The sequence below is a fragment of the Dietzia sp. WMMA184 genome (assembly GCF_002441635.1).
Lineage (GTDB): Bacteria > Actinomycetota > Actinomycetes > Mycobacteriales > Mycobacteriaceae > Dietzia > Dietzia kunjamensis.
On sequence record NZ_NXEI01000001.1, the window covers coordinates 3,825,180 to 3,880,714 of the forward strand.

The 55,535-nt window shown below is 65.0% G+C and carries 53 protein-coding genes, 1 tRNA gene and 3 pseudogenes (1 of these 57 only partly in view); 28 read left to right on the forward strand and 29 right to left on the reverse strand.

The genetic code is table 11. The annotated features are described in order from the left end of the window. On the reverse strand, positions 1-499 hold the beginning of the coding sequence (locus CK206_RS17755) for an IS256 family transposase (RefSeq protein WP_216824164.1). Its footprint begins 857 nt before the window's first position; 499 of the gene's 1,356 nt are visible here — the first part of the coding sequence; its start codon is at positions 497-499; its stop codon lies beyond the left edge, outside the window. A gap of 29 nt (positions 500-528) precedes the next feature. After that, positions 529-969, reverse strand: coding sequence for a TlpA disulfide reductase family protein (locus CK206_RS17760; RefSeq protein WP_096907176.1), 441 nt, complete (start codon positions 967-969; stop codon positions 529-531). 191 nt (positions 970-1,160) lie between these two features. Here CK206_RS17760 and CK206_RS17765 point away from each other — a divergent pair, with 191 nt between their 5' ends. The 3 genes from CK206_RS17765 (at position 1,161) to CK206_RS17775 (ending at position 4,275) form a co-directional block, all read left to right on the forward strand. Beyond that, positions 1,161-2,096 carry a cation diffusion facilitator family transporter gene (locus tag CK206_RS17765; protein WP_095719382.1) on the forward strand — a complete coding sequence of 312 codons (936 nt, stop codon included), beginning with the start codon at positions 1,161-1,163 and terminating at the stop codon, positions 2,094-2,096. Positions 2,097-2,366: 270 nt separating this feature from the next. Then, positions 2,367-3,110: a M23 family metallopeptidase gene (locus CK206_RS17770; RefSeq protein ID WP_081615259.1), complete on the forward strand. Its 744-nt coding sequence runs from the start codon at positions 2,367-2,369 to the stop codon at positions 3,108-3,110. Between the two features lie 166 nt (positions 3,111-3,276). Further along, on the forward strand, positions 3,277-4,275 hold the full coding sequence (locus CK206_RS17775) for an SURF1 family protein (protein ID WP_187352351.1): 999 nt from the start codon (positions 3,277-3,279) through the stop codon (positions 4,273-4,275). Positions 4,276-4,433: 158 nt separating this feature from the next. Here the strand turns inward: CK206_RS17775 and lnt are convergent, their stop codons facing one another. From lnt to CK206_RS17790, 3 genes are all read right to left on the reverse strand, one after another. Further along, positions 4,434-5,912 carry an apolipoprotein N-acyltransferase gene (lnt, locus tag CK206_RS17780; RefSeq protein WP_241724151.1) on the reverse strand — a complete coding sequence of 493 codons (1,479 nt, stop codon included), beginning with the start codon at positions 5,910-5,912 and terminating at the stop codon, positions 4,434-4,436. Positions 5,913-6,225: 313 nt separating this feature from the next. After that, on the reverse strand, positions 6,226-6,591 hold the full coding sequence (locus CK206_RS17785) for a cytochrome b5 domain-containing protein (protein ID WP_017836387.1): 366 nt from the start codon (positions 6,589-6,591) through the stop codon (positions 6,226-6,228). Further along, the gene (locus CK206_RS17790; RefSeq protein WP_244200922.1) at positions 6,588-7,016 is read right to left on the reverse strand and encodes a hypothetical protein; all 429 of its coding nucleotides are present in this window, start codon (positions 7,014-7,016) and stop codon (positions 6,588-6,590) included. Before CK206_RS17790 ends, CK206_RS17785 begins: the two co-directional genes overlap by 4 nt. Before the next feature lie 652 nt (positions 7,017-7,668). On the opposite strand from CK206_RS17790, the gene CK206_RS20195 reads away from it, so the two are divergent. Then, positions 7,669-8,295, forward strand: coding sequence for a M23 family metallopeptidase (locus CK206_RS20195; protein WP_216824151.1), 627 nt, complete (start codon positions 7,669-7,671; stop codon positions 8,293-8,295). Position 8,296: 1 nt separating this feature from the next. Here CK206_RS20195 and CK206_RS17800 read toward each other — a convergent pair whose 3' ends face one another. Together CK206_RS17800 and CK206_RS17805 are read right to left on the reverse strand one after the other, a co-directional pair. Continuing rightward, entirely contained in the window at positions 8,297-9,454 is a 1,158-nt protein-coding gene (locus CK206_RS17800; RefSeq protein WP_096907179.1) for a cell wall metabolism sensor histidine kinase WalK, read from the reverse strand. Next, complete coding sequence (locus CK206_RS17805) at positions 9,451-10,149, reverse strand: response regulator transcription factor (RefSeq protein WP_096907180.1); 699 nt, start codon at positions 10,147-10,149, stop codon at positions 9,451-9,453. The genes CK206_RS17800 and CK206_RS17805 overlap by 4 nt, the downstream gene beginning before the upstream one ends. A gap of 318 nt (positions 10,150-10,467) precedes the next feature. Here CK206_RS17805 and CK206_RS17810 point away from each other — a divergent pair, with 318 nt between their 5' ends. From CK206_RS17810 to CK206_RS17825, 4 genes are all read left to right on the forward strand, one after another. After that, positions 10,468-12,114, forward strand: coding sequence for a cytochrome c biogenesis protein ResB (locus CK206_RS17810; protein WP_096907181.1), 1,647 nt, complete (start codon positions 10,468-10,470; stop codon positions 12,112-12,114). Continuing rightward, complete coding sequence (ccsB, locus tag CK206_RS17815; protein ID WP_017836393.1) at positions 12,111-13,115, forward strand: c-type cytochrome biogenesis protein CcsB; 1,005 nt, start codon at positions 12,111-12,113, stop codon at positions 13,113-13,115. The genes CK206_RS17810 and ccsB overlap by 4 nt, the downstream gene beginning before the upstream one ends. 239 nt (positions 13,116-13,354) lie before the next feature. Next, positions 13,355-13,864 carry a DUF2771 family protein gene (locus CK206_RS17820; protein WP_007626376.1) on the forward strand — a complete coding sequence of 170 codons (510 nt, stop codon included), beginning with the start codon at positions 13,355-13,357 and terminating at the stop codon, positions 13,862-13,864. 8 nt (positions 13,865-13,872) lie between these two features. Next, positions 13,873-14,151, forward strand: coding sequence for a four-helix bundle copper-binding protein (locus CK206_RS17825; protein WP_371607041.1), 279 nt, complete (start codon positions 13,873-13,875; stop codon positions 14,149-14,151). A gap of 174 nt (positions 14,152-14,325) precedes the next feature. Here CK206_RS17825 and CK206_RS17830 read toward each other — a convergent pair whose 3' ends face one another. From CK206_RS17830 to CK206_RS17860, 7 genes are read right to left on the reverse strand one after another with little or no spacing between them, the layout of a single operon-like run. Next, positions 14,326-15,747: an NADH-quinone oxidoreductase subunit N gene (locus tag CK206_RS17830; protein WP_031264732.1), complete on the reverse strand. Its 1,422-nt coding sequence runs from the start codon at positions 15,745-15,747 to the stop codon at positions 14,326-14,328. A gap of 15 nt (positions 15,748-15,762) precedes the next feature. Then, complete coding sequence (locus tag CK206_RS17835) at positions 15,763-17,253, reverse strand: NuoM family protein (RefSeq protein WP_007626381.1); 1,491 nt, start codon at positions 17,251-17,253, stop codon at positions 15,763-15,765. 2 nt (positions 17,254-17,255) lie between these two features. After that, entirely contained in the window at positions 17,256-19,202 is a 1,947-nt protein-coding gene (locus tag CK206_RS17840; protein ID WP_007626383.1) for an NADH-quinone oxidoreductase subunit L, read from the reverse strand. Beyond that, the gene (locus CK206_RS17845) at positions 19,199-19,501 is read right to left on the reverse strand and encodes an NADH-quinone oxidoreductase subunit K (RefSeq protein ID WP_017836397.1); all 303 of its coding nucleotides are present in this window, start codon (positions 19,499-19,501) and stop codon (positions 19,199-19,201) included. Before CK206_RS17845 ends, CK206_RS17840 begins: the two co-directional genes overlap by 4 nt. Continuing rightward, positions 19,498-20,061: an NADH-quinone oxidoreductase subunit J gene (locus CK206_RS17850; protein ID WP_096907182.1), complete on the reverse strand. Its 564-nt coding sequence runs from the start codon at positions 20,059-20,061 to the stop codon at positions 19,498-19,500. The genes CK206_RS17845 and CK206_RS17850 overlap by 4 nt, the downstream gene beginning before the upstream one ends. A 3-nt stretch (positions 20,062-20,064) precedes the next feature. Continuing rightward, positions 20,065-21,000 carry a complex I subunit 1 family protein gene (locus tag CK206_RS17855; RefSeq protein ID WP_096907183.1) on the reverse strand — a complete coding sequence of 312 codons (936 nt, stop codon included), beginning with the start codon at positions 20,998-21,000 and terminating at the stop codon, positions 20,065-20,067. Beyond that, a complete protein-coding gene (locus tag CK206_RS17860) occupies positions 20,993-21,706 on the reverse strand; it encodes a hypothetical protein (RefSeq protein WP_007626389.1) in 714 nt (237 codons plus the stop codon). Before CK206_RS17860 ends, CK206_RS17855 begins: the two co-directional genes overlap by 8 nt. Positions 21,707-21,721: 15 nt before the next feature. Here CK206_RS17860 and CK206_RS17865 point away from each other — a divergent pair, with 15 nt between their 5' ends. Beyond that, the gene (locus CK206_RS17865) at positions 21,722-22,171 is read left to right on the forward strand and encodes a hypothetical protein (protein ID WP_254050713.1); all 450 of its coding nucleotides are present in this window, start codon (positions 21,722-21,724) and stop codon (positions 22,169-22,171) included. Between the two features lie 95 nt (positions 22,172-22,266). On the opposite strand, the gene CK206_RS17870 is transcribed toward CK206_RS17865, so the two are convergent. Continuing rightward, complete coding sequence (locus CK206_RS17870) at positions 22,267-22,611, reverse strand: NADH-quinone oxidoreductase subunit A (RefSeq protein ID WP_007626392.1); 345 nt, start codon at positions 22,609-22,611, stop codon at positions 22,267-22,269. A 207-nt stretch (positions 22,612-22,818) separates the two neighbouring features. On the opposite strand from CK206_RS17870, the gene CK206_RS17875 reads away from it, so the two are divergent. Both CK206_RS17875 and CK206_RS20525 read left to right on the forward strand, forming a co-directional pair. Beyond that, positions 22,819-23,337: an IS3 family transposase gene (locus CK206_RS17875; RefSeq protein ID WP_256385639.1), complete on the forward strand. Its 519-nt coding sequence runs from the start codon at positions 22,819-22,821 to the stop codon at positions 23,335-23,337. Between the two features lie 49 nt (positions 23,338-23,386). Further along, complete coding sequence (locus CK206_RS20525) at positions 23,387-23,818, forward strand: heavy-metal-associated domain-containing protein (RefSeq protein ID WP_254050647.1); 432 nt, start codon at positions 23,387-23,389, stop codon at positions 23,816-23,818. Positions 23,819-24,049: 231 nt separating this feature from the next. On the opposite strand, the gene CK206_RS17885 is transcribed toward CK206_RS20525, so the two are convergent. Continuing rightward, positions 24,050-24,980 (reverse strand): IS5 family transposase gene (locus CK206_RS17885; RefSeq protein WP_371607044.1). Its coding sequence is split into 2 segments (ribosomal slippage): positions 24,050-24,595 and positions 24,597-24,980, totalling 930 coding nucleotides; the frame shifts between segments, so codons are not numbered across the junction. A 248-nt stretch (positions 24,981-25,228) separates the two neighbouring features. On the opposite strand from CK206_RS17885, the gene CK206_RS17890 reads away from it, so the two are divergent. Further along, a complete protein-coding gene (locus tag CK206_RS17890; protein WP_096907187.1) occupies positions 25,229-26,488 on the forward strand; it encodes an IS256 family transposase in 1,260 nt (419 codons plus the stop codon). 33 nt (positions 26,489-26,521) lie between these two features. Here the strand turns inward: CK206_RS17890 and CK206_RS17895 are convergent, their stop codons facing one another. After that, the gene (locus CK206_RS17895) at positions 26,522-27,004 is read right to left on the reverse strand and encodes a DMT family transporter (protein ID WP_254050648.1); all 483 of its coding nucleotides are present in this window, start codon (positions 27,002-27,004) and stop codon (positions 26,522-26,524) included. Between the two features lie 739 nt (positions 27,005-27,743). On the opposite strand from CK206_RS17895, the gene CK206_RS17900 reads away from it, so the two are divergent. Both CK206_RS17900 and CK206_RS17905 read left to right on the forward strand, forming a co-directional pair. Next, positions 27,744-28,427 (forward strand): ATP-binding cassette domain-containing protein, encoded by a 684-nt coding sequence (locus tag CK206_RS17900; RefSeq protein ID WP_096907171.1) that lies wholly within the window; start codon positions 27,744-27,746, stop codon positions 28,425-28,427. Beyond that, on the forward strand, positions 28,424-29,944 hold the full coding sequence (locus CK206_RS17905) for an ABC transporter permease (RefSeq protein ID WP_096907172.1): 1,521 nt from the start codon (positions 28,424-28,426) through the stop codon (positions 29,942-29,944). The genes CK206_RS17900 and CK206_RS17905 overlap by 4 nt, the downstream gene beginning before the upstream one ends. 49 nt (positions 29,945-29,993) lie before the next feature. Here the strand turns inward: CK206_RS17905 and CK206_RS17910 are convergent, their stop codons facing one another. Then, positions 29,994-30,920, reverse strand: coding sequence for a DMT family transporter (locus tag CK206_RS17910; RefSeq protein ID WP_067717485.1), 927 nt, complete (start codon positions 30,918-30,920; stop codon positions 29,994-29,996). Further along, complete coding sequence (locus CK206_RS17915) at positions 30,917-31,528, reverse strand: cation diffusion facilitator family transporter (RefSeq protein ID WP_096907189.1); 612 nt, start codon at positions 31,526-31,528, stop codon at positions 30,917-30,919. The genes CK206_RS17910 and CK206_RS17915 overlap by 4 nt, the downstream gene beginning before the upstream one ends. On the opposite strand from CK206_RS17915, the pseudogene CK206_RS17920 reads away from it, so the two are divergent. Then, positions 31,467-31,727 (forward strand): annotated as a pseudogene (locus CK206_RS17920) (transposase); the annotation flags it as partial. The gene CK206_RS17915 and the pseudogene CK206_RS17920 sit on opposite strands and share 62 nt — an antisense overlap. A 17-nt stretch (positions 31,728-31,744) precedes the next feature. On the opposite strand, the gene CK206_RS17925 reads toward CK206_RS17920, so the two are convergent. Then, on the reverse strand, positions 31,745-32,896 hold the full coding sequence (locus tag CK206_RS17925; protein WP_096907190.1) for an IS30 family transposase: 1,152 nt from the start codon (positions 32,894-32,896) through the stop codon (positions 31,745-31,747). A 52-nt stretch (positions 32,897-32,948) separates the two neighbouring features. On the opposite strand from CK206_RS17925, the pseudogene CK206_RS17930 reads away from it, so the two are divergent. Next, positions 32,949-33,872: pseudogene (locus CK206_RS17930) on the forward strand (IS3 family transposase); the annotation flags it as partial. 40 nt (positions 33,873-33,912) lie between these two features. Here CK206_RS17930 and CK206_RS17935 read toward each other — a convergent pair. The 9 genes and pseudogenes from CK206_RS17935 to CK206_RS17970 form a co-directional block, all read right to left on the reverse strand. Then, complete coding sequence (locus tag CK206_RS17935) at positions 33,913-34,377, reverse strand: cation diffusion facilitator family transporter (RefSeq protein WP_254050650.1); 465 nt, start codon at positions 34,375-34,377, stop codon at positions 33,913-33,915. A gap of 153 nt (positions 34,378-34,530) precedes the next feature. After that, positions 34,531-37,611: a heavy metal translocating P-type ATPase gene (locus CK206_RS17940; protein WP_216824152.1), complete on the reverse strand. Its 3,081-nt coding sequence runs from the start codon at positions 37,609-37,611 to the stop codon at positions 34,531-34,533. Positions 37,612-37,649: 38 nt separating this feature from the next. After that, positions 37,650-37,967: a heavy-metal-associated domain-containing protein gene (locus tag CK206_RS17945; RefSeq protein ID WP_159981210.1), complete on the reverse strand. Its 318-nt coding sequence runs from the start codon at positions 37,965-37,967 to the stop codon at positions 37,650-37,652. Between the two features lie 117 nt (positions 37,968-38,084). Continuing rightward, the gene (locus tag CK206_RS20640) at positions 38,085-38,213 is read right to left on the reverse strand and encodes a hypothetical protein (RefSeq protein ID WP_256385638.1); all 129 of its coding nucleotides are present in this window, start codon (positions 38,211-38,213) and stop codon (positions 38,085-38,087) included. Between the two features lie 179 nt (positions 38,214-38,392). Further along, positions 38,393-38,635 (reverse strand): DUF2892 domain-containing protein, encoded by a 243-nt coding sequence (locus tag CK206_RS17950; RefSeq protein ID WP_076599981.1) that lies wholly within the window; start codon positions 38,633-38,635, stop codon positions 38,393-38,395. Positions 38,636-38,871: 236 nt separating this feature from the next. Continuing rightward, positions 38,872-40,173, reverse strand: coding sequence for an APC family permease (locus CK206_RS17955; RefSeq protein ID WP_096905123.1), 1,302 nt, complete (start codon positions 40,171-40,173; stop codon positions 38,872-38,874). 65 nt (positions 40,174-40,238) lie between these two features. Beyond that, positions 40,239-41,720 carry a multicopper oxidase family protein gene (locus tag CK206_RS17960; protein WP_096905124.1) on the reverse strand — a complete coding sequence of 494 codons (1,482 nt, stop codon included), beginning with the start codon at positions 41,718-41,720 and terminating at the stop codon, positions 40,239-40,241. Next, a complete protein-coding gene (locus CK206_RS17965) occupies positions 41,717-41,983 on the reverse strand; it encodes an SHOCT domain-containing protein (RefSeq protein WP_003862069.1) in 267 nt (88 codons plus the stop codon). Before CK206_RS17965 ends, CK206_RS17960 begins: the two co-directional genes overlap by 4 nt. 670 nt (positions 41,984-42,653) lie before the next feature. After that, positions 42,654-42,800, reverse strand: a pseudogene (locus tag CK206_RS17970) (transposase); the annotation flags it as partial. Positions 42,801-43,238: 438 nt separating this feature from the next. Here CK206_RS17970 and CK206_RS17975 point away from each other — a divergent pair. The 12 genes from CK206_RS17975 (at position 43,239) to CK206_RS18025 (ending at position 55,510) form a co-directional block, all read left to right on the forward strand. Further along, positions 43,239-43,502 carry a heavy-metal-associated domain-containing protein gene (locus CK206_RS17975; RefSeq protein WP_007626394.1) on the forward strand — a complete coding sequence of 88 codons (264 nt, stop codon included), beginning with the start codon at positions 43,239-43,241 and terminating at the stop codon, positions 43,500-43,502. Between the two features lie 382 nt (positions 43,503-43,884). Beyond that, positions 43,885-44,067, forward strand: coding sequence for a hypothetical protein (locus tag CK206_RS17980; protein WP_067712807.1), 183 nt, complete (start codon positions 43,885-43,887; stop codon positions 44,065-44,067). A gap of 395 nt (positions 44,068-44,462) precedes the next feature. After that, positions 44,463-45,740, forward strand: coding sequence for a phosphopyruvate hydratase (gene eno / locus CK206_RS17985; protein WP_096905126.1), 1,278 nt, complete (start codon positions 44,463-44,465; stop codon positions 45,738-45,740). 63 nt (positions 45,741-45,803) lie between these two features. Further along, positions 45,804-46,709 carry a septum formation initiator family protein gene (locus CK206_RS17990; protein ID WP_096905127.1) on the forward strand — a complete coding sequence of 302 codons (906 nt, stop codon included), beginning with the start codon at positions 45,804-45,806 and terminating at the stop codon, positions 46,707-46,709. After that, a complete protein-coding gene (locus CK206_RS17995) occupies positions 46,706-47,257 on the forward strand; it encodes a DUF501 domain-containing protein (protein WP_096905128.1) in 552 nt (183 codons plus the stop codon). Before CK206_RS17990 ends, CK206_RS17995 begins: the two co-directional genes overlap by 4 nt. Further along, complete coding sequence (locus tag CK206_RS18000; protein WP_096905129.1) at positions 47,254-48,270, forward strand: Ppx/GppA phosphatase family protein; 1,017 nt, start codon at positions 47,254-47,256, stop codon at positions 48,268-48,270. Before CK206_RS17995 ends, CK206_RS18000 begins: the two co-directional genes overlap by 4 nt. Positions 48,271-48,321: 51 nt before the next feature. Next, positions 48,322-48,395, forward strand: a tRNA-Leu gene (locus tag CK206_RS18005). Positions 48,396-48,791: 396 nt separating this feature from the next. Continuing rightward, positions 48,792-50,723, forward strand: a complete 1,932-nt coding sequence (locus tag CK206_RS18010; protein WP_096905130.1) for a class I SAM-dependent DNA methyltransferase — start codon at positions 48,792-48,794, stop codon at positions 50,721-50,723. Between the two features lie 161 nt (positions 50,724-50,884). Continuing rightward, positions 50,885-51,952 (forward strand): type I restriction endonuclease subunit S, encoded by a 1,068-nt coding sequence (locus CK206_RS18015; RefSeq protein ID WP_216824108.1) that lies wholly within the window; start codon positions 50,885-50,887, stop codon positions 51,950-51,952. After that, positions 51,949-54,321 carry a type I restriction endonuclease subunit R gene (locus CK206_RS18020; RefSeq protein WP_254050652.1) on the forward strand — a complete coding sequence of 791 codons (2,373 nt, stop codon included), beginning with the start codon at positions 51,949-51,951 and terminating at the stop codon, positions 54,319-54,321. Before CK206_RS18015 ends, CK206_RS18020 begins: the two co-directional genes overlap by 4 nt. Further along, positions 54,314-55,108, forward strand: coding sequence for a hypothetical protein (locus CK206_RS20530; RefSeq protein ID WP_254050653.1), 795 nt, complete (start codon positions 54,314-54,316; stop codon positions 55,106-55,108). The genes CK206_RS18020 and CK206_RS20530 overlap by 8 nt, the downstream gene beginning before the upstream one ends. A gap of 222 nt (positions 55,109-55,330) precedes the next feature. Then, positions 55,331-55,510 carry a helix-turn-helix transcriptional regulator gene (locus CK206_RS18025; RefSeq protein ID WP_096905133.1) on the forward strand — a complete coding sequence of 60 codons (180 nt, stop codon included), beginning with the start codon at positions 55,331-55,333 and terminating at the stop codon, positions 55,508-55,510. Positions 55,511-55,535: the final 25 nt, after the last annotated feature.

The window sequence follows — 55,535 nt, forward strand, 5'->3', positions numbered from 1 at the left end:
CCATGACCGCGTCGGTGACGTTGGCGATGGACTCGTGCGACAGCTCCACCCCCAGGGTCCGCGCGAGGTGGTGCTCGATCTCCCGGACGGTCATCCCGCCGGCGTACAGCGAGATGATCTGGTCCTCCAGCCCGCCGAGCCGGCGGGCGCCCTTCGGGACGAGCTGGGAGGCGAACGAGCCCTGCCGATCGCGGGGCTGATCCAGCTCCACCGGGCCGACCTCGGTGGCCACGGTCTTGCGCGAAGTGCCGTTGCGGTGGTTTCCGTCCCCGCCACGGGCGTGGGCATCGCGGCCCAGATGCTCGGTCAGCTCGGCGCCCATGCCCCGCTCAAGGACGGCCTTGAGCATCTCGTTCAAAAAGCCGTCCTTGCCAGTCAACTCCAACCCTCGCGAACGGGTCTCGGCGAGTACGTGATCAATCAGCGCATCCGAGAACACCTCCCGGCGAAGCCCAGCAGCATCTGATACATCCGTAGCGTCGTGGTCGTCAACAGCCATAGCGTTCATGATTCCTCCTCCGGCTCAACTCACACAGACCATCTGACACGCCCGATTCGGGGGTCGCGCAAGTTGACGCCGAGATTGGTGAACCCTTGCGCCTGGTACTTGTCCTGTAGTCGCTGCAGGTCGTCGGTTTCCGTCCGGCAGGGAGCACACCACTGACCCCACAGGTTGATCAGCACCACCTCGCCAGGAAAGTCTGCGACCGCCACAGTGGCCTCCGGATCTACTACTTCCGGGCCAGACATCGGCGCGATCTTCTGGCGGTCCGCCGGCGGATCATAGAAGATCTCAATCTGGCCGCCCGGGCTGACAAAATCGAACGTCTCACCTGAAGCGACGGCATCAGTGCCGCTAGCGCAGCCAGTAAGTACAAGCGAACTCACCACCACTGCGGCCAGTTGGCATCTTGCCCGTCTGCCCCAGCTACCGGGCTGCGCACCCTTGCCGAACACATTCGTCGTCATCACAGCATCAGCACCACTCTTGCATGCACAGTCACACCGGACGATTGTGCCGCCCCTACCCCATTGGTTCGGTCGGGGTTCGATGAAGGTCTGATCAAGATTCCCAAGAGAAGCTGTGGGCACCGCGAGACCGATGCACAGTGTGCAGCTGACACGAGAACCGGATTCCGAGTGCAAAAAAGGAGACCCCCATGGCGCATGGGCATGGTGGACACGGGCAGGTGCAGGCTCGTGGGTGGGGCATGGCTATCTCGGCTTGGCTGACGGGAATCTACTTCGTCATCGAGTTGGCGATCGGGCTGTGGACCGGCTCGGTTGCGGTGATCTCGGACGCTTTTCACACCTTCTCGGCGGTCGGTGGTGTCCTAGTCGCCATCTTCGCTGCTCGACTCGCCCGCCGCCCCGCAGACGAAAATCGCAGCTTTGGCTGGTACCGCGCCGAGATCGTAGGCGCGCTGGTCAATGGCGGTTTCCTGCTAATCATGGCGATGGTGGTGATCGTGATGGCTGCCATGCGCATGAATGCTCCGGTTGACCTGCCCACGACGCCCATGCTGTGGGCAGCCGCGGGAGGCTTGCTTACCGAAATCGTTGCCCTGAGCCTGATCTGGAAACAAAGCCGCAGCGACATGAACGTTCGTGGCGCGTTGTGGCACATCATCCAGACCTTCGTCGGCAGCCTGCTCATCATCGTCACCGCACTAGTGATCAAGTTCACCGGGTTCTTGCTGATCGATCCGCTGCTCGGTTTGGCGTTCGGCTTCGTGCTTGTATGGGCAAGCTGGAGCATCCTGCGCGACGCCACCCATCTGCTCATGGAGGGCACACCCGACGAGGTCTACCTGTCTGACGTGACTGAAGACCTGGCAGCGATAGATGGGGTGGAAGACGTCCATCATGCCCATGCTTGGGCACTAACCAGTGGACGTTTCGTGTTCTCCGGCCACCTGCGCACCTCCGCAAGCGCCGATCCGCAGATCGTTCTCCAATCCGCCTCCAACTTGCTTCAGGATCGGTACGGCTTCTTCTTTTCTACTGTGCAGGTGGAGACCGACTGTCCCGATGAGTCTGCGGCAGCAGCGATCGACATCACACGTGCGGCGGGTACGAGGAGGGGGCAGGAGTAAGGACCTTGATCCTGCTTGCGTTGATCGCGGTTTAGTCACCCGGGACGATTGCGGGGTGGCTCCGGCCGGCCCGCGTTCGAACCAAAAATCACGTCGGGGTAACGGTCGGGCGATGCCGTAGATGAATAACAAATGGCGTATGAACTGCTGATTTCTGGATTCTCAGGAAACTCTCCGTGACAGGACGATATGCAACTGTTACCTTTTCGGGAGTCTCCAGTGGTCGTCGGTATGAAGCTGCGACCATCGCTTAAGTTGAAGGAATCAATCATGTCGAGCTCCTCCAAGAGCGTTCCGTTCGCCGATCTCATGGACTCGCTTGGTGTGGGCCACCGCATCTCTGCTGGTGGGCGTCATCGCGCCAACCGATCCAGGGGAGTGGGCCGGATCGCCGCCACCACGCTGGCTGGCGCCGCAATCGCCGGTGGCGCGGCGCTTAGTGTCGCCCCTGTGGCCGCTGCCCAATCGTCTGATCCCGAGCACGTCGGACAGATGGTCGAAGAGGCTGCCGCCCGCTATGGCATCGGAGCTGACGCGGTCCGCCAGTATGCAAGTCAGGCCCCCGGGCTGAGCCAGGCGCTCGGATTCGATACTGCTCAGTCGTCGTCTTCGGCGTTTTCGGTCGCCAGCCAAGCTCACAGGCCGACTGATGGAACGATCACCTCTGGCTTCGGCTCGCGGTGGGGCGCTAACCACAATGGCACCGACATCGCTGCGCCGATCGGCACACCCTTGTATGCAGCCAAGTCCGGCACGGTCGTGGCCTCCGGCCCCGCTTCCGGTTATGGGTTATGGATTCGCATCAAGACCGATGACGGCTATCTCTTGGAGTATGGCCACAACAATGCCAACTACGTCACCGAAGGCCAGCAGGTCACCGCCGGCCAGGTGATCGGTGAAGTCGGTAACCGTGGCTACTCGACTGGTCCGCATGTGCACTTCGGCGTACAGAATCCCGCCGGCCAGTGGATCGACTCGGTGTCATGGTTGGCCGCGAACGGCGTCGTCATCTGAGGACGTAGACAACGACCTGCTGCTCGACACTTCCGATCCAGGCCCGGATGCCACAATTCGGCACGCAACACGCTGATCTCGCCGGATCGGAACCATCCCTGCCGACAGTGGCGGGAGGCGGGCACGATTAATGATCGCCGGAGCTGGTGCCGACAGGAGGGCCCCGATGCCGACCGTCTTGCCATCACCGCCTACCGTGAACGGCGTGCAGAGGGTCTTTCGCGTGATGACGCCGGGGTGGTTGATTTCCTTCATCGCCGTCGCACTGTTCGTCTATACGTGCTTCACACTGTTGGCGCCATGGCAGTTAGGCAAGAACGAGGATTTGAAGACGCGCAATTCCCAACTTCTTCACAGCGTCGAAGCCGATCCAGTGCCGTTGACGGAATTGACGGCGCGGGACGCGCCGTTGGACGAATCCGAGTGGCATCGGGTCACAGTAACCGGTCGCTATCTGCCCGAAGACGAAGTGCTCTTGCGGCAGCAAGCTGTCGACGGGGAACAGGTTTACCAAGTTCTCACCGCATTTCGGACCGAGGGCGGCGATGATCTGCTTATTAATCGTGGATGGGTTCGCGTTGGCGAGAACAACACGGTGCCGACCTACCCGGCCGCGGTAGCCGATCCAGTGACCATCACCGCCAGGCTCAGAATGCCCACCGACACCCCGGCCGAACCGATAGTTCTGCACGATCGTCACATGGTGCGCTCCATTGAAACCTCGACGATCGGTCGGGTTCTGGATCTCGATCTTGCTGGCTATCATCTCCAGCTCCCCGGAGGTCAACCAGGATCACTCGAGCCAACTCCGATACCGGAAGTCGAGGCGGGTTCGTACCTGTCCTATGGGCTTCAATGGCTTGCATTCGGAGTTCTAGCGCCAATTGGGCTTGGCTACTTTCTGTGGAGTGAAATCCGGGAGCGGCGCCGCCAACGTAGCCAGGGCAACGACGAGCAAGGCAGCCTAGGCGACGGTGCTGTGGGACCTGGTGACAGGGATATCGATCCTGATGTCGTATCCGGTCATATTGCTGAGGTGGATGCGGCCACGGAGGCAGTGGCCCATGACCGCCTCGTAACGATGACCGTTCGTGATCGCTACGGCACCAGATTTGAGGCTGAACGCCGACGGCGTCTACGTCCGAGAAATAGGCTCGATTACTGAGTCCAATCCTCGAGCTGGCTCTCGCCCTTACCTCGCGGGAGCTCATCAATTTCTCGCCCTCGGCGCCCTGCCCGACATGCTCACGTTGAGCGCCTGCAGCCGGCCCGGCCGACGACGGGTCCGCTCCCGATATCGGCGCGCACTCATGGCCGGGGATCTCAGCCCCGCCGACGGCGGCTAGCAATCCACCCCACCAGCATCGCGAATACTGCGGTGACCGTGATGATGAGTTCAGGAATTGAACGTAATCGGGTGGCAAGTGTGAACTCGGTATTGAGCGGGACCTGTGCGACGAGGGCATCGGCAGTGAACATTTCGGTCTGCTCGAGGACATCGCCATTCGCCGCGATAATCGCGCTGACACCGCTGGTGGCCGCTACCACCACCGTGCGGTTGTGTTCGACAGCGCGCAGCCGCGACATCGCCAGCTGCTGATAGGTCATGTCGGTATCGCCGAAGGTTGCATTGTTCGTTGGTACCGCGATCAACTGCGCCCCCGACCGAACCGACTCGGCCACCAGATCATCGAACGCGACCTCATAACAGGTGGCCACAGCGAGCGGTGTCTCATCGATGGTCACCACACCATCGCCGTTACCGGGCACGAAGTTGCCCGCCTGCGCGGCATAAGGCGAGAGCTTGCTCACGATCGATCGCATTGGCAGATATTCACCAAATGGAACCAGGCGTCTTTTGTCGTGCGCATCGCCAGGTCCTGTTCCTTGCTCCCACACCAGCGCTGTATTTCGGGTGGTACCGGAGCCAGTGGACACCACCGCCCCCACAAGGATCGGAGCGCCGATCGCCTCTGTGGCCGCATCGATCTGTTCTGCAGCGTCGGCATTGCGAAACGGGTCGATGTCTGATGCGTTCTCCGGCCAGATCACCAGATCCGGTGCGGGCTTCACCCCCGCTGCGACCTCGGCGGCGAGAGCGTCGGTACGAGCCACATGATTGTCCAGTACAGCGCGCCGTTGCGCGTTGAAATCCAGACCGAGTCGGGGCACGTTGCCCTGGACTAGGGCAACCGTTTTAGAGGGGGTGGTGATTGGTGCGGTAGAGACGGGTATCGGGCCGAGTGCAGAGGCGGTCACAAGCACCGCCCCGAGTAGCAACACCGAGCGCCAGGCGGAGCGCCGAGCAAGTCCGACGACCACTGCAGCAGTTGCACTGCCCACCAGTGCAACGGACAGGCTCACCCCTGGCGCCCCAGCGATCTGAGCGATCGCCAGCAATGGTCCATCAGTCTGACCGAACGCCAGCCGGCCCCAGGGAAACCCACCGAAGGGCAGGCGCGCTCGAACGGCTTCGGTGGCCACCCAGCAGCACGCGATCCACAGTGCAGCCCCGGGCAGCCGCGCCACCAGTGCGGTGGCCCCAGCGAAGACAGCGACTGCCACGGCCTGTAGCGCCGCTAATGCTAGCCAGGGGACAGCGCCGACATAAACCCCCACCCAGGGCAGTAAAGGTACGAAGAACCCGAGACCAGCCAGGTATCCCAATCCGAATGCGCCGCGCACGCTGATCCCTCGGATCGACAGGACCAAAATGGCAAGACCGGCCGGGGCGAGAAACCACAAGGATAGAGGCGGGAAACTGGTGTACAGCAGTATTCCTGCGCCCAATGACGACACCATTCGACCAAGCGCACGGCCGACGGGGTGACTATTTAGCCACCGCCGGGAAGGCGTTGACTGCGGTTGATTTCGGGTAACCCCGCCCATCCTGAGGTCGACTGCTGGCAGTACCACCGATTGCGGCCCACGGTTCTTCTGTCGTGTTGTCATGTCACGCTTGCGAGGTGCGCTCTCGTCTTCCGCAGAGGTCGCGGGGGGAGCGAATCGAACCCGTTCACGGCCTCGCTGAGTCCACGCGCGCGGCCCCGGAGCGGGGCCCGGCACATGCCTCCGACCGGGACGCACAGAGCGGATCGGAAGCATATCTGCCGGGTCACCCGGCGAGCTGGCCGATCTGGAACTCGGCGAGCCGCGATTGTGGCTGGGACGCTCCACTGTGCTGGTCGGTGAAACTCTCTGTCCCGTCTGTGCCGCACAGCTGCTCGATCCGGTCCGGCCCGCCCGGGTGTTGGTCGACCCACGCGGTGAGGTCGTAGACGATGTTCTCGATCACGGTCCAACACGAGTCGGTCGAATCGTTCTGCTGGACCTCGGCCATCGTGACCTGTTTCTCGGCTCTCTCGCCCGTCTGGAGCTGCTCTGCCTGTTCTGGCGCGCCCGTGTCGTTCCCGGCGCAGCCCACAGCTAGGAGCAGGGCGGCGGTGGAGCCGGAGGCGGTGAGTGTCCTGCGCAGTCTCATTCGATCTCCTCGTATAGTGATCTACCGAAAGTCCAGGCGGCCAGCCACGTACACAGGACCGTGAGCACCAGTGCTACGCCGATGTGGAATGCCAAGGTCGAACTGCCCCCTAAGCTCGCTTGGGCGAACGTGGCCCCGAACAGGACGAGGGCGACGACTGCAGCCCAGCGACCTCGCCGCGTAGCCCACGCGCGCCACCCTAGAACCAGAGCCAGCACGCCGGTGAGGACATGAAGGGCGATGGCGGCCGAGCTGTGGACGTCCAGACTGGTGCCGTCCTGGACCAGCACCCCTGCCGAAGTGAAGAGAAGTCCGAGGGCGCTGACCGTCAACAAGGCCACCGCTCGTGCGAGCAACAACAATCGTCCGGAAATCTGTAAATCTTGTGATCGCGACACTTTCCCTTTCTCGAGCTGCTCGTCCACTTCTTCGTGGTGGGAGGCGGCTGGCGACCCGCCCCACTTGTCCCCCAATGCCGCACGCACTGTCACATCTGGAGATTGTGCTGTGCTGACCTCTTGATTCGGTCGGGGTTTGATGAAGGTCTGATCAAGATCCCGGACGTGACGGTCGCTGACGCGGTGCTGATTTGGTGCGCGGCCAGTTGGGGTGAACCTGGGTGAAGCCTGTCAGGACGTCCAGCTTCCGAAGGCCTTCCCATGTCGCCCACGTAGTCCCTGACACTCGCAACAGGCAGCTTGATGAACGCTGCCAGAGGCTGTGGTCAGAGGGAGACTCTAGGCACGATGCACGCTGGTGGGGGCCGCTCCCGGTCGTTCTTCGACACGGGTGACGAGGCCCCCACTTCTTGCGACGGCGGACTCTGCTCGTCTAAGTTCGAGCAAAAGTCACATCACGAAACCATCACGGTATAGCGGCAGGGGAGACACGGCGACAGTGGAGCGAAGACGTGCACGCCGCAAGGCACACCCTTTAACTGTCGACATCTGGGCGAGTTCTGGTCGCCCTCGAGGTGGCGGTACGCATCGCCAACCCTCCGCCCGGCCCGAGTTACATGATCAGGTCGTCGTCGTCACGGTCGCCGCCGGGGCCATCGTGTCCTCGATAAGTTTTCTAGTGGACCAGCACGCAGAAGCTGGTGGTGAGCACATTCACCTCATCGCGCACGAGGAGTCGATCAGTCCTGCTGGCCAGTCTGGAGACATAGCCCTTCCCCCGGCTGAACTGCCTGGGCCCGTTGCGGTGCAAGGCGAGCTCCCGCTGGAGAGCGCTGCCGCCATGGTGTCGTCATTGGCGGCAGGCACCGAAATCGACGCTCGCCGACAAGTTGCCGAGGAGACCGCGCGCCGTCCAACAGCAGCGATGCCGACAGTCGGGACCCTCACGTCTGAGTTCGGCCAACGCTGGGGCTCGCTCCACGGCGGCATCGATATCGCAAACGCGATCGGAACCCCGATCGTGGCGGCCACTGACGGGACCGTCATCGATGCCGGCCCGGCGCAAGGGTTCGGCAATTGGGTCCGACTGCTGTCGGATGAGGGCACGATGACCGTTTATGGACACATGGAAGAGGTTCTCGTGTCCACGGGCCAGCGTATACAGGCTGGACAGACGATTGCCCTCATGGGAAGTCGTGGCTTTTCCACCGGTTCACACTTGCACTTCGAGGTGTGGTTGAACGAGGGACGGGAGCGCGCCGACCCCATCGAGTGGCTCCGGCAAAACGGTATCGCGACCAACTGAGTCAGCCCTTGGAATGAGCCGGGGTCTGCGGTAAGGAGATCGTGAATCGGGCGCCGCGGCCGAGCCCGTCACTGTGAACGCGGATATGGCCTTCGTGGGCTTCGACGAGTGCACGGGTGATGGTGAGTCCGATGCCGCTTCCTCCGTGTGCCCGGTCGCGTGCGGTGTCGACGCGGTAGAAGCGGTCAAAAATGTGGTCGAGGTGCTGCGCTGCGATGCCTTCTCCAGTGTCGGCGATAGTGATCTCCACGTTCCCCTCGTGTAGGCGACTGGTGACGGTGACCATCCCACCTGAATCGGTGTGGCGGAGCGCGTTGTGCAAAAGGTTGGTCAGGACCTGGTTGATTCGATCACTGTCGACAGTGATCGGTATTGCCTGATCAATACGTGCTTGGAGCAGCACATTTTTGTGCGAGTACTCGGGGCGCAGGGCGTCGATCGCGGCCGCGATAATGCTGCGAGTGTCGGTACCGATGGGGATGAGACGCGTGAGGTGTTCTTCGGCTCGGGACACTGCGCTGACATCGTGAGCGAGCCGGCCTAGCCGACCAGTCGCGGTACGCAGAATGCGCAGCGTGTCGTCGTCGAGTGCACGGACACCGTCTTCGATCGCCTCAAGGTGGGATTCGAGCGTGGCCAGGGGAGTCCGCAACTCGTGTGCGAGATCTGAAAGCATCCGTCGGCGTGTGGTTTCGGTGGCATCTAGTCGTCGTGCCAGTTCGTTGAAGCTGACGACAAGATCGTCGAATTCACGACCTATTCTCGGCTCGTGCACTCGTGAGTCGTATTGTCCACCGGAGATCTGCTGGACTGATCGGGTGACCGGGGTGATCGATCGTTGAACGCGGCGGGCGATGTAGCCGCTGACAGCCAGCGACAAGATCACCGATACCGCCAGTGCGATCGACCAAGACAGCATCATTGACGAGTTGAATGCCTCCTCCATATGGGCTGCTTCGGAGGAGTTCTGTGACAGTCCGGCCATCTCCAGATGCTCGTGGAAGATCCCGGGGGCAAGTATTGCGGCGACGACCCAGGCACTGACTGCGAAACCGATCATCACAAAAGCGAGCGCCGCCAGTAGCCGGGTACCGAAGGTGGCAGTGGTGAACCACCGCTTGAGGCGCGTCACGTTGTCACCCAGATCGATCCGGCTCACTGACCATCTCCGGTGCGGTAGCCGACACCGCGGACGGTGCGGATGTACGCGCCCCGGGACGCAGTGTCTCCGAGCTTGCGTCTGAGGTGCGCGATGTGGACATCAATCAGGTGCGTGTCGCCGACCCAGTCAGGCCCCCAGATGGCACTGATCAACTGCGTCCGGGACAGCACCAAGCCGGGGTCTCGCGTCAGTGCCGCCAAGAGGTCGAACTCGGTCCTGGTCAACTGAACCGGGGTGGTGTCGACGGTGACCGCGCGGCCTTCGACGTCGATCGCCAGTGCCCCAATCCTTCGCAGCTCTCTGCGTTCGGAGGCCGCGGACGGGGAGCGTAAGGCTGTAGACGATCGAGGACGGCGCAGCATGACTTGGATGCGGGCCATGAGCTCTCGTGGGCTGAACGGTTTGGTCATGTAGTCGTCGGCTCCCACGGACAGTCCGATGAGGGTGTCGACCTCCTCGGTGCGGGCGGTGAGCATGACGACATACGCATCGGAAAAGGTGCGCAACTGGCGGCACACTTCGACGCCGTCCAGTCGCGGAAGGCCGAGGTCTAGCACGACGACGTCGGGATCAATCTGCCGGATCAGGTCGACTGCATCCTGCCCGTCGTGAACGATCGTGATGTCGAAGCCCTCGCGGGTCAGATAGGTACCGATGAGATCGGCGAGCTCACGCTCATCTTCGATGACCATCGCCCGCAGCCCTGTGGTCGCGCGCGTGGTCGGTGACTCACCTTCAGGTCCGGCGTCTCGAGAATCGGATGTGAACATAAGGCCTCAATCATCGTCGTAGGTCTGCCACTGGCGCCTATCGCATGCTTGATCTTGATCAGACCTTCATCAAACCCCCACCGAATCAATGGGGTCGGCGAAGGACAATCTCCAGATGTGACTATGCGTGCTACAGCGGTGCTGATGATGCTATGAAGCCGGTGACGCCCCACCGAAGCTGCCCCTCGTTCCGGTTCGTCGCACCGGGAACGGCAGAGGGGACTCATATCAGTGCCTAGGATGGCTCCGGTCACCGCGTTCCTGCGGAACTCATGGCGCACTCTCACCGCGATGCGCACGGCATTGATTCTGCTATTTCTGCTGGCAGTGGCGGCGATACCGGGGGCACTCCTGCCGCAGCGCAGCCTCAACCAGGGAAACGTCAATCAGTACATCGCGGACAACGGCTGGCTGGGGGAGTTCTTCGACAAGCTCCAGCTGTTCGACGTGTTCTCCAGCTGGTGGTTCACAGCCGTGTACGTGTTGCTGTTTATATCGCTGGTGGGCTGCCTGACACCGCGGTCGATTGATCTGGTCAAACAACTCAAGGCCCGGCCGCCGCTCGCCCCGCGTAACCTTGCGCGCCTGCCGCATCATGCGGCGTACCGGACCACGGCCACGCCGGAGCAGGCCGCGGACCAGGTCCAAAAGAGCCTCAAGGGCTGGCGGGTCCGTCGCAACAACGGGGACGGTCGCGTGTCGGGCAGCATCGAGTTGTCCGCGGAGCGCGGGTATGCGCGCGAGGTGGGCAACATCGTATTCCACTTCGGCTTGCTGTTCCTGCTGATCGCGTTCGCGGCCGGCAAGTTCGTGTACGCGGAGGGCATGCGGGTGATCATCGCCAACGAGGAAGCGCCGGCCTTCTGCAACACCACGCCTAGTGCGTACGACTCGTTCCGGGCAGGTCTGCTGGTAGACGGCACTGACTTGGCGCCGTTCTGTATCAAGGTCGAAGACTTCCGTACCGACTATCTACCCAATGGCCAGGCGGAGATGTTCACCTCCAACATTCGCTTCAGTGAGGAGGTCACTACCACCGATCCAGACACATGGGATCCCTACACGTTGCAGGTCAACCACCCGCTGCGCATCGGCGGTACTCGTGTTTACCTCCAAGGTCACGGCTTCGCGCCCACGTTCACGGTCACGTTCCCCAACGGCGAGACCCGTACAGACACAGTGCAGTGGCAACCGACGGACCTGTTGACTTTTCTCTCCTCCGGCATCATGCGCTTTGATCCGCCAGCCGGCATGTACCCGGACATCGACGATCGCCTTGAGCAGCAGATCGCCATCCAGGGGCTGTTCGCACCGACCGCCTCGTTCGACGGCAACATACTCAGCTCCCGTTTCCCGCGGATGGACGACCCGGCGGTGGCGATCGACGTCTACCAGGGCAACGCCGGCCTGGACAATGGCGGCGCACAGTCGATCTTCTCGCTGGACCCCGACCTAATGGAGTCGGGCGCGTTGGAGCGTAGGGCCCGCGTCAACCTCATGCCCGGCGAATCCACGACCCTGCCCGATGGCACCGAGGTTCGCTTCGATGGAGCCGACGAGTTCATCAACATCCAGGTCTCGGAGGACCCTACTCAGATCTGGGTGGGCGTGTTCGCTGCCGTCATGGTGGGTGGACTCGTCCTGTCGTTGATGGTCCGTCGCCGAAGGATCTGGGCACGGGTCATTGTCGACGGGGCCCAGGCGACCCGCGTCGACCTGGGTGGCCTCGCTAAGACGGACAGATCGGGCTGGGGCCGGGAATTCGACGACCTCCGGGACCGGCTGGCCACCATTGCTACTGCTACACCCGTCTTGCCCGAACCTAGCGACACTGCATCTAGTCGAGGCGCCGACCCCGACGCTTCGTGGAAGGACAACATCCGGTGAACACTGTAATTCTCGCGCAGGGACTGCCTGTCAACGAGACGCTCTCCACCTACAGCGACCTGGCGTATAGGTCCGCGTTCGGTCTATACGTGCTGGCGCTTGTCGCATCGTTGATCTACTACGCCGGATTCCGGGTAGCCAAGGTGACTAAATCAAGCCGGAACCTAGTGGGTGCCGGTGGGCCCGGGCTCACAGAATCAACCTCTCTCACCGACACCGGAGACGAGGACCGTGAGTCCGCAGGCAGTGTCCGCTGGGCACGGATCGCACAGCTATTCATCATCATCGCCTTCCTCTTCCAAGCGGCTGCGCTGATCCTGCGCGGGGTGGCCACAGGTCGCTTCCCGTGGGGCAACATGTACGAGTTCATTCTGGCCACCACGCTGCTGGGAGTGGGCGCCGGGCTAATTTTCCTGCGCAAGCCGGCCCTACAGGTGGCCTGGCCATTCGTACTGGTACCGGTTCTGATCCTGCTGTTTTTCGGCGGCACCAACCTGTATTCCGAAGCCTCTCCCGTCGTGCCGGCACTGCAGTCGTACTGGCTGCCCATCCACGTCTCGATCATCTCGCTGGGATCGGCCATACTGCTGATATCCGGCGTCGCCTCGATCATGTACCTGATCCGGGTGTGGCAACCGCAGGGTCAGGAAACGGGCTGGAGCTCTGGGCTTTCCCGCCCACTACCGCATGCCGACACTCTCGACCGACTGGCCTATCGCACCGCTGTGATCGCATTCCCGATCTACAGCGTGGGCATCCTGCTGGGCGCTGTCTGGGCCGAGGGCGCGTGGGGTCGCTTCTGGGGCTGGGACCCCAAAGAGACTGCCTCCTTCGTCTCTTGGGTCCTTTACGCCGGCTATCTGCACGCCCGCGCCACCAGTGGCTGGGGCCCCAAGAAGGCCGCTTGGATCAACCTCGCCGGGTTTGCGGTGCTCATCTTCAATCTGTTCTTTATCAACATCGTGGTCTCCGGTCTGCACTCCTATGCTGGCCTGAACTGAACGGTTGAGGAGCACTTCGCAGCCTCGATATCTGCTTTAGAAAGCGCAGCATCCAACTCCGCGAAATGAAAGAAACGGGGCCGGCTATCGCCCCGGTCCGACTCGGGCAGGAGACGCTTTTTGGCACCGTGCGAGGCGAGCCGGGTAACCACACTGGGCTAGGTGGAACCGTTCGCGGCACCTCGGGGAAGCCGGTGGCTCCCTGAGTCCGACTACGAAGAGATCGGCAGAACGAAACTGTGAGCTCCCGCAATGAATCCGAACTGACCGGCCGCCGTGTCCGCCCGGCCACCTGGGCGATCCTGGCGTGGATGATCATCATGATCGCCGCCATCCTGGGGGCGTGGAAGGGGTCGGAAGCCCGGTTCGGTGTGCTGTCGGAGATCACCGTGGCCACCGACCGCAGCACCGTCAAGGCTCTGCCCTTCACCGCGACCGACCTGGACGGCAACTCCTTCACCAACCCGGTGCCCGAATTCGTGGTGCGCAGCGAGCACACACTGACCGTCCGATTGTCCACCGAGCTGCGCGAGTCGACGATGAACGTCTACGAGGTGCGTCAGGGCGGTACCAACGAGTACATCGTCGAGGCTGGCGGTGCCGGCGAGCTACTCATTCCGGTGAGCACCCCGGAGCATGGCCCCATCGAGGGCCTAGCCATCCGGTCGGTCCCGATCTTCTATGACAAAGCCGGTGAGCCGTCGATCCTCAACGGCGAATGGTCCGTGTCCTTCGTCTACGAGGACTGAGCGCCCCAGTGGCGGCAGCGGTATCGGCTGCCGACCTGCGGAACTGCATCCGTACCAATCTCGACTGCGCCGATGTCTGCGTCGCCACCGCTTCCGTCCTGAGTCGCCGAACGGGCAGCAACCTGACCGTGGTCACCGAGTTGCTCAAGGCCTGCCGTGCCGCGTGCGCTACTTGCGCCGAAGACTGCGAGGCTCACGCCGACATGCACGAGCACTGCAAGCTGTGTGCTGACGCCTGCCGTCGTTGCGAAAAGGCCTGCAGCGACCTCCTCAGCGCCATTGGCTGAACCCGCGGCGCCGCTGTAGTCGTTGCTCGACTGGGTGTGCGACTTAGGTCCTACGGCGACAACCGACGATCTAGGGGGTTCTCTCCTATAAGCGGGCTCTCCTGTACGGCCCCCGGCTCCCTCCCGCACCTACTCGACGCCCCTTCCGGCTGGGGAAGGCTGCCGCTCCCAGCCCTACAGGATCCCGGGGCCGTCGAGGGCAGCCCACAGGACACCGGCCAGGACGCCCAGCGCCAGGCTCGCGGTCGCGGCGACCGCGGCCGTGACGGCCGGCCAGGCGGCCATCCCGCCGCGTCCGGGGAACTCGGCGGCTTGGGAGTCGGGTCGGGCGAAGACGGGGGCGAACCAGCGCAGGTAGTAGAAGAGGCTGATCACGCTGTTGACCACCACCACCAGAGCCAGCCACCCGTGACCGCCGTCCCAGGCGGCGGTGGCGGTGGTCAGTTTGCCCACGAAGATCGCCAGGGGCGGGGTGCCCACCAGCCCCAGCAGCGCCACCAGCACGGTCAGTCCCAACCCTGGGCGGGAGCGGGCCAGCCCGCGGTATTCGGCGAGCGTCCGGTGCTCGGGCAGGGCAGCGGTCACGGCAAAGGCGGCGACGTTGGTCACGGCGTAGGCGGCCAGGTAGAACAACAGCGAGGGCAGGGCCAGGTCGCTGCGCCCGGCTGCGGCCACGGGCACCAGCAGGAACCCCACCTGCGCCACGGTCGACCAGCCCAGTAGCCGGCGGGGATCGGTCTGCCAGTAGGCGGCCAGGTTGCCCAGGAACATCGAGGCGGTGGCCAGTAGGGCGGCGACGAGCAACCAGGAGTGCTCTTCGGCGGAGACCGTGGCCACCAACCGGTACACGGCCACCAGCGCGCCCACCTTGGGCACGGTGGTCAGGAACGTGGCGGCGGTGACCCCGGAGCCCTGGGCGGCGTCGGGCACCCAGAAGTGCATCGGCACCCCGCCGGCCTTGAACAGCAGCCCGGCCAGCACCCCCAGGATGCCTGTCCCCACGGCGGCGTCCGGTGCGGTGGGCAACGCCTCCCGGAGCAGGGCGTAGTCGGTGCCTCCGGCCAGGGCATAGAGCACGGTGACGCCCAGCATCAGCAGGATCCCGGACAGCGCCCCCATGAGGTAGGTCTTGACCGCCGCCTCGGCGCCCAAGCGGCCGCCGGTGAGTCCGATGATCCCGTACAGCGGGATGCTGGCCAGCAGGAATCCCACGATCAGCACCAACAGGTCGGTGATCCCGGCCAGGACCATCACCCCGGCGGTGGCGAAGAGCAGCAGGGCGTAGGTGTCGGATTCGCGCGGGGAGTCCTTGAGCTCCCCGGAGGCCACCCCCAGGATCAGCAGGGTGGCCAGGGTGGCTATCACCCGTGCGGCGCCGGTGGCGGTGTCCACGGCAAAGGTACCCGCAAAGGCGCTTTGCGCAGGCCCGGCCATAGCCACCGCGGCGGCGGTCGCGGCGCCCAGTAGCGCCAGGGCGGCCGCGGCGCGGGCGATCCACTGGCGCTGCCGGGGGAGGAACGATCCGCCCAGTAGCACCGCCAATCCGCCGGTAAAGACGATGATCTCGGGCAGCAGCAGCCCGGGGCTCATCTGCATGGAGGCGTCCACGGGTTACCGTCCCACCAGTTCCACGAGGGCGGCCGAGCTCGGCTCGATCACCCCGAGCAGCACCAGCGGCAGCACTCCGATCAGCACGGACAGCGCCAGCAGAGGGCCGGCCGACCACAGCTCGTGCGCCCGCAGGTCCGCGAACCCGGGGGAGCGCCCGGCGGCGGGCCCGGTGAAGACCCGCTGCAGGGCCCGCAGGAACAGGGCGGCGGTGATCACGATGCCCACTAGCGCCACTGCGGTCACCGGGGCCACGGCCACGCTGCCGGCGAAGATCTGGAACTCGGCTATGAACCCGGAGAACCCGGGCAGGCCCAGGGAGGCAAAGGCGCCGATCGCGAACAGCGCCGCGTACCGCGGGGCGGGGCCGGCCAGCCCGCCATAGGAACCCAGGTCGTAGGTCCCGGCCCGGCTCTGCATGACCCCGGCCAGCAAGAACAGGGCGGCGGTGATCAGTCCGTGGCTGACCATCTGCACCATCGCGCCGGTGACCGCCACGGACCGGGCCTGCTCGGCACCCTCCACCAGCAGCCCGGCCGCACCCAGGGCCAGGACGATGTAGCCCATGTGGTTGACGGAGGTGTAGGCGATCATCCGCTTGAGGTCGGTCTGGGCAAGCGCCACCAGTGCGCCGTAGAGCACGGAGACGATTCCCACGGCCACGATCACCCAGGCCCACGCCCGCCAGACCTCGGGCAGCATCGGCATGGCGATCCGCACGAAGCCGTACGCGCCCATCTTCAGCAACACCCCCGCCAGGACGGCCGAGCCGGCGGCCGGGGCGTCGGTGTGGGCCGGGGGAAGCCAGGTGTGGAACGGCACGGTGGGGGTCTTGACGGCCAAGCCCACCAGGATCGCCGCCAGCACCAGCCCCCCGGCGAGCGGCTCACCGGCCAGCGGGGGTGCGGCGACCAGCTCGGGGATGTCAAAGGTGTGGGGCGCCGAGAACACATACAGCCCGATGAAACCCAGCAGCAGGGCCAGCGACCCCAGGAACGTGTAGAGGAAGAACTTCAGCGCCGACCGGGCCGCATTGCCGTGGCCCCACCCGGCGATGATGAAGTACATTCCCACGATCGACAGGTCAAAAAAGACGAAGAACAGGATCAGGTCGGCCGAAACGAACACGCCGAGGCTCATGCTCTGCAGGAACAAAAATAGCGCCGCCTGCACGCGCGGCCGGTCCGAATCCCGCAGGCAGTACACAGCGCACGCCAAGAACACCACGACCGTCATCGCCACCAGCGGCAGGGACAGCCCGTCGATGCCCACGTGGTAACTGCTGCCCACCCCCGGGATCCACGGCACCTGCTCCTCGAACGCCAGCCCGTTCGGTCCCGGGTCCTTGTAGCCGGCCCACACCACGGCAACCAGCAGCACTTCCAGCACGCTCACCGCGATCCACGCCCATCGCGCGGCCGCCGGCCCGATCGCCGGCACCGCGGCCAGGACGGCGGCGGCGGCCAAGGGGAGAAAGACGATCAGACTGAGCATGCTCATCCCATCACTGCGTAGACGGTCCAGGCCACCACGGCCACGGTGAGCACCGCGACGGCCTGCAGGAGGTACTGGTGGACGGCCCCGGTCTGCGGGGTGCGGGCCAGGTGCCCGAGTCGGCGAACCCAACCGGCCAGGCCCTCGACGGCGCCGTCGACCACGGCGTCATCGAGGCGGGCCGCGCCCTGCCCGGCCGTATGGGCGGCCCGTGCGGCTGCTCCGACTCCGGCGTCGAGGACCTCGTCGTCGAACCGCGCCACGGACCGTGCCAGCATCGGGACGGCCCCGGCCACGGAGGTCACGGCGCGGTCCAGGACCGCGTCGTCGAACCGGGCCAGGAGGTGCGCCAACCGCATGACGGGAACGACGACGACAACGTGCGCAGCAGCCTCCAGCCCCAGCCACCGCTCGGCCCACCCGAGTTCCGGGGCGCGTAGACGTCGCATCAGCAGCACCACGGCCAGGGCGATGGCGGCCGAGACCACGAGCTCGAGCGCCGTCACCTCGCCGTGCCCGCCCATCGCCTGGGCGAGGGCGCCGCTGAGCGGGGGCAGCGCCAACACCGACACCGCGGCCGCCCCCGCGGCCAGCACGACCAGCGGGGCCTGCTCGAGCGCCCCCACCTGCCCGGTGCCGAGCTCTTGCGTTGCGCCGACCTCCCGCCCGGCGGTGGGCTCCTCGACCCGGGCCTGGGCCCCGCGGTGCCAGATCGTCCATAGGACCTTGCCGGAGTAGGCCGCCGACAGGGCCGCCGCCACCAGTCCTGTGGCGTAGAGCCAGGCCGAGGTCTCCAGGGCCCCAGCCAGCACCGCGTCTTTGGTCGCCCACAGGGACAGCGGCGCGATCCCGGCCAGGGCCAGGGCTCCCACGGTCGCGGTCACGCCCACCACCGGCCATCGGCGGCCCGCCCCGCGCAGTTCCGTGAGCTTCTCGGTGCCCAACGCGGTGAGCCACGCCCCGGCAGCGAGGAACAGCAGTGCCTTGGTGGAGGCATGGGCCACCAGTTGGGCGGCACCTCCGCTCACCGCGCCCACTCCGGCGGCCAGCACCACAAATCCCATCTGCGCCACAGTGGACGCCGCCAGCAACTGTTTGAGATCCCGTTGGGCCAACGCCACGATCCCCATCGCCACCGCGGTCAGTAGCCCGATCCACGCGGCGGCCGGGCCCGCCCACCCGGTGGAGGCGAGCAGCGGCTCCACGCGCAGCAGCAGGTAACCGCCCATTGCCACCATCGCCGCCGAGTGCAGCAGTGCGCTGACCGGACTGGGGCCCTTCATCGCGCCGGAGAGCCAGAACGAGAACGGCAGCTGCGCGGCCTTGCCCAGTGCCGCCACCAGGATCCCGGCCGCCACCACGTGCCGCCACGGGCTCTCCGCCGCCGGCAACTCGGACAGGCCCATACCGGCGCCGCCGGCCAAGGCAGCGCCGGCGGCCAGGTAGAGACCCAGGTCGGCGGTACGGGTGGTGAGGAAGGCCGTGAGCCCGGCCGAGACGCGGTCGGTGTCCCGCCACCAGAACCCGATCAACGCGTACGAGGTCGCGCCCATCAACTCCCAGGCAAACAGCAGCGCCGGCAGGCTGGCGGCCGAGGCCGTGATCAGGGCCGCGGCGGCGAAGAGCAGCATCAGCCCGTGGAAGCGGGGCCGGGCCGCCCGGATGTTGCCGGCCGCAAAAACCAGCACCAAAAGGGTCACCACTGCGACCATCGGCAGGGTCAGCGCCGCCAGGGCGTCGACCTCCAATGCCACGTCGACGCCGGCGATGAACGGGAACGCCACCGCAGGCCGCGCAACGGCGACGACAGCCGCCAGCAGCGCGGTCACGGCAGCGGTCGATACCGCGATCGGGGCCGCAACCCGCTCCGCCCGGGTCAGCGCGAGCACCGCACCCACGGCAGCCGGGAGCACCACCAGGGTCAGCAGCAAGGTCTGGTCGGCGGTCATCCGGAGAGATCCTCGGCCATGTCGGTCATGTCGGTCTGCCGCTTGCGGTGCAACAGCGTCGCCACGGCAAAGCCCATGGCCATCTCCACGGTCATGGCCGCCAGCACCACCAGCAGCAGCACCTGCCCGGAGGGGCCCGGGGCCAGGAACCACCAGAACCCCGCGGCGGCCAGGAGCACCCCGTTGATCATCAACTCCAGGCCCATCATCACCATCACCACCACCTGCTGGGACAGGGCCCCGTAGAGCCCGACGGCGAACAGGGCGGCGGCCACCACCAGAACGGCCTCCAGGGTCATCGACCCACACCTCCCGGCTGGGGGTCGTCGGCCGGGCGGCGCCGCAGATCGTCGCCGAGCCGGTCGTAGCGGGTGCGCCCGGCGGCCAGGACGACCCCGGCCACGATGGTGGCCACCATGACCGCGCCCACCACGGCCATCACCAACATCTTTTCGCCCATGATCTCCAGGCCCAGCGCGTTGGTGAGGTCCTCGGGTGGGGCGCCACGTCGCTCGGGCCACGGGATCAGCAGCGCCCCGGCGGCCAGCAGCACAAAGACCCCGACCGAGGTGCCGATCGCGGTCTTCTTCCCGTGGGTCATGTCCATCGGCATCAGCGCCGGGTTCATGCCCATGAACATCACCATGTAGACCGCCATCACCGCCATCTCCATGACCATCATCAGAATCGTGATGATGCCCAGGTAGCTCTGACCCAGCAGCAAAATCATCACCCCCACGGCGATGAACGATGCCGCCAGCGCGTAGGTGGCCCGGGCCATCGAGTCCACCACGAACACGGCCGTCCCCGCGGTCACCGCCACCACAGCGAGTACCCAGAACACGATCCCGACCAGCACGGCTCAGCCCTTCCAGACCACGACGAGGGACACAAGCAGATCCTGGGCCACGACGGCCGGGAGCAAGACAGTCCAGCCGATCTCCATGAACCGATCCGGTCGCAGCAGCGGAAGTTTGCGCCGCGCCCACACCAGAACCGTCAGCACCAGCGCTGTCTTGACCAGCACCCACGCCCAGTCGGGCAGGACGGGCCCGGCACCACCGCCGAGGAAGAGCGGCACCGAGAAAGCCGCCCCGGCGGTGAGGAACAGGTAGCGCCCGGCCTGCAGGACCAGCCGATCGACCCCCGAGAGTTCGGCCGTCACCCCGCCGACGATGTCCGCGGACAGGGCCGGGGCGAATGGACCCCATAAAGAGAAGCCGGTCACGCCGATCAGGAAGACCAGGAACGCCACCGGCATCCACACCACAAACCACACGCCGTCCTGCGCGGCCGCGACGTCGCCCACCGCCAGACTGCCGGCGGCGATCGCCGGGGCCACCAATGCGAACATCAGCGGCAGCTCATAGGCCAGCCCGTGCGCGAGGAAGCGGTAACCGCCCACCAGACCGTGGATGGAGTTGGCGCCCCACCCCGCCAGCCAGACCAGGGCCCACACCATGACGTCGACGGCGTTGAACCACACGACTCCCACGTCGAGGTCCGCCAGTGTCCAGCGGCCCAGCGGGATCACGGCGATCATCAGGAACGCCCCGACCAGCATGCCCGCGCCGCCGATCCGCCACAGCAGGGTGTCCGCGGCGACCGTCGTGCGGCGACGCTGCCGCAACAGACGGGCCGCACGGGCCAGGGGAGTGGGCCCGCCACGACCGCCGCCCCGCGCCGGCGACGAGAGCACCCCGTCCAGCGCCACCGCGAACAACGCCAGCCCACACAGGATCACCCCGGCCAGCACGGCCCACCCACCGGACACGGTCGTCACCACGGTCTCAGACATGCCCCACCTCCCGGACGGCAGGATGCGAGCCCAGATCAAGGCTCGCCACCGCCAAGCGCACAGTGCCCAGCTCCAAACCGGTCACCAGGTCCGGCACCACCGCCCACGGCACAGTTAGTTTGTCCGCAGATTCCTGCGCTGAGCCGCCATCCGCCCGGTCCGGCGTTGCGCCGCCGACCTCGACGCGGATCCGTTCCAGTTGGGCCAGCAACCGGTCGTGGGCATCCCCGAGGCAGTGCCCCGGCAAGCCGTGGCGCTCCAGATCGGCCGGGCCGAGCGGCAGCACGCCCCGCAATGACCAGCGCAGCAGCCGCGACCTGCGAACCTTCCGGTGCAGACGCTCGACGGCGTCACGGGCGGCACCGGGATCGCCCGTCAGAATCCCGTCCCGGGCACGGCGGGCGCAGTCCGCCAGGTCTTCGGCACCGGCCAGTGCCAGCAGTGCCATGACCTGATCACATTGGGTCACCGTGGCAGACGCGTGGTCCGTGGGCCGACCGGGTGCTCCGGCCCTGTGCTCCGTCGCGTCGATCACCGAGGCGGTGGCGTCGACGACAACGTCCCCCTGTAGCGAGCAGTGCAGCACGAGCCCGGCCGGCCAGAACGGCAATACCGGACCGAGCGGCAGATGGAGAACATCCATCTCCAGGCCGTCGCGGTCCTCCCCGCCTTCGGCCAAGGGAATCCCGGCGGGAGCCATGTCCATATCCCCGTGGCCTTCATGGCCCTCGTGCCCGCCGTGGTCTGCGTGGCCCTCGTGGCCACCATGCCCGCCATGGTCTTCGTGGCCCTCGTGCGCCTGGCGATCCGCGTGCTCTTCGTGGTCCGAGTGTCCACCGTGGCCCTGGTGTTCCTCGTGTCCTTCGTGGCCCACGTGCCCTTCGTGCCCTTCGCCATCAGCATTGTTCGCGTGATCGGACATCGAGGGCTCCTGCGCCCGTTCGCGGGCGTCGGTCCGGTGATGGGAAGTGTCGAGCAGGAGCGCAGTGGCATTGTCGAGGGCGGGAACCACCGCTCCGGGCGAGGCGATGCCGATGCGCACCCGAGGGCCGGGCATCTGCTCCCAGAGGCGGTTCGCCAGATCCGACAGCTCAGGGCCCGGCGCACCACACACGACGAGCACGTCCCCCTGAGCCGGACTACTGGCTATCCGCCACCCGCGACGGAGTAGCTGTTGCTCAAGCTCCATCCGAGTCGCCCACTGGCCCGGGGCCTCGACGACGAGCACCCGGGTGGCCTGGACGGCGAGGCGGGCGAGAAACGGGCTCAAGCCCATCGGAATGCGCCTTCTCGCCGTGCCCAGGCCACGGCGACTAGCAGGGCACCAAGGAACAGGAACATCTCCACCACCGCAGAGAGCCCCTTCTCGATCACCACCACGGCCCACGGGTACATAAAGAGCATCTCGACGTCGAAGGCCAGAAACACGATCGAGGCGAGGTACCAGCGTGCGTGGAACCGCGACAGGGCGTGCTCCTGCGGTGCCCACCCGGATTGGGCCGGCAGGACTGTCAACGGGTCGGAGGTAATGCTGGCCACGCGGTGGAGTGCATAGAAGAGAGCAACGACAGACAGCGCCACCAGAGCCACGGACACGATCCCTGAGGACATGACGGTCTCTCCCCTTTCTCGCGGTCGAACATCGAGGCCGGTCGCTGAGCGATGGGAGTCACCTTAACGGATTACCGCGATCGATAATCTCGTTCCAGCTCGGCGGTCAGCCGTGACCGGGGCCGGCTCCGCAGAGCAGGAACACCCGCGTGTGGGTCCGACTGATGCGAAATCTCTGGAACCGGTTGGGCTCGACTGGGGGCGAGGTTGTCGTCGAAAGAAAGCGCACACCTCCGCGCGTCGCTGGCTACTCATCGAAGAACTGTCCACATTCCTCGACTAGACCAGATCGACCTGGCCACCCGCAAGGTGATCGGGTGGCAGACAGCCGAGCACATGCGAGCCAGCCTGGTCGTCGATTCTCTCGAGATGGCACGTACCCAGGGCGGGGCCGCCTCCGGTGCGATTTTCCATTCGGACCACGGGTCGCAATACACCTCAGATGAATGCGTCACCTACTGCGCCAACAACGGGTTCACCCAGTCGATGGGCCGGACCGGGGTGTGCTGGGACAACGCCTCCGCGGAGACGTTCTTCGCCACTTTGAAAAACGAGATGTACCACCAGCAGGTGTTCGCCACCCGTGCTCGGGCACGGTTCGCCGTCGCTGAGTACATCGAGGTGTTCTACAACCGTCGCAGACCACACTCCAGCATCGGGTACCGCACCCCGGCCCGAGCCTGGAACGATCACCACGCCGCCCAAGACCTATCCCGGGCGGCCTGACAGTTCAGAAATCACCGAGGAACTGTCCACATTCCTTGACACAGCCCAGATGACCTGTGAGCATTGCGTTTCGTCCGTGAAAGCCGCTGTTGGTGCATTGCCCGGCGTGACCGGCGTCGAAGTCAACTTGCAGGCAGGAAGTATGACAACAACTGGAACCGTGACCATCCAGGCTGTATCTCAAGCCGTGGCCGACGCTGGGTACGCGATAGTCTCCGCAGATCAGGCGGTTGGTGGCTCCTTGTCCATGGTGAGCAGAGACGCAAATCCACAGGACAAGGCGGGGCGTGTCCTCTATGAAGAGCGGATGAGGGTGTTGCCCGGGCTGTTCCAGCCGCCGGCTCCGGACTGGGAGGAACTCGACGAATCCACCCGTGAACGCTGGCGCGGCTATGCCGAGGAATCCGATCCCGGCAGAGGACCCACCGCCGTGGCACGCGACAAGGGAGACTCCGGGTTGCCGCACAGAGCACAACGCTGAGCGGTAACCCTGGAACAACATGAGCTGAGCACTGAGGCCCGCGGCACATCGGGCGACACACTCTGGACCGGTTAATCCGGAACTTCGGAGCCTCCACTACTGTTACCGACGGCCAGCCCTGGAGCGTAAGAGAAACCATCAACTCCGCTGTCCGAAATCATCGCATCAGCCCAAAGCGCCGCCTCTGTCGGGTTGGTCCGCTGGTGAGCCCGTCGTGGGCATCGGAGGTCACTAGGGCGTGTCTCCTAATTGGCGTAGCCAGGTCAGGATTGCGCAGAGCGTGACGGCGGCGCGGTAGGTGATCGCGAGTTTGTCGTATCGGGTGGCCAGAGCTCGCCACTGCTTGGCCAGCGCGAAGGATCGCTCGACGACGTTGCGGTCTTTGTAGAGGTCGGCGTTGAGTTTCGGAGGCCGGCCACCGCGGGAGCCTCGGCGTTTGCGGGAGGCGATGGTGTCGCTCTTCTCGGGGATGGCCGCGGTGATTCCACGGGCGCGGAGCTGGCGGCGGATCGTGCCGGACGAGTACGCCTTGTCGGCGATCACCGCGTCGGGACGGGTGCGAGGCCTGCCCCGGCCAGGGCGCGGGACGTGGATGTCGGCCAAGACCTGTTCGAGCATCGCGCCGTCGTGTCGTTGGCCGCCGGTGACCACACTCGCCAGCGGCCGGCCGCGACCGTCGACGGCGCTGTGAATCTTGGTGGTCAGCCCGCCGCGGGAGCGGCCAATGCCGTGGCCTGCAGGTTCACAGTCCAGGAAGGGGCGGTTCTTGTGATTCGATCGTGCCCCCTGTGTCCTGATCAGGGCGCGTTGTGTTTGTGCCGTGCTGGTGGGCTCGGCAGATGGTGGCATCTACCGAGACGTTCCAGTCGATCTTTCCGGCCGCATCGGCCTCGGCAAGGATGGCCTGCAAGACTCGGTCCCACGTGCCGTCTCGGGCGTAGCGGGCGTGACGCTTCCAGACCGTCTGCCAGGCCCCGAACTCCTCCCGCGGCAGGTCCCGCCAGGGAATTCCTGCTCGGTCGCGGTAGATGATGCCCTCGACGACCTTGCGATTGTCGCGGAACGGATGCCCCTGCCGTCCTTCGTTCGAGGGCAGCAGGGGCTCGATCCGTGCCCACTGCTCATCGGTGAACTGGCGAAAACGTGACTTCGTCTGTCCCATCCGGCCACGGTCTCGCGAGTCAACACTCAACTATGGGAGACACGCCCTAGCCCCCCGATCAAAAAGTGGGCAGCGCTGAGCACCACGACGTCGAGGTCTGCCAAACCGCGCACCATCAGTAGTGCCCCATAGAGTGGTGTAACTCGGTGGCCGAGATCGTGCTCGACTTCGTGTCGGCACGGACGTAGAGCGGCCACCGTGTGATCCTTCGAGTCAACCGTCTAAAGAATTCTCGAGGAGTCATCACGATGACCGCACCCCATATTGTCGACCCTGCAGGCCTGCTTGGCCAAGCCCTCGCCGACGCGTCACCTGATCTGATGCGCGAGCTCCTGCAGACCATGATCAACGCGCTGCTGTCCGCCGATGCTGATGCTGTCTGCGGTGCCGAGTGGAATGCCCGCTCAGCTGAGCGCACCAACTACCGAAATGGCTACCGCCACCGACCGCTGGACACCCGCGTCGGCACCGTCGACGTCGCCATCCCCAAGCTGCGCTCGGGCAGCTACTTCCCCGAGTGGCTGCTCGAGCGCCGCAAGCGGGCCGAATCCGCCCTGATTACCGTCGTGGCGGACTGCTACCTGGCTGGAGTCTCCACCCGCCGGATGGACAAGCTGGTCAAAACCCTGGGCATCGACTCACTGTCCAAGTCGCAGGTCTCCCGCATGGCTGCCGACCTGGACGAGCAAGTCGCCGCGTTCCGGCACCGCCGGCTGGACGAGGCCGGACCGTTCACCTTCGTCACCGCCGATGCGCTGACCATCAAGGTCCGCGAGAACAAGCAGGTCGTGAAAGCTTCGGTCTTGCTGGCCACCGGGGTCAATGGCGACGGCCACCGCGAGGTGCTGGGTATGCAGGTCGCGACCAGTGAGACCAAGGCCTCGTGGAACACCTTCTTCGCCGACCTGGTCGCCCGCGGCCTGGGCGGGGTTCGACTGGTGACCTCCGATGCCCACGCCGGTCTGGTCGAGGCGATCGCGGCGAACCTGCCGGGCGCCGCCTGGCAGCGCTGCCGCACCCACTACGCCGCCAACCTCATGGCCGTGTGCCCCAAGAGCATGTGGCCGGCCGTGAAAGCGATGCTGCACAGCGTGTACGACCAGCCCACCGCCACCGCGGTGCATGAGCAGTTCGACCGGCTCTTGGAGTACACCGACGGGCGGCTGCCTGAGGTCGCCGACCACCTCGGGGACGCCCGGGAGGACCTGCTCGCTTTCACCGGGTTCCCCGACGACGTGTGGCGCCAGATCTGGTCCAACAACCCCACTGAACGACTCAACCGCGAGATTCGCCGCCGCACCGACGTCGTCGGGATCTTCCCCAACCGCGACGCCATCGTCCGCCTCATCGGCGCCGTCCTGGCCGAACAGACCGACGAATGGGCCGAAGGCCGCCGCTACCTCGGCCTCGAAGTTCTGGGCCGCTGCCGACTCACCCTGACCACCGGTACCGATACCAGCTCGCCGACGGAGGTGAGCACCGATGACCTGATGCAACTACCCGCCTGACCACCAACGAAGGATCACAAACCAGTTACACCACTACCAGGGGCTTGACCGCACCATCAGCGTGCCCGCGGTTACTGCTGCGGCCGCGAGTAGCGAGAGTAGCGCTCCTGATCCGCCGCCTCCGGGTATCGAGACGATAAGCAGTCCGGCGAACCCTGTTCCCAGGGCCAGCCCGGTCCGTGCCGTGATTCGTTCCCCGAACAGCCACCAAGCGGGCAGCAAGATCAGCAATGGTTGGGCGTTGGCCAGTACTGCCGCGACCCCGGTGGACAGCCCGGCGACGCCAGCGAACATTGCGGCGAAGGCAAACGTGACGTTGACCAACCCGAGGGCCGTGATCTTTGCCCACGCTGTGAAAGAGGACGGAATCTGTCGTCGCTGAAAGAGGGCGACGAGAGCCAGGGCGCCACCGCCAAGTAGCGCCCGCAGGGCCGCAAACCACAGCAGCGGCGCATCGCGCAGTCCCCATTTGATACCGAGGAAGCAGGCAGCCAGGGCGGCGGTGATCCATAACATCCGAAGCGGGGACGGTTTGCCGGTTAACGCAGGGGATCCGCCTTCGGCTCGCGGGGAGGTCATCGACGCCCCCGCGGTTGACTGTCTGCCGATTTGTCGCTCGGGCTGGCCATCCGGTCCGGGGGTCTTGAGCTACAAGAACTCAATCGGCGCGGGAGGGGAGAGGTGACGCTTTCAAGGGGAAGGGTCGCGAAGAGCCCGCTGGGTTTGGCCCACGCAAGGAGCTGCGAGCGAAGCAATAGGTTGACGAGCGGATCGACGAGCCCGCTGGCGGGCAGGCCGGCGAGCGGGTGGTCCTTGCCTGCCCAGTGGGAATTCTGCCGATTTGTGCCACCCGTACCGCGACCGAGGGGCAACCTCACCAGGGTGTGGTGTAGCTCAGAGCACCTCATCGCGTCGGTGACCTCTACTTCGGCAGCGGTGGCTGCACCGGCGGCGGGAGAGGACGCGATCCATGTATGCACTGCCTGGAAGGTCATCGCCTCTTCTGTTCTGTCGGACATCGGTAGCCTCCTCGCCGCGGTGGGTGGCCCGCGATTTTCTAGCTCGCATCCAATGTGACTGTATGCGGTGTTACGGCCGGAGTTGGGCAGAGCCTCCCTCAAAGTATGAATGTGAAGAATGCCACCGCCATAATCCCGGAGTGCCCTTTCAGAATGTTTATTGAACCTTCATCGGAGGTGACTCCAAACTTCATCTTTTTGCGAGATCATTACCAGTATTTGAATGAGGAGCAGATGTGACGGACCAGGATCCAATTACCGGCCTGCCTGAAAGCCCTATTGGGGAGACGGTGGTGTTGGCCGCTCACGGTGTGGCTAAGTCCTACCGAACCGGGTGGTGGCCACGACGGCGCACCCGACGCGTGCTGCGCGGCGCGGACATCGAGCTTCGACCTGGCGAGATCGTGGGTCTAGTGGGCGAAAATGGGTCGGGGAAATCAACTCTGATGAAAATTTTAGTGGGTGCTTTACCCCGAGATAGCGGCACCATTAGCCACACTGGGCCCATCGGATTCTGTCCGCAGGAGCCGATCCTGTACGAGAGGCTGACCTGCGACGAGCACTTCGACCTGTTCGGTCGGGCCTACCGCATGGACGACGACGAGATCGAGCGGTCCAAAGACGACATCTACACCACGTTGGGCTTTGTCGCGTGGAGGCACGCTCGCGTTGAGGCGCTGTCCGGGGGGACTCGGGCCAAGCTCAACCTCGGCTTGGCGCTGCTTCCGGACCCTGACCTGCTGCTACTGGATGAGCCCTACGCCGGGTTCGACTGGGACACCTACCAGCGGTTCTGGCAGTTGACCCGAGACCGGCGCGAGTCCGGGCGCAGTCTGTTGATCATCAGCCATTTCATCACTGACGCCGAGCGCTTCGACCGCATCTACGACCTGGTCGACGGCAGGACGATCTTACGATGACGACCCCATTCACTGTGTCGTTGACGTGGCGGTATCTGGTCGAGTATGCCCGCCGTCCAATAAATTTGGTGCTACTGGGCGTCGTGCCCCTGGTGTTTGTGACCTTGACAGCGGACACGATTGCCGAGTTCGCCCGGATCCTGGGTGGGCAAGCCAGCCTCGGACAGTTGGAGGCGGTGACCGCCGGCTGGGCCTCAGCATTTCTGGCTGGCGTGGCGGGGTTCTTCCACGTCAGCGGGTCCCGTCAGGCAGATCGACGACTGGCTGCCACGGATTCCTCCCCGACGAGGGTCGTGCTGGCCAGGCTGGCGTCGTCTCTGGCGTTGGCGGGCGTGGCGGTTGCCGGTTCACTTCTGGCGCTGGCGCTTCGTACCGACATCGTTGACGTGGGCCGCACAGTGACAGCCACCGTCATGTTTGCCCTCATATACCTGGGACTCGGCACAGCGGTGGGTGCGCTAGTGCGCTCCGAAGTCAACGGCTCTTTGGTGATCGTCTTCGTGTGGATGTTCGATGTATTCCTCGGACCGGCGATGGGTCCGTCCGACTCATGGATTACCCGCGTGTTCCCTTCACACTTTCCGACGTTGGTGATGCTCGATGCCAGCACTGGCCACGCGGGCCCGCTCAGTGACCTTGGCGCCGCAGCGGTCTGGACCCTTGGCGGGCTGGTGCTCGCGTTCGGTGTCCTCGTGTTGACTACCGGCCACCGCCGCACCAGTCGTCGTGCACCCGAGTCGACCTGGGGGCGCACACGGGTGGCGTCGCGGTTCGCCTGGCGCGAGTATCGACGCAACGTCGCACTGTGGGTTCTGCTTGTCGGTCTTCCCTTCTTTTTCATCTCTCTGTCGATCGCCATCACCCCTGATCAGCCCACCCCCGTTGCACTCACCGAGCGCGGCCAGGACACGATCGCCATTGTCTCGATGATCGATGTGCACGGAGCGATCATGGTGCCGATCACCGTGGCCTTCCTGGCCGGCCTGGCTGGCCTGTTCGTCGTGCTCGGATCACTCGAGGCCGACCGGCGACTCGTTGTGGCCGGCTACCGCACCGCAGAGGTGCTCGCGGCTCGTCTCGGGGTGATCCTCTTGGCCGCAGTGTTGGTCAGCGCAGTCTCCCTGGGCGTGACCAGCTTCAGCTTCCAACCGCGTTCGTGGGTGGCGTTCGCGCTCGCGACCCTGGCGGTTGCCCTGACCTACGCCATGCTCGGAGTGCTGATCGGACCTATAGTCGGGCGCCTGGGCGGCCTGTACTTGATGTTCATGCTGCCTTTCCTTGATGTCGGGTTGGCCCAGAACATCATGTTCGACGCCGCCCCACCCGACTGGGCGACTTGGATGCCCTCCCATGGAGCTGTTCGCGTCTTGACCGACGCAGCGTTCACCCCCAGTTTCGACGAGACCGCCGGGGCGTTACTGGCCCTTGGCTGGCTAGCTGGGATCACGCTCGCGGCAGCCATGGTGTTCCACCGGATTGCCGCACCGGGCCGCACCCCACTGAGGACAGCCAGCTAAACGTCGAAGACGACGTCGTGGTTCACCTCGTGCACGAACCCCTGGACTCTCAAGTGTGGTGGGAGGCAATTTGACAGGGGTGCGCGGCTCGATTTTCTGCCCCCCGCGACATCTCCCGTGTCAACCAGAATCCGGCGCCGAGCAGCAGTACAGCCCCGTAAATCGTGCTCCGCGCCGGAACTTCGGCGAAGACCAGATACCCCAATGTCGTGGCTACCACAGGGGAGACAATGATATCGACCAGCGAGTAAACATTGGCGTTGAGAACTTTCAAAACGATGGAGATGCCGAAATAGGCGAATCCTGTGGAAATCACGCCCAAACCCCCCACCCAAAGCATCACCGGCACGGAGATACCTAGCCCGGGATAGGAGATTGTGGCTGAGACCTTGCCGGGCCCGACGAGCAGCAGCGAGGGCGACAGCACCAGTGCCGCGGCCAGGAGCGACCAGGCTATGTCGTTACCCGTCTCGGTCTTGCCCTCATAACGCATGTAGGTGATCATCGCCGCATAGATCGCCCCGGTTGCCAACGCCACAAGATTGCCCAGGGTGTGACCGCCGCTGAGCGGGTTAGCCACGGCGATACCGGCCAACGCAATGACGAAAATCCCGATGTAGCGCTTGTGCGCCTTCTCGCCAAGAAACAGTGCAGAAAAAATGAACACGAAGAACGGGGCAATACTCCAGAATATCACCGCATTGGCGATGGGCACCAACGTCATGGCGTAGTTGAACACTCCGCCCTGGGCCGCGATCAGCGCGCCGATGATGACCGTGTCCTTTACGTTCCCGCGCGGGAACCGGGGCCATTCCCGGCTCGCCAGTGCCCGCGCAATGAACAGAAACACCGCCGCGAAGGCCATCGCGTAAAACGTCAGCGTCTGGACGGGAATCAACCCGTCGCTAAGCTTGACAAATACGCCGATAGTCGCTTCAGACACGGTGATCAAAGCCAGCAGCAGTAGCGCCTTCATGTTCTATTTTTCGGCGCGGGCCGCGTGATGTCGATCGCTTCGGCGCCAGCCTCATCAAGGTGGCCGGTCTCCACTTGCAAGGTGGTGAAGAAGAACCCGAACTTGTTTTCGAGCACAGTGGAGGCTGTTTGCAGGACGGTTTGTGGATCGGCGCCCTCGACCACTCGAAGGTGTCCGGAGAAGATATAGCGTCCGCTGGTCAGTGCTGACGCGTGAACGTGGTGCACCCCTTGGACCCCCTCGGTGTCCTCCAGTGCTGCCGTGATCTCGGGAAGGCTGAGGTCGGTCGGTGTGCCCGCCATCAGTAGATGGGCAGCGTCCCGCAAGATGCCCCAGCTCGCCCACAGCAATACCACACCGAAAGCAATGCCCAAGAGTGGGTCGATCAGCAAGAAACCGGTAAAGCGGATCACGAGTGCGGTGACGATGATCAGGAGGCTGCCCACAAAGGTCTGAAGAATGTGCCACAGTGCGCCTGGCCTGCTGCGGTGATCTCGGACGGTGGACCCTCCTAAAGTGAGGGACCTACCGAAATGAGACCCAGCAGTGAGTGCATCACGCAGGCGGTTCAGCCAGGAGTTCAAGGATGAGCTGTGCCAGGAGGTCATCACGACCTCGAAGACGATCAAGGACGTCGCGGTGGCCTACGGCGTGGGCCCCGAGACATTGCGGAACTGGTTGAACAAGTACCGCGAGACCCACGGCGGCACGGAGACCGAGGTGACGCTCGATGAGCGGGCGCGACTCAAGGAGCTGGAGCGGGAGAACTCCGAGCTTCGCGCTGAGACGGCGTTCCTGAAAAAAGCAGCCTTAGATTCAAATCGTCAATGCAACAGGGCGGCGTAGCGTTCGGCGGGAGTGTCGTAGTCGAGGGTTTTCCGGGGCCGGTTGTTCAATCTCTCCGCGATTCGGTGCAAGTCAGCCTGGGAGTAGCCGTTCATGCTTGTCTTCTTCGGAAAATACTGACGAAGCCAGCGATTGGTGTTCTCGTTGGTGCCGCGCTGCCAGGGCGAGTGTGGGTCGGCGAAGTACACGCTGATCCCAGTGCCGGCGGCGACGTCTTTGTGTCCGGCCAGCTCCATGCCGCGGTCCCACGTCAGGGAGCGAGACATCGTCTCCGGGAGCGCCGACAGCTCCCGGCACAGTCCTTCAGTAACAGAGGACGCATGGCGTGAGTCGACCTGGACTAAGCAGGTGTAGCGGCTGGAGCGTTCCACGACGGTGGCGATCTGGGACTGCTGTGATCCGATGATCAGGTCGCCTTCCCAGTGCCCTGGTACAGCGCGGTCCGCGGCCTCGTCTGGACGGGCATGAATCGACACGGCGTCTTTGATCTGCGAGCGCCACTGGCCGGTGGTGGTGTTGCTGACGGCACGACGGATCGGCCTACCGGTGCGTAGTTGCTTCTGTAGCGACTTGTCCAGCACGTTCCAGGATTGGATGTACAGCGACCGATAGATCGCCTCGTGCGAGATCAACATCCGCGATCCGGCTGGGTACTGCTTCTTCAACCGTCCAGCGATCTGTTCCGGAGACCATTCCTCTTTCAGGCGTGCAGCGACGTAGCCGCGCAGTACAGGGTTGGTGGCCAGCTTGGGCTTTTGAGGGCGTCTGGCCCGTCGCCAGGCGCGGTCGTCGGCGTCAATGGCGCGGTAGCTCTTCCTGCCCTTGTTCTGTCCGACTTCTCGGCTGATCGTCGAGGCTGGACGTCCCAGCTGGCGACCGATCTGGCGGTACGAGTCGCCCGCCGCCAGACCGCGGGAGATCTCCTCCCGATCGGACAGACTCAATGTCCCCGCCCGGCGCTTCTGCGGCGGCTGATAGATCCCGCCCTTGGGCCGCAGGATCGAAAACACCGAACCCGGCGGCGAGTCGACCGATCGTGCGATCTCACTGATCGACGATCCCGATTTCCACATATCCCAGACCCGCTGCCGTTCCTCCGGCGGCAGTCCGGGTCGGCCGATCTTGGCCATCGTCCACCTCCACCATGAATTGCTTGGTGTTGCGTTGACGGTTTGAGTCTAAGGCGGCTTACTTCGCGCGGGAGCAGCGACCGTGAGCCGATACGAGTACATCGACTCCTGCAGGAACGACCCGTCCGAGACCAACCCGCTCTACAAGATGTGCGCCTGGCTGGCCGTGTCGACCTCTGGGTTCTACAACTGGCTCTCGCGCCCGACCTCGGCCACCGCGGCCCGCAGACAGGCGCTGACGGCCAGGGTGAGGCACTTCTTCGCCGCCACCGACGGCACGTACGGGTATCGGCGGATCCACGCCGACCTGGTCGACGAGGGCACCGAGTGCTCACCGGAGTTGGTGCGTCAGATCATGCGCTCCGAAGGCCTGGTGGCCTGCCAGCCGAGGCCATTTCGGGTCACCACTGAAGCTGACGACGCTGCTGCAGCCGATATGCCTGACCTGGTGGAACGCGACTTCACCGCCGATCGCGCCGGCGTCAAGTTCGTCGGAGATATTACGTACATCCACACGTGGCAGGGGTTCGTCTACCTGGCGACGGTGATCGACTGCTACTCCAAGAAGGTCGTGGGCTGGTCGATCGCCGATCACATGCGCACCGAGCTCGTTGAGACGGCGCTGAAGAACGCTGCCGCGACGACGGTGATCGAGCCGCGGGCGATCTTCCATTCCGACCGCGGCAGCGTCTATACCTCAGGCGACTACCGCAAGCTGGTCACGGACCTGGGGATGCGTTCCTCGATGGGCAGAACGGGCGTGTGCTGGGACAACGCGATGGCAGAGTCGTTCTTCTCCGCGCTCAAGAACGAACGCGTCCACCGCACCGTCTACGCCACGAAGCGGCAGGCCAGGCGCGACGTCATCAGCTACATCGAGGGGTTCTACAACACCCGACGACGCCATTCAGCGCTCGGCTACAAGCGCCCGAACGAGGTGCACTACGCTGGCCTCCAGCCGGCAACGGCAGCGTAGAGAAACCATCAACTCCGCTGTCCGAAATCAACGCGGCAGGTCAGCCGCGGACGTTCAGATCAGTGCGACTTTGTTTCCATATCAGACCCAACGAGATGACTTCAGTGAGCAAACCGCCCGCGGCTGCCCACAACATCGGCGTAGTGGACAGGTCGATCGGGGCAGTTAGCCGCATCCCGCCCATCACGATCACTACCAGCGCCATCACCAGCAGGAAACCGCCGTTGACCAATGCGCCGACAATTTCCGCGCGATACCAGCCGAAGCTGCGGTCTTCATCTGCTGGCCGGCGGGCGAGCCGTGCAGCAATGATGGCCACCAGTACGCCACCGACGGCCGAGAAAGTGTGGAAGGCATCTGAGATCACCGCGACCGAACCGGTCCATAACCCGATGCTAATTTCAATGAAGAAGTAAATTCCCGTCAGCCACGCCGAGATGGCCAGTCCCCACCCAGGGCCGCGCGCACCGTCCGTGTAACTGTGGCCTCCGTGTCCGTGAGTCATGAACCCCTCCTCCTGACCGCAAGGTCAGTTCTGGTGTGATTGCTCATCCCCACCGGGAGCAACCGGCAGGGCGAAATATGGTCGAAATTGAGGATCTGATCGGGTCAGTGCGAGTTAGTGCTCGCGTCTGGAGGAGAGCATCTCTGGTGGAGGTCATTGCGGCGGGGCGCTTCCTCGCTCGGTGGTGGCGGCGAAGTCTGTGGGTCGGGTGTCGAATACTCTCGCGCAGTGGCCGGAACAGAAGTAGTAGGTGTGGCCCTCGTGGGTGGCGCTGGCAGTGGCAAAGGCCGGGTCCACGCTCATGCCGCATACCGGGTCAGTGGCATGGGGAGTTGGCTCTGATCCAGGATCGTGGCGGTCGTCGCCGACTTCCACCACAGGTTCGGAGGCGAGCGACACCGCGGTGTCATCAGCGGCCCGTTCGGCAGTGAAGCCCCGGAGTCGGTTGGCGTTGACCACGACCGACAGGGAGGACAATGCCATCGCCGCAGCGGCAATCATCGGGCTGAGTCTGAGCCCGAAGAACGGATACAGTACGCCCGCAGCGATCGGGATACCGAGACCGTTGTAGAGGAAAGCGAAGACCAGATTCTGCTTGATGTTGCGCATCGTGGCTCGGGACAGGTCCACGGCGATGACCAGGCCTGACAACGCCCCGGATATTAAAGTGATGTCTGAGGACTCGATGGCCACGTCGGTGCCGGTGCCGATCGCTGAACCGACGTCGGCTTGGGCTAAGGCTGGGGCATCGTTGATGCCGTCGCCGACCATGCCCACAACCTTGCCCTCTGCTTGCAGTCGCTTAACTTCAGCGGCCTTGTGCTCGGGCATGACCTCGGCGACCACTCGAGTGATGCCGACTTGGTGGGCGATGGCCGCGGCGGTGGCCCGATTGTCCCCGGTCATCATCACTACCTCGATGCCGCGGGCCCGCATGGCGGCGATGGCCGCGATCGAGCCCTCCTTGAGAGTGTCGGCAACCGCGACGACGCCAGCGGGTCGAGCGTCCACGGCAACTAGCATAGGGGTCTTACCGTCCCCGGCCAGTTGCTCGACGTCAGCACTCAACACCTCGGCATCGACGCCCTCGGTGGTCAACAGGCGTCGGTTGCCAACCAGGACTGTCCGGCCCCCGACCAACGCCCTTACGCCTTGGCCAGTGATGGAGTCGAACTCGAAGGCCTCGGCCACGGTCACCTGCTGGTCTCGGGCACCTGCGACGATCGCCGCGGCCAGTGGGTGCTCGGAGAAGCGCTCCACCGCAGCTACCAGTGCGAGGACCTCCAAAGGTTCGAAGCCGTCGGCGGGCAGCACGTCGGTCAACGCCGGTTGGCCCTTGGTGATCGTGCCGGTCTTGTCCAACACCACGATATCGAGCTTCTGCGCAGTCTCGAGTGCCTCTGCCGAGCGGATCAAGATGCCAGCCGAAGCGGCCTTGCCTGTGCCGACAGTGATGGACAACGGCGTCGCCAGCCCCAATGCGCAGGGACACGCGATGATGAGCACCGACACTGCCGCAACCAACGCGAAAATGAACATGGGGGCTGGACCGAGCACGCTCCAAGCCGCGAACGTCCAGATCGCGACCACGATCACGGCCGGTACGAAGTAGCTAGAGACCAGGTCCACCAGGCGTTGGATGGGCGCCTTAGACCCCTGGGCCTGGCGGTCCAGGGTGATGATCTGGGAGAGCATGGTGTCCGCGCCGACCCTGGTGGCGGTGTAGCGGAAGGAGCCGGTCTGGTTGATCGTCGCCCCGATGACCAGGTCCCCAGCCGTCTTGGTCACCGGGATCGGCTCGCCCGTCACCATGGACTCATCCACCGCCGAGCCGCCCTCGAGTACCTGGCCGTCCACCGGGAGTTTCTCCCCCGGCCGGACTACGACCACATCCCCGGCCACGACGTCCTGGATAGAAATCTCGAGCTCCTCGCCGCCACGGATCACGCGCGCGGTCTTGGGCTGAAGTCCGATCAGAGTACGAATCGCTTCTCCGGTACCGGCCTTCGCCTTCGTCTCCAGCAGACGCCCCAGCAGGATCAGGGTGAGGATCACCCCGACCGCTTCGTAATAGACCTCCCGGACATCGACCGGCAGCTGCGACGGAACGAGCGTCACCACGAGTGAGTACCCGTAAGCCGCCAACGTGCCCAGGGTGATCAGGGAGTTCATGTCTGCTGTGCGGTGCGACAGAGCCATCCACCCCGTGCGGTGGATGGGCCAGCCCGCGTAGAACATCACCGGCGTGATCAACGCGAACTGCGCCCAGGGCTCCAGCAGCACCTGTGGCATCCAGGACACCGAGAAGAACTCGGTGAGCATCACCGCGAACACGACCGGGGTCGTGAGGATCGCCCCGAGCGCCACTCGACGCCACAGGTCGGAGATCTCGGCGGCGCGCTCCCGCCCTTCGACATCCCCGTGGTCTTTAGCCGGGCCCGAGGCATGCCCGTCGAACGGGTCAGCCACCGACCCCGCCTGTACCGGGGTCGCCGAGTCCCGGTCGTCGGCCTTATCGCTGACTAGGATCTGGCCGTGGAGCATGCCCATTCCGCAGGTAAGCTCGTGAGCACCGGGAGACAGGGCAGGCAGGTCGATCGTGGTCTGTCCGAACGCGGCCAACGCGCGGTTCACGTCAAGATCGGCGATGACCAGGCGAGCGGAACAGGACGAGTCCTCCTGTCGGTCCACCTGTACCCGCACTGGGATCCCCGGCCGCACTCGCACCACGTGCGGCTCGAATCCACCCCGTACCTGCATCGTGACCACCTGAACACCGTCCTGCACCCGGGCCCAGGCTGCGGTGGCGGTGGCGTCGGATCCTCTCGTCTCGGTTGCGTTCGGCGCGGTCGCGGCCAAATGGGTGGCGGCCGAGGACCCACAAGTCTCCGGCGAAGGCGGGTCACCCACGACCACGAGCTTGCCGTGAAGCATGTTCATCCCGCACGCAAAGCTGTACTCGCCGGGGTGATCGGGGACGAACTCCACCGACGTGGTCTCGAACGCGGGCAGAGTCTGGTTAATTTTGAAGTCGGGGAACAGTACCCGTGACGAGCACTCACCGCTTTCTTGCCTGTCGAACAGCAGCCGCACCGGCACCCCGGGGGAGACCTCAATCAGGTCCGGGCTGTATCCGCCCTTGACCGTGACTTTGACGACCTGCACGCCCCCCTCGAGTTCGGCCCGGCGAACTTTCCTGGTGCCGAAGAAGTACCAAAGTATGAATCCGGTCAAGGTGAGCGCAGCCAGCTAGATCATGACACCGCTACTGTTCATCGTCTGTCACCTTCCACGAGACCGAGCTTTTGCAGCCTGGTTCGTCGGGTCATTTCGTCGGGATGCAACGCACCGTGTAGGCCCGGCCAATGCCCGGTCAGCTCCATTCGGCCGGTCAGCTCAAAACCCACCTGTTCGACCGCGGTGAGGGTCTGCGCCAGGCTGTTTTCGCGAGAAGATCTGATCGTGATGACGGACTGCCCGTCTTTGATGAGGTCGACTGACACCCCCTCGACTTCGGGTAGCCCCCATAGATGCTCGATCATTCGCGCGATGCACTCACCGCAGGTCAGTCCCCTGACGGTGTAACTCATCGTGCTAGTGGCCGCTGCAGCCATCTCGGTGTCCTCCAGCCTTGGAAATCGCGTCGTGCTCGCTCCTGGTCGGTTCAATGCTGAGCCGATTGGATCCCAGGAGCGTGTAGTGGCGGGTTAATGGCCGTGGCCACCGGGCATTGCGAACATCATCAGGCCCATCATCGCCACGCACAGCGCGCCAAACACGATCACTCCGGTGCCTGCGACCCCGGTCACCAGCAGGACCCCGACAAGAACGAGCATCGGGACACAACACGCGAGCATCATCCAACGATGACCGGAGCGTCCGGGCTTCGAGGGCTCGGGCGGGTACTGCTCTTCCAGAGGCCCATCGCTGTAGGGGGAAGCCGACCCCGCAACGGGGGGCTGATCAGGGGGCGCGTCTAGTGGCTGGCGCCGTCGCTCCTGGGGTGATTGCTCGCTCATGAGGGGTGTCCTTTCCGAAGCGGGAGGCGGCCCAATTTTTTGTACAGTGGACAGTGCCCGGTCCCACCAGTGACGATCAGGTCCAGACCAGCCACGATCAACAACAGCTCCACGATCACCGCGCCCGTGGAGTCCGCCTGGCTGAGCAGAATTCCTCCGCCAACGACACCGAGAAGACCCAACACGATGCGAGCGCCCCTTTCGATAGGGGTGATGTTGATACTCCATCTCGCCTGCATCGTTTCCTCCTGGGTGCTCGATCCAGCCCCGAGTGCACGGGACCATTGATCGGTACACCCCCAATCTGCCAAGTGTTTGTGAAGGACGAACTGTCCTTCACGTGAAGGTTCGGTGAAGCCGGTACGGCGTGTGCCACAAGTGTGGGGAGATGCGCGCCTCAACGCGCTCAGCGGACGCGCGTCGTGCGGCCTGAATCGCGCTGGGTTGGTTGGAGTCTCTGGTGTGCTCTGTGTTCTCACTGGTGTTGGTGGTGTCGCACGGCGAGCCACTGGGCGAGGACGATGGCTAGGGCCACTAGCGCGGTGATGACGAGGGTGAACGGGTCCGATTGGCTCTTGGTGAGCAGGAAGGGCACCAGTACCGCGAGGTCAAGGATGATCGCGAGCAACGGGATCCAGGAGTTGGCGGCGACGTCGTTTTTGAGACGGCGGATGATCCCGAAGTGGATGGCAATGTCCATGGCCAAATACAAGATAGCGCCAAGGGAGGCGATCTGGGAGAGGTCGAAGAAGGCGGCCATCACGATCGCCAGCCCGGCGGTGATGTAGAGCGACTGATGTCCTGGCCGGCCGGGCAGGCCCGGGGCTTGGCCCATTTCTCGGAGCATGTCGTAGAGCTTCGAGACTGAGAATAGGCTCGCGATCAGTCCAGACAGTGTGGCGACCACCGCGATAAGCACGGTTATTCTCATGCCCCAGTCGCCGAACATCGGCTGGGCTGCTTCGGCCAGTGCGTAGTCGCGGGCCTCGATGATCTCTGGCACGGTCAGGCTCGCAGTGACTGCGACGGTGATCAATAGATAGAGCGCCGTGCACAGGGCGATGGAAATAATGATTGAGCGGCCGATATTGCGCTTGGGGTTCTTCAGATCCCCGCCGTGGTTGGTGATCGTGGTGAACCCCTTGTACGCCAGGATGCATAGGGTGACACCGGCGAGAAAGCCCACCCATCCCTGGTCTGGTGGCGTGCGTCCAGCGGCGGTAATGAGCCGGGGCAGGGAGGAGAGTCCCGCGGCGAGGATTCCCGCGATCGCCAGCACCGCGATGCCGACGATCTTGAGCGCTGCGGTGACCGTGGCAGAGCGCTCCACTAGTTGGTTGCCCACCAGGTTCACCAGTGCGGCGCCGGCGATGGCGAGGACGGCCAGCACCGGGACCCACACGTCGGAGTCCTGCATCCCGAACGGTCGCAGCATGTAGGTACCGAAGGTTCGGCCGAGAAGGGACTCGGCGAGGATCATCGACACGTACATGAACAGCGAAACCGAGCCAGCCACGACCCCGGGTCCATACGCGGCTTTGAGTTGCATCGCGATTCCGCCCGAGGAAGGGTTGGTGGCTGAGTAGCGGATGTAGGAGTAGGAGCTGAAGGCCACCACCACTGCCCCGGCAAGGAAGGCCCACGGCATCCACCCCCCGGCCAGCTCGGCGACCTGCCCTACCAGGGCGAAAATGCCCGCCCCGATCATCACCCCCGTCCCGAGCGCAACGGATCCAGTGAGGGTCAGTGAGTTCGAGGACTGGGCGCTGCGATCCATGCGGTACCGTACTTTCTTCTCGTCGGGCGGGGTTGGCGGTGTGCTTGCGGTCGGGTGCGCCGAGTTCAGCGGGCCAGGATCGTGCCCATCATGCCGAGGTCCTCGTGGTCGAGGATGTGACAGTGGTAGACGGTGCGGCCGACGATGTCGTCGAAGGCCACGCGGATGGTGACGCGGCCGAAGGCCGGAATGTTGACCACGTCCTGCCAGGTGGGTGACTCGCCGTCGTCGAGGACTTGCATGGGCCACACGTGCAGGTGCATTGGGTGGTCCATGGGGCTGGTGTTGGTCAGGGTCCATTCCTCCACAGTTCTGGCGCGGACCGTGATGTCGTTTCGGTCGGCGTCGAACTGTCGGCCGTTGATGGTGAACGACATCATCGATTCGGCTCCGCGCATCCCACGGCCCATGCCCATGCCCATGGCGAATTCCAGGGTTCGACGGGCAGTTACCGGTGCGGTGCGCAGGTCCCGCAGGGCCGGTCCTGCGGGCACGGGATCGGGTTCGTCCGCCGGGGGCCCAGTCACGTCCAGCGTGAGCAGACCGATCGGCTCGTCGTCCGCCGGGAACGCACCGGCCATGGGTCCGCCCATCATGCCAGGCATGGCGCCGCGGTCCACCGGGATGCTGAGCAGAGTGGAGGTGCCCTGGCGAGCGTCCACCAGGAGTTCGACTCTGTTTCCGGGAGCCAGCGTCACCTCGGTGAGGTCGACAGGTTCGGGTAGGCGGCCGGTGTCACGGCCGAGCAGGCGCAGAGACTGACCATCCAGGGTCAGGCGCAGGTAGCGGGACGGGCAGGCGTTGACGATCCGCCACTGCTCTCGCTCTCCCGGCGAAGCGGTGGCCCGGGGCCGAACCTGGCCGTTGACCATCACTATCTCGCCTTGACGGCCCATCATCTTCTCGGGCGGGGACGCGGCAGCCGGGTTGCCAGTGCCGTCGAGGGTGATGTCGGAGACGACCAAGGTGCGCTCACGGGACACCGGGACCGGCTCGGGGTCCTCAACAACGATCGCTCCGTAGAGTCCGGCCGCCAGTTGGTCAGCGACATGGCCGTGGTGGTGGGGGTGGTACCAGAAAGTCCCGGGCGGGTGGTCGTTTGGCAGGACGATTTCGTAGTCGAAGGACTCGCCGGGGGAGATGCTGACGAAGGGGTTGTCGCCATTGCCCTCGGGGGAGACGTGCAACCCGTGTACGTGCAGGTTGGTCGGGGTGTCGAGTTCGTTGGCAATCGCCACTCGGATCGTGTCTCCGCCCCGAACGCGCAGGGTGGGGCCTGGGAGTGTGCCGTTGAACGCCTGCACGTTTGCGTTTCGCCCGCCGATCTTGACCCGGGCGGGGGCGGCGACCAACTCCAGATCGAGCACACCGTCCCGACTGGCCACCACGTCCGGCTCGAGAAGGTCGTCACCACCGTCGGAGAAGCCACCACTGTTCGTGGTGTTGCCCTCACTGACGGTCCACCACAGGCCGGCCCCGCCCACGGCGGCGGTGCCGGCCCCTGCCAAACCCAGTGCGAGGAGCTGCCGTCGGGTCAGCTCGCTCACTGCCGTCCCTCGCCCAGAGTGTGTAGTCGCTCCCGGTACTCCTCGGTGGTTAGCTCTCCACGGGCGTAGCGTTCGTCCAGGATCTCTCGCGGCTGGCGCGGGCGTTCCCCGGTTTTGACATGCTCATGCCCTCCGGTCTGGCCCCGGCCGCCGGTGAACGCTTTCGCCAGGACGACGGTGACCACCACCGTGCCCAGAATGACCAAGAGCCAGAAGATCCACATCCAGCCCATTCCCGAACCCATCCCGTTGTTCCACATCATCGCGATCGTCCTTCGCTACTTCTCAGTCCCGAGCGTGTGGCCCGCCGGTGTCTGGGGGGTGGTGGCGCCGGGTGCGGGGCGTGGCGGTCGGTCTGGAGACCGTGGATCGGCATCGGCACCGAGGGTCTGGGTGTGGAGCAGCACGTGCAGGATTCAGCGATCGCTTCCAACGGAAGGTTACTGCGAGGCTGGATAGACATCTTCTCCTCTTCATATTCGTTGCTGGTGCTCACTGGAACACCTCCAATTATACCCCTATGGGGTATGTGGGGTAGGTGGTTGAACCCGGCTCACCCATCGATTGGTCCCTGGGTGTCTCACGCCTGGGGAGCGGTCCCTGTCAGGGCGACAATGAGGCAGAGCACGCTGGCCCAGAACACGCCCAGGCCAATGGCCACCACGGTTACACTCGCCCACTCCATACCGCGCCCCTGTCTTCCGGTCGAGTTCCACATTGGCCGGTACGCCCGCGTATTTGTGTGGAGATCAGGTGGAGGTCTGATCAAGAATTTCCGCTGGCGAGCTGACACTCAGGACAGGCTGGAACGATCGAGACCATGGTGGAGAACCCTCGTGCCCTCGAAGATGGGGGAAATTTGGGGAAGGGTGAGTTCGCAGAAACTACAGCTCGGCATCGTTTAGTGGCCCTTCATAGTGAAGGGCCCGTTTAGTGGAAGGTCTGCGTATTTAGCCGCACCCCGCCCAGGCCGCGGGCGGCCAGGTCGGCGAAGAAGGTGTTCCATGAGGCCGTGGTCTCACTGGTGGCGACTTGTATGCCCAGCACCTCGCGGTGGCCGTCGCCGTTGACGCCGAGGGCGCAGGGCTCACGCCCAGTCTTCGATCGATTTGCTCGCGGGGCCGAATCCCGCGGGGTCGTAGCGCGAGCCAAAGTGCGCCCAGGACCACGGTCAGTGTCGAGCCGGCAGTGTGGCTCTCGGTTAACCAACCGGCAAATGCTGCAGCGGTCCCCCGACGGACATCACAACCAGAACCGCCATGAGGCGTGGAGACCAGGAAATGATGGGCGCTGTAGGGCACCGGCAGAGGGTGCTTTCAGGGGCCAGTCCGAAAACCGCGGTTCTCCGAGCCCGATCGACCAGCCTCGGGCAACGTGTCCTGGGGCGCCCACCTCGCTCCCTCGGTGCCAAGGTCAAGATCTCGTGAAGAAACCTGACGACTCGAATCATGTACCCACCGGGGGTATATGATTCTGGTGTGGGATCGCCCCACGGCGTTCGGCGAAAGGATTAAGACGATGACGGCCACCACATACCAAGTTCAGGGGATGACCTGCGGGCATTGCGTTTCGTCCGTGAAAGCCGCTGTTGGTGCATTGCCCGGCGTGATCGGCGTCGAAGTCAACTTGCAGGCAGGAAGTATGACAACGACCGGAACCGCGACTACCCAGGCCGTATCCCAAGCCGTGGCCGACGCCGGATACGCGATAGTCTCCGCAGATCAGACGGTCGGTGTCTCCTTGCCTATGGCGAGTGGAACGGGTGGCTGCTGCTGCAGCTGACGCTTGTCTTGCGCCTGGCGGAGGTCTTGCGTGGGGACCGGGTCGCCATCAGTTGCCGCCCCGGTTGCGGGCGGTGATGAGGGCGGGTGAGTCCACTGAGTCCTCCTGGATGGTCCTGGCGGGGTCGGGCTCACTCTAGGGGCCGGGTACGTCACCGTCGGCGCCCGCTGGCGGGCAACCCGCCGAGCTGCCGAGACGCCGGGCCGCCGAGCCGCCGGGGGCGAGCGTGGGGAGCCGGCGTGCGGCGCGTTCGGGACGAAGTCCATGACGATGGCGACGACGACACGGGCCCGCGGCGGCCAGAGTTCTGGTTGCGGGCTGGTTCGTATTCACGCAGGCCGTGCCGGACCCGCAGGATTGGCATAGTTTCTCGACAGGGGTGATGAGTATGCAGAGCCGGGATGGTGAGGACGCAGTCAGGCTCGCGACACTTCGTGCAGCAGTCGAGCTGGGCTGGGCTGACGTGGCGGCGGGCCGCTACGTGGATGTCGGCGACTCGGACCTGGACGACGCCACCGCGTACATCCGCGCACGAGCAGTGGCCGACGGTCGGTCACCTGGGTGACGGCGACATTCCGCCTCACGGTGAGCGCGGGTGAAAAGTCTGTCTGGTCTGCCGTTTCGACCCGGACATGCTCGTGGTGGGCGGGGTTCTCCACGACGCGATGGACGTGGGCCAGCACGTCGATCCTGCTCACGTGTGGAGCTGAGCGAGGGCGGCTGGGGAGAGGTATGCGCCCGGAATGGACCAGACCGGGTGCGTACCCGGGCCGGCGGCGTACATAGGGGACGCGCAACCCCGGAGGGGGCGAAGGCCGGCCAGGCGGGGGCGGGGTGAGCGTCCCCGGCCCAGCCTCGTCCCGCCCTCTGGACCGACGTGGAACAATGGCCAGCGGACTGCGCCCGCCTAGCGGCGCCGGCCACGCACACGAACCCACGAACTTCCCCCAAGGAGCACAGATGGCGCTTATCGAGCAGGTCGGAGCCCGGGAGATCCTCGATTCGCGAGGCAACCCCACCGTCGAGGTGGAGGTGCTTCTGGACGACGGCTCGTTCGGCCGCGCCGCCGTGCCGTCCGGTGCGTCCACCGGCGCCCACGAGGCCGTGGAGCTTCGCGATGAGGACGATCGCTACCTGGGCAAGGGCGTCACCAAGGCCGTGGAGGCCGTGCTGGACGTCCTCGCCCCCGCCGTCATCGGCATCCCCGCCGAGGACCAGCGCGTCGTGGACGAGGCCCTCCTCGACGCCGACGGCACCCCCAACAAGTCCACCGTCGGCGCCAACGCCGTCCTCGGCGTCTCGCTGGCCGTGGCCCGCGCCGCCGCCGAGTCCTCGGGCCTCGAGCTCTACCGCTTCATCGGTGGCGCCAACGCCCACGTGCTGCCCGTGCCGATGATGAACATCCTCAACGGTGGCGCCCACGCCGACTCGGGCGTCGACGTTCAGGAGTTCATGATCGCCCCCATCGGCGCGCCCACGTTCCGTGAGGCCCTGCGCATGGGCACCGAGGTGTACCACCACCTCAAGACCGTCATCAAGGATCGAGGCCTGTCGACCGGCCTGGGCGACGAGGGCGGGTTCGCCCCCTCCGTCGAGTCCACCACCGCCGCTCTCGACCTCATCGCCGAGGCCATCGAGAAGGCCGGCTACTCGCTCGGCACCGACGTGGCCCTCGCTCTGGACGTCGCCGCCACCGAGTTCTACAAGGACGGCAAGTACCACTTCGAGGGCAAGCAGCTCTCCGCCGCCGAGATGGCCGACGTCTACGCCGAGCTCGTCAACAAGTACGCGCTGGTCTCCATCGAGGACCCGCTCGACGAGGACGACTGGGACGGCTGGAAGACGCTGACCGACATGATCGGCGACAAGGTGCAGCTGGTCGGCGACGACCTCTTCGTCACCAACCCGCAGCGCCTGGCCGAGGGCATCGAGAAGGGCCTGGCCAACGCCCTGCTGGTCAAGGTCAACCAGATCGGCACCCTCACCGAGACGCTGGACGCCGTGGACCTGGCCCACCGCAACCGCTACGCCTCGATGATGTCGCACCGCTCCGGCGAGACCGAGGACACGACCATCGCCGACCTCGCCGTGGCCTGCAACTGTGGCCAGATCAAGACCGGCGCCCCGGCCCGCTCCGAGCGCGTGGCCAAGTACAACCAGCTGCTGCGCATCGAGGAGATGCTCGGCGACGCCGCCCGGTACGCCGGCGCCGAGGCGTTCCCGCGCTTCAACGCCTGACGGCACCAACACCGCCCGTCGGCAGTTCACCGCTGACGGGCACGTAGTCGGAAAGGAAGGCGCATGGCTCGCCCGCCCCGCCCCTCGGACCGCCGGGGAGACGCACGCGATCGTGCGGCGTCCCGGCGGCCCGGGGAGGCGTCGGGCGCCATCCGTCGCCGTGCGAACGGGACGGGCCGGGGGACCGCCGCAGACCGGGGGAGCAGCACCGGCCGCGGCCCGGGTGCTACCGGCCGCGACGGGGTCGACGGGCAGAGCGGGGCCGATCAGCCCGCCGACCCCACCCGCCGGGAGCCGACGCGCCGGCGGACGCCGAGCCGCGAACGGGACCGGCCCGTCCCGGCCTCCGCTCGCTCCGGCCGGGTCGGCACCACCGCGCATCCGGAGGCCCACCGCCTCACCACGCGCACGGACCTGTCCGACACCCTGCTGGGCCCGCGGAACTACACCCCGCGGCGGATCGGACTCCTCGCCGTCGTCGCCATCATCCTGCTGGTCACCGTGTCGTTCCCGCTGCGCAATCACTATCAGTTCCTGCGCGACGAGAAGACCGTGGCGCAGGAGCGGGCCGCGCTGGAGGCGACGATCGCCGAGCTCGAGGCCGAGGAGCAGATGCTGTCGGACCCGGCGTACATCGAGCAGCAGGCCCGCATCCGCTTTGGCGCCGTGAAGCCGGGGGAGACCCCGTACCGCGTGTCGATGGTCGACCCGATCGAGCAGGCCGTGGCCGAGCAGAAGGCGGCCGAGCTGGCGGCGCAGCCGTGGCAGACGCGCGTGTGGAACTCCATCGCCGAGCCCGCGGACCCGATCATGCCGGAGGATTCGGCGGTGCTCGAGGGCACGTCCATCCCCGGTGGCCCCGACACCCCGCCGGTGCCGGTCGTGCCCGGCGTGCCCGGCGCCGACGACCCCGCCGCCCCCATCCCGGGCGGCGTCCAAGATCAATCACAGGAGGACCCCCCAGCGTGAGCGCCGAGCAGAGCGTGTCCAGCGAAGACCTCGACGCGATCCAGGCTCAGCTGGGTCGGCCGCCGCGGGGCGTGCTGGAGGTGTCCTACCGCAGCCCCGACGGCCAGCCCGGGGTGGTCAAGACCGCGCCGCGGCTGGAGGACGGCACCCCGTTCCCCACGCTGTACTACCTCACCGATCCGCGGCTCACCGCCGAGGCGAGTCGGCAGGAGTCCGCGGGGATCATGAGGGGGATGACGACGAGGTTGGCCCAGGAGCCCGAGCTGGCAGCCAACTACGTGCAGGCGCACGAGCGGTTCCTCGCCAAGCGCAACGAGATCGAGGACCTGGGCACGGATTTCAGCGGTGGCGGCATGCCCGAGCGCGTCAAGTGCCTGCACGTGCTCATGGCGTACGCGCTCGCGGAGGGGCCGGGCGTGGTCTGGCTGGGCGACGAGTCCGTGGCGTTGGCCTGCGAGGCCGGGTTGCGCGGCAACGCCCTGCCCGCCGACTGGCCCACGCCCGAGGAGCTGGGCGTGCCCGACTACCTCGCGATGGACGAGCAGTGACCACCACCGGATCGAGTAGCACCGGCCCGGCCCGGCCCGGCGCCGTGCGCGTCGGCGCGGTCGACTGCGGCACCAACTCCATCCGCCTGCTGGTCGCCGAGGGCGTCCCCGGCGAGGCCGGACTCACCGACGTCACGCGCGAGATGCGGATCATCCGGCTCGGCGAGGGCGTCGACGCCACCGGGCGACTCTCGGATGGTGCGCTCTCCCGCTGCCGCACCGCGCTGATGGACTACACCGCCACGATGGCGGAGCTCGGTGTGCAGTCGGTGCGGATGGTCGCCACTTCCGCCACCCGCGATGCCCGCAATAAGGATGAGTTCTTCGGTATGACCGCCGAGGTGCTCGGCAAGCACTTCCCGGGCGCGCAGGCCGAGGTCATCTCCGGACAGACCGAGGCCGAGCTGACCTTCGCCGGCGGGGTGTCGGACCTGTCGCCGGCGGACGGGCCGTTTGTAGTGACCGACCTCGGCGGCGGCTCCACGGAGATCGTCGTGGGCGAGCTCGTCCGCGGCGACGTGCAGTTGCTCGGGGCCCGCAGCCTCGATGTGGGCTGTGTGCGGATCACCGAGCGAGTGCTGCATTCGGATCCGCCCACCACGGCCGAGATCGCTGAGGCACGGGCCGTGATCGCCGATGCGCTGGCAGAGGCCGGCGACGTGCCGGTGGGCCGCGCCGCGCGCTGGGTGGGCGTGGCCGGCACCTTCACCACGCTCTCGGCGTTGGCGCAGGGGCTGGGGGAGTACGACCCGCAGAAGATCCACGGCAGCGTCATCCCGCTGGATCGCATGCGCGAGGTGTGCGACCGCCTGGTGGCCTCGTCGGTGACCGAGCGACGCAGCCTGGGGCCGATGCATCCGGGCCGTGCGGATGTGATCGGCGGGGGCTCGATCGTGGTCCAGGCGGTGTGTGATGTGATGGCAGAGCGCGCGGGGTTGTCCGAGCTCACGGTGAGTGAGAAGGACATCCTGGACGGCATCGCGATGTCGGTGCTGACCTGCCTGGCCGGCTAGACCGGCCAGGCATCCTGCGCCCCAACCGGTTCCGCGCCGGCGGGTCGGAAAGCCCCCATAGCCCAATTGGCAGAGGCAGACGGCTTAAAACCGTTTCAGTGTCGGTTCGAGTCCGACTGGGGGCACTCTGAACAGCGGCTATAGCGCAGCTTCGGGCTGAGACTATCCATCAAATCATTCAAAAAAGATGTCGCGCGCAGTTCGGTCTCTTCCCACGGTTTGCGCTTGGTCGTCGATCTCGCGGTGGTTCAGCCGTGCACCTGAGGGTAACGCGCCACCAGCTCATCGCTGCTGCGCCTCTATCACAGGTGACCCGATGCTGGGATGACCCGCCCTTCCTCCGAGCTGTACAGCTTGCCATTTGTCGAACAGTGCAGAGCAAGGGGCGGAGCAGCCAACCGATGACGCCGGCCAGGACGCCTCATCCGTACCGTCCATATGGTCAGAGATAAGGGACCTGAAAGACTGAGGCGGTATGTATGTCCGATAACCGATAAACGAACCGAAGTAGAGGGCCGCGAGTGAGCGCGCAGGTAGCCAAAATCAGCCAGTCCGCGGTGTGGGACACCGCGGACAAGTTCCTCCGCAACGTCGTCGATCCCGAGGACTACGGCGAGTACATCCTGCCGTTCCTCATCCTCCGCCGCCTGGAGTGCCTCCTCGACGACACCAAGGACGAAGTCGTCGAGCTGGCCGAGTCGGGCAAGTACAACGGCGAGATGCTGAACATGGCCGTGCACGCCAAGTTCGGTCTCGGCTACTACAACACCTCGCGCTTCACCATGGAGACCATCGGCAAGACCGATGACCATGTCCAGGAGTCGCTGCTGGAGTACCTCGACGGGTTCTCCGAGCACATCGCCGACATCTGGGAGTCGTTCAAGTTCCGGGAGAAGATCGCCACCCTGAGCAAGAACAACAGGCTGTGGCAGGTCATCCGTCACTTCGCCGCGCTGGAACTGCACCCCGACCGCATACCCGATGTGAGCATGGGCGATCTGTTCGAGGACATCATGTACCGGGCCTTCACGACCAAAGGCAAAGCCGCGGGTGCGTTCTACACCCCACGCGATGCGATCCGCCTAATGGTGGATGTGTTGTTCGCCTCCGACGATGAGGGCCTAACCGGTAAGGCACCGGCACGGTCTGTCTACGACCCCACCGCGGGCACCGGCGGCATGCTTCTGGTCGCAGAGCGTGCTCTCAAGGAGATGAACCCCAACATCGACGTGTCGATGTACGGGCAGGAAATGATGGACCTGGCCTACGCCATCGGCAAGGCCGACCTATTGATCCAGGGCGGACGACCGGAGTCGATCAAGCAGGGCGACACCCTGCGCGAGGACCGCTACGAGGGCGACACCTTCGACTACGTCCTGTCCAACCCGCCGTTCGGTAGCGACTGGTCTGTCTCCAAGGTCGAGGTCATGCGCCAAGCAGCGGTGCCCGGTTCGCGGTTCTCTCACGGTCTCCCGGCCACTTCCGATGGCCAGATGCTGTTCCTGAGCCACGTGGCCTCGAAGATGGCACCCAGAGGCGCGAACGGGGCCGGTGGACGCGCCGCTGTGGTCTCCAATGGCTCTCCCCTGTTCACCGGCAAGGCTGAGTCCGGGCCGGACCGAATCCGCGCTTGGTTGCTGACGAGCGATCTCGTGGACGCGATCATCGCTCTGCCGGAGAAGATGTTCTACGGCACCGGCATCTCCACCTACGTGTGGATCCTCGACAACAACAAGGAAGAGCACCGCAAGGGCAAGATCCAGCTCATCAACGCCGCACCGTTCTGGTCCCCGATGCGCAAGGGGATGGGCGACAAGACCCGCGAGATGAGTGAGAGCAACCGCGCGGCTGTTCTGGATCTCTACACCGCCTTCGAGGACGGCGAGCACTGCAAGATCGTCACCGCCGACGACCTCGGGTACCGCGACGTGCCTGTGGTCAAACAGCACCACTACTGCACCAAGGTGACCGCCGAGGCCATCGAGCAGGTGCTATCCCACCCCGCCGCGACGGACGATCACCGCGGCATCATTGAGAAGCTGGACGGGGTGGTGTGGAACAGCCTGCCGACACTGCTCAAGACCCGCTCCAAATCCGCCGGGGTCAAGATGCCCACCGGACTGATCGACGCGATCATGAACGCCGTCGCCCACGACGATCCCGACGCCCCGCCCGCCGTGTCTCGCACCGGAAAGCCAGTGCTCGTGGACGGTTTCTCCATGACCGAGCGCATCCCCCTGTCCGAGGACGTGGACGAGCACATGCGCCGCGAGGTGCTGCCCTTCGCTCCCGACGTGACGTGGGACGAGGCCGCGTCCAAGGTCGGCTACGAGATCCCCTTCACGCGCCTGTTCTACAAGCCGGTGCCGGTCCGTCCCCTGGAGGACATAGATGCCGACATCGCGCGCGTCATGGCGAGCCTGGAGGCCAAGTTCGCGGCGGTGCGGGAATGAGCGCCTATTCCGCTGCGAGCCGCACTCGATGGCTCGGGGCTGTTCCATGGAATGTGGCTCCGGCGTGGGCAGTGTTCCATGAACGTTCTGAGAAGAGTGGCCCAACAGACGACCGACTAACCCCCTCGCAGCACTACGGGGTCCTAACGCAGCGCGAATATATGGAGCTAACTGGCAACCGCGTTGTCATCAACAAATCCGATCGCGACGTGGCGAAGCGCGTCCTCCCAAACGACTTCATCATTCATCTTCGGAGCTTTCAAGGCGGGATCGAGCACAGCCGCGTGTCTGGCAAAGTAACTAACGCCTACACGGTTCTGAGGCCTGTAGTCGGTGCAGACCCCGAGTATTACAGATACTTCCTTAAGTCCGATCCGTTTATCAGCGGCTTGTCGTCAATGACCGATCAGCTCAGGGACGGGCAGTCCATCAGCTTCGGCAAATTCAGCACTATGCGGCTCCCCCTCCCGCCCCTCCCCGCCCAACGCGCCATCGCCAACTACCTGGACCGCGAGACGGCGGAGATCGACGCGATGGCAGCGAAGCTTGATGAACTGGTGGGCAAGCTGGAGGAGCGAGAACTTGATTTAATCCTGAGCGAGACCCAAGTTTACTCAGACATTAACCATACGCGGTTAGAACTCGCAGCAGAGGTCTCACTCGGAAAGACGTTCCAAGGAAAGCAGAAGAGCGAGTCTGAGTCTCTTACGAACTATGTGCGCGCTGCCAGTATCCAACACAAGGGGGTGCTGGTGCTTGATGATCAGATGATGTGGATGTCACTTGAGGAGTTGAATAACCTCTCGCTAAGGGCGGGGGATGTGCTTGTTGTAGAGGGCGGTGCGGGCTACGGCCGAAGCACTTGCCTCACGGCAGATCTACCCTCCTGGGGGTTTCAGAATCACGTTATTCGTGTGCGTCCCCGACCCGGCTGGTTCGGTCCATTCATCGATTACACCATTCGCGCGCATAAGGCTGCCGGTCTCATCGAACTATTAGCAGTGGGGGCGACCATCCCCGGATTGTCTTCAGAGAAAGTCCGATCTCTCCCCATCGCGGCGATTCCAATGGAAGACCAAATCACTATTGCGCAGCGATTGGCGGAGCGGCTGAGCCTACTAGACTCGATGATCGCGGGCGCCCAGGAATTGAAAACACTGCTGACCGAGCGCCGGTCTGCTCTCATTGCCGAGGTAGTCACCGGCCGTAAGGAGGTTCCCGTTTCATGAGCACTGCTGTGTTGATGGAGCGCGAGTTCGAGGACAACATCTGCCAGTCCCTGGCCGAGCGCGGCTGGCTCTACGACCCCGCCGATACCGGCTGGGACCCGGAGCTGGCCCTGCACGGTCCGGACGCGCTCGCATGGCTGGAGTACCGGCACCCCAAGGAGTTCGCCAAAGCAGTACCGGACAATGGGTCGGACGTGGAGCGCAACTTGGCCCAGACCCTATTGCTCAAGCATCTGTCCGAGCGTGTGCTGGGCGGCAAGGTCAAGTACGACACCGCGCACGGCAAGATCCGCGGCGGGCTCCTCGGGGCGCTTCGGGAGGGGTTCAAGCACACCCGGGCCGGGCACATGACCTCCACCTTCGGGGCGATGGCTGCGTACCCGCCCGCGAACCCGATCCTCACCACAGCGGTGGAGGCGGCGAAGACCAATCGGCTACGGGTGATCCGGCAGGTCCGTTTCGACGCCGAGACCAACGAGACCATCGACCTGGTGCTGTGCGTGAACGGTGTGCCGGTGGTGACGATGGAACTCAAGACCGACAACACCCAGGCCGTCGACGAGGCCAAGAAGCAGTACCGCCGCGACCGAAAGCCGGGACGAGGAAAGTCCAGGGCACTACTGGCTCCGGGCCGCTGCCTGGTGCATTTCGCGGTGTCGAACTCGGAGGTCTACATGACCACCGAACTCAAAGGCGACCGCACCTTCTTCCTCCCGTTCAACCAGGGCACCGAGGACGGCCAGCCTGGCAACCCGCCGTCGGAGACCGGCTCGGCCACGGACTACCTGTGGCGGCAAGTCTTCGACCGCGACCTGTTCCTGCGTCTGCTCAACGACTACGCCCTGTGGGAGCCGTCCAAGCGGGACAAGAAGGGCAAGGCAATCGGCAGCGGCGGTCGGCTGATCTTCCCGCGCTTTCACCAGCTCCGCGCCACCGAGTCCGTGGTCTCCGACATCCTCACTCACGGCGTGGGTGGCCGGTATCTGATCTGGCACTCTGCCGGTTCGGGCAAGACCAAGACGATGGCATGGATGTCGCACAACCTCATCCGCAGGCACGACGCCGCGGGCACCAAGCTGTTCGACTCGGTGATCATGATCTCCGACCGCACAGTGCTCGACCAGAACATCCGCGACGACATCGCGCTGCTCCAAGCATCCGAGGGTCTGATCGTCCCCGTCGGGGAGGCCGGCGGCGCGAAGTCGCCGCAGCTCCTCCAAGCGCTCCGCGATGGCGGGCACATCATCTCCTGCACCCTCCAGACCTTCCCCGAAGTGCTCAAGATCATCGGGGACCGCAGCGACCTGGAAGGCCGCAAGTGGTGCGTGATCGCTGATGAAGCGCACTCGTCCCAGACCGGATCCGCTGCCCTGGCGCTGCGACGCCTGCTGACCGATGCGGTGGCCGAGTCCGAGGACGGTGAGCCACTGACCGGGGACGACCTGCTCACCGCGAAAGAGTCCGCCGTGTCCCAGGCGCTGAACCTGACGTACGTCGCGCTCACGGCCACCCCGAAGGCCAAGACGCTGCGCCTGTTCGGCTCCAAGCGCGGGGACGGCGACGATGTCACCTATCTGGCGTTCGACACCTACACAATGGCCCAGGCCATCGGCGAGGGCTTCATCCTCGACGTACTGGGCAACTACACCACCTACGACATGCTCGCGAGCGTCCGCGACGAGCTGGGCCGCGAGGAGCACGTCAACCGCGGCGAGGCGGTCTCCGATCTGGTCCGGTTCGTCCGGCTGCACCGCACCTCGATTGCCCAGAAGGTCGAGGTCGTCGTCGAGCACTTCCGACGCAACGTCATGCACCACCTCGACGGTCACGCCAAGGCTATGGTCGTCACCTCCTCTCGCCAGGCTGCGGTGAAGTGGTCGCTGTCGATGAACGAGTACATCGCGAAGAAGGGGTACGCGGACATGCGGACCCTGGTGGCGTTCTCCGGCTCGGTGGACCTCGACGACCGACCGGACTCCCTCGGTCTGACCGAGGCCGGGATGAATCAACGCGGCGACACCGAGAACGCTTTCAAGACCGAGGACCAGTACCGCGTCCTCATCGTCGCCGATAAATTCCAGACCGGCTTCGACGAGCCCCGTTTGTGCGCGATGTACGTGGACAAGAAGCTCTCAGGGATCACCACAGTCCAGACCTTGTCGCGGCTCAACCGGATCTACCCGGGTAAGCCGACCCCGATGATCCTGGACTTCATCAATACTCCCGAGGACATCCAAGCGGACTTCAAGGTCTATTACTCGGACGCGAAGGTTCACGGCGAGGTCGATCCCAACACCCTCCACGACTTGGCCGACGTACTGGACAGCGGGCGGTCTACACAGCTTGGAGAAGATGGTGGAGGTGGCTGACGCCTACGCGGCCGGCGAGAACGGTGAGACGCTGCGCAAACTCATCACGCCCATCGTGCATGCCTGGAACGGTGAGTACCGGCAGGCGAAACTGGCCGGGGACACCGATCGTAAGCAGGAGATCTTGGACTTCCGGACCAACCTGATCAAGTACAAGAACGCCTGGGAGTTCCTCACCCAGATCGTCGACTACGCCGACATCGAGATCGCCAAGCGAGCGGCGTTCGCGATGATCCTGGGGCGCAACCTCAAGATCACCGACCGCCCCGAGGACGAGGACTACGTGGGCGGTGTCGAACTATCAGGCGTCGGTCTCGTGCCCGCCCGGATCGAAGACGATCTGTCCCTGACCGAGGGAAGCGACGCCCCACTGACAACTCCCGAGTTCCTCCCCCAGACCGGCAGCATGCCCGCCCCGGTCAAGGAGACGTTCGAGCGCGTCATCGAAGAGGTCAACGCCCGGTTCGCCGCCGCGGGGGTCGCCGCCAGCGACCGTGAGAAGCAAGGGTTCGTCTCCGCCATGTGGGGCGCACTGTCCGGAGACGACGAGGTCTCCGACATGGCGACGGAAAACACCGGCGACCAGATGGGCAAGTCTGCGAAGTTCCAAGGCAAGGTGCGCTCGGCCCTGTTCGAGCACATGACCTCGACCGAGGAGATGGGCACAGCCGCGCTCGCCAACCCCGACCTATTCGAGACCCTCGTGGCGGGCCTGGCCGAAGTCGCTGAAGCTGCGAAGAAGTTCGGTCTGCTGGACGGCGGCGGCGAGGAGGACCCGGATAGCTAATTCGTACAACGCGGGATGCGCTGGTCTCACACAAAGGCTCAGCCGGGGAAGGGGCGCCGAGGCCCCGACAGCGTAAGAATCGGGCCTGGTGCACGGATAGGTGTCATCTGATCTGGATTGCCCTGAGGGGCGAGCCTGGAAGGATGTTGCTGAGCCCAACCCCTAACCCCCAGGAGTTCCTCGGACGTCGTCGTCCGCGTCGCTCAGAATCGCGAAGACTGTGTGACGCTCGAGCAGATCGCCGCCGACTTAGGTATCCACCCGATGACCCTGAACAAGTGGATCCGGAAGACCGACGCGGAGGCACGGGTCAAGCCAGGCACGACCGCTGCGTTGGCGATCGCCGGTGATCTCGGAGTTGGGTTGTCCAGGCTGTACCGTGCCCTCCAACGTCAGAACTAGATTGCGGATTTCATTCGGAATTCCA

Bases quoted from the DNA above. Each gene is read 5' to 3' on its own strand.
- CK206_RS17975 (WP_007626394.1), top strand. From the start codon at position 43,239: ATGACGGCCACCACATACCAAGTTCAGGGGATGACCTGCGGGCATTGC.
- lnt (WP_241724151.1), bottom strand. From the start codon at position 5,912: ATGGTGTCGTCATTGGGCGCAGGAATACTGCTGTACACCAGTTTCCCG.
- CK206_RS17840 (WP_007626383.1), bottom strand. From the start codon at position 19,202: ATGACCGCCGACCAGACCTTGCTGCTGACCCTGGTGGTGCTCCCGGCT.
- CK206_RS17835 (WP_007626381.1), bottom strand. From the start codon at position 17,253: ATGCTCAGTCTGATCGTCTTTCTCCCCTTGGCCGCCGCCGCCGTCCTG.
- CK206_RS17775 (WP_187352351.1), top strand. From the start codon at position 3,277: ATGCCGACCGTCTTGCCATCACCGCCTACCGTGAACGGCGTGCAGAGG.
- CK206_RS17980 (WP_067712807.1), top strand. From the start codon at position 43,885: ATGAGTATGCAGAGCCGGGATGGTGAGGACGCAGTCAGGCTCGCGACA.
- CK206_RS17935 (WP_254050650.1), bottom strand. From the start codon at position 34,377: ATGACTCACGGACACGGAGGCCACAGTTACACGGACGGTGCGCGCGGC.
- CK206_RS17810 (WP_096907181.1), top strand. From the start codon at position 10,468: ATGGCTCCGGTCACCGCGTTCCTGCGGAACTCATGGCGCACTCTCACC.
- CK206_RS17770 (WP_081615259.1), top strand. From the start codon at position 2,367: ATGTCGAGCTCCTCCAAGAGCGTTCCGTTCGCCGATCTCATGGACTCG.
- CK206_RS17915 (WP_096907189.1), bottom strand. From the start codon at position 31,528: ATGACCTCCTGGCACAGCTCATCCTTGAACTCCTGGCTGAACCGCCTG.
- CK206_RS17845 (WP_017836397.1), bottom strand. From the start codon at position 19,501: ATGACCCTGGAGGCCGTTCTGGTGGTGGCCGCCGCCCTGTTCGCCGTC.
- CK206_RS17765 (WP_095719382.1), top strand. From the start codon at position 1,161: ATGGCGCATGGGCATGGTGGACACGGGCAGGTGCAGGCTCGTGGGTGG.
- CK206_RS17785 (WP_017836387.1), bottom strand. From the start codon at position 6,591: ATGAGACTGCGCAGGACACTCACCGCCTCCGGCTCCACCGCCGCCCTG.
- CK206_RS17890 (WP_096907187.1), top strand. From the start codon at position 25,229: ATGACCGCACCCCATATTGTCGACCCTGCAGGCCTGCTTGGCCAAGCC.
- CK206_RS17990 (WP_096905127.1), top strand. From the start codon at position 45,804: ATGGCTCGCCCGCCCCGCCCCTCGGACCGCCGGGGAGACGCACGCGAT.
- CK206_RS17870 (WP_007626392.1), bottom strand. From the start codon at position 22,611: ATGTCCTCAGGGATCGTGTCCGTGGCTCTGGTGGCGCTGTCTGTCGTT.
- CK206_RS17760 (WP_096907176.1), bottom strand. From the start codon at position 969: ATGACGACGAATGTGTTCGGCAAGGGTGCGCAGCCCGGTAGCTGGGGC.
- CK206_RS17830 (WP_031264732.1), bottom strand. From the start codon at position 15,747: ATGCAGATGAGCCCCGGGCTGCTGCTGCCCGAGATCATCGTCTTTACC.
- CK206_RS17895 (WP_254050648.1), bottom strand. From the start codon at position 27,004: ATGTTATGGATCACCGCCGCCCTGGCTGCCTGCTTCCTCGGTATCAAA.
- CK206_RS17905 (WP_096907172.1), top strand. From the start codon at position 28,424: ATGACGACCCCATTCACTGTGTCGTTGACGTGGCGGTATCTGGTCGAG.
- CK206_RS17860 (WP_007626389.1), bottom strand. From the start codon at position 21,706: ATGGACATGGCTCCCGCCGGGATTCCCTTGGCCGAAGGCGGGGAGGAC.
- CK206_RS17925 (WP_096907190.1), bottom strand. From the start codon at position 32,896: ATGGCCAAGATCGGCCGACCCGGACTGCCGCCGGAGGAACGGCAGCGG.
- CK206_RS17805 (WP_096907180.1), bottom strand. From the start codon at position 10,149: ATGGTCATCGAAGATGAGCGTGAGCTCGCCGATCTCATCGGTACCTAT.
- CK206_RS17910 (WP_067717485.1), bottom strand. From the start codon at position 30,920: ATGAAGGCGCTACTGCTGCTGGCTTTGATCACCGTGTCTGAAGCGACT.
- CK206_RS20525 (WP_254050647.1), top strand. From the start codon at position 23,387: ATGACCTGTGAGCATTGCGTTTCGTCCGTGAAAGCCGCTGTTGGTGCA.
- CK206_RS17855 (WP_096907183.1), bottom strand. From the start codon at position 21,000: ATGTCTGAGACCGTGGTGACGACCGTGTCCGGTGGGTGGGCCGTGCTG.
- eno (WP_096905126.1), top strand. From the start codon at position 44,463: ATGGCGCTTATCGAGCAGGTCGGAGCCCGGGAGATCCTCGATTCGCGA.
- CK206_RS17945 (WP_159981210.1), bottom strand. From the start codon at position 37,967: ATGAGTTACACCGTCAGGGGACTGACCTGCGGTGAGTGCATCGCGCGA.
- CK206_RS18020 (WP_254050652.1), top strand. From the start codon at position 51,949: ATGAGCACTGCTGTGTTGATGGAGCGCGAGTTCGAGGACAACATCTGC.
- CK206_RS17955 (WP_096905123.1), bottom strand. From the start codon at position 40,173: ATGGATCGCAGCGCCCAGTCCTCGAACTCACTGACCCTCACTGGATCC.
- CK206_RS18015 (WP_216824108.1), top strand. From the start codon at position 50,885: ATGGAGCTAACTGGCAACCGCGTTGTCATCAACAAATCCGATCGCGAC.
- CK206_RS17865 (WP_254050713.1), top strand. From the start codon at position 21,722: ATGGCCCTCGTGCCCGCCGTGGTCTGCGTGGCCCTCGTGGCCACCATG.
- CK206_RS17965 (WP_003862069.1), bottom strand. From the start codon at position 41,983: ATGATGTGGAACAACGGGATGGGTTCGGGAATGGGCTGGATGTGGATC.
- CK206_RS17950 (WP_076599981.1), bottom strand. From the start codon at position 38,635: ATGCAGGCGAGATGGAGTATCAACATCACCCCTATCGAAAGGGGCGCT.
- CK206_RS20640 (WP_256385638.1), bottom strand. From the start codon at position 38,213: ATGCTCGTTCTTGTCGGGGTCCTGCTGGTGACCGGGGTCGCAGGCACC.